General features: G+C 39.4%; 46 protein-coding genes (2 of these 46 only partly in view). 7 read left to right on the top strand and 39 right to left on the bottom strand.

The features are described from left to right. Positions 1-745: the 5' portion of a calcium:cation antiporter gene (locus tag A6B41_RS05405; protein WP_032847472.1), read on the bottom strand. It extends 341 nt beyond the left edge of the window; the window shows 745 of its 1,086 coding nt (coding positions 1-745); it begins with the start codon at positions 743-745; its stop codon lies beyond the left edge, outside the window. Between the two features lie 221 nt (positions 746-966). Here A6B41_RS05405 and glmU point away from each other — a divergent pair, with 221 nt between their 5' ends. Then, positions 967-2,331, top strand: a complete 1,365-nt coding sequence (gene glmU, locus A6B41_RS05400; protein WP_027074650.1) for a bifunctional UDP-N-acetylglucosamine diphosphorylase/glucosamine-1-phosphate N-acetyltransferase GlmU — start codon at positions 967-969, stop codon at positions 2,329-2,331. A gap of 113 nt (positions 2,332-2,444) precedes the next feature. Here glmU and guaA read toward each other — a convergent pair whose 3' ends face one another. The 7 genes from guaA to A6B41_RS05365 form a co-directional block, all read right to left on the bottom strand. After that, a complete protein-coding gene (gene guaA, locus A6B41_RS05395) occupies positions 2,445-4,016 on the bottom strand; it encodes a glutamine-hydrolyzing GMP synthase (protein WP_027074651.1) in 1,572 nt (523 codons plus the stop codon). 91 nt (positions 4,017-4,107) lie between these two features. Further along, on the bottom strand, positions 4,108-4,287 hold the full coding sequence (locus tag A6B41_RS05390) for a hypothetical protein (RefSeq protein ID WP_025342666.1): 180 nt from the start codon (positions 4,285-4,287) through the stop codon (positions 4,108-4,110). Between the two features lie 39 nt (positions 4,288-4,326). After that, positions 4,327-4,986 (bottom strand): HAD family hydrolase, encoded by a 660-nt coding sequence (locus A6B41_RS05385; protein WP_027074652.1) that lies wholly within the window; start codon positions 4,984-4,986, stop codon positions 4,327-4,329. 98 nt (positions 4,987-5,084) lie between these two features. Then, positions 5,085-6,548, bottom strand: a complete 1,464-nt coding sequence (gene guaB / locus A6B41_RS05380; RefSeq protein WP_027074653.1) for an IMP dehydrogenase — start codon at positions 6,546-6,548, stop codon at positions 5,085-5,087. Between the two features lie 236 nt (positions 6,549-6,784). Continuing rightward, positions 6,785-9,952 carry an efflux RND transporter permease subunit gene (locus tag A6B41_RS05375; RefSeq protein WP_027074654.1) on the bottom strand — a complete coding sequence of 1,056 codons (3,168 nt, stop codon included), beginning with the start codon at positions 9,950-9,952 and terminating at the stop codon, positions 6,785-6,787. A 13-nt stretch (positions 9,953-9,965) separates the two neighbouring features. Beyond that, entirely contained in the window at positions 9,966-11,171 is a 1,206-nt protein-coding gene (locus A6B41_RS05370) for an efflux RND transporter periplasmic adaptor subunit (RefSeq protein WP_027074655.1), read from the bottom strand. A 20-nt stretch (positions 11,172-11,191) separates the two neighbouring features. Further along, entirely contained in the window at positions 11,192-11,764 is a 573-nt protein-coding gene (locus tag A6B41_RS05365; RefSeq protein WP_027074656.1) for a TetR/AcrR family transcriptional regulator, read from the bottom strand. A 236-nt stretch (positions 11,765-12,000) separates the two neighbouring features. Between A6B41_RS05365 and A6B41_RS05360 the strand changes: the two genes are divergently transcribed. After that, on the top strand, positions 12,001-12,222 hold the full coding sequence (locus A6B41_RS05360) for a YejL family protein (protein WP_027074657.1): 222 nt from the start codon (positions 12,001-12,003) through the stop codon (positions 12,220-12,222). 1 nt (position 12,223) lies between these two features. Next, on the top strand, positions 12,224-13,960 hold the full coding sequence (locus A6B41_RS05355; protein ID WP_032847478.1) for a DUF3413 domain-containing protein: 1,737 nt from the start codon (positions 12,224-12,226) through the stop codon (positions 13,958-13,960). A 220-nt stretch (positions 13,961-14,180) separates the two neighbouring features. On the opposite strand, the gene rpsI is transcribed toward A6B41_RS05355, so the two are convergent. Together rpsI and rplM are read right to left on the bottom strand one after the other, a co-directional pair. Then, complete coding sequence (gene rpsI / locus A6B41_RS05350) at positions 14,181-14,576, bottom strand: 30S ribosomal protein S9 (RefSeq protein WP_025217229.1); 396 nt, start codon at positions 14,574-14,576, stop codon at positions 14,181-14,183. A 15-nt stretch (positions 14,577-14,591) separates the two neighbouring features. Beyond that, positions 14,592-15,020, bottom strand: a complete 429-nt coding sequence (gene rplM / locus A6B41_RS05345; RefSeq protein WP_005596850.1) for a 50S ribosomal protein L13 — start codon at positions 15,018-15,020, stop codon at positions 14,592-14,594. Positions 15,021-15,314: 294 nt separating this feature from the next. On the opposite strand from rplM, the gene A6B41_RS05340 reads away from it, so the two are divergent. After that, entirely contained in the window at positions 15,315-15,707 is a 393-nt protein-coding gene (locus A6B41_RS05340) for a Z-ring associated ZapG family protein (RefSeq protein ID WP_027074659.1), read from the top strand. 50 nt (positions 15,708-15,757) lie between these two features. Here the strand turns inward: A6B41_RS05340 and glnD are convergent, their stop codons facing one another. Continuing rightward, positions 15,758-18,322, bottom strand: a complete 2,565-nt coding sequence (gene glnD / locus A6B41_RS05335) for a bifunctional uridylyltransferase/uridylyl-removing protein GlnD (RefSeq protein ID WP_027074660.1) — start codon at positions 18,320-18,322, stop codon at positions 15,758-15,760. A 123-nt stretch (positions 18,323-18,445) separates the two neighbouring features. On the opposite strand from glnD, the gene A6B41_RS05330 reads away from it, so the two are divergent. Next, on the top strand, positions 18,446-19,423 hold the full coding sequence (locus A6B41_RS05330) for a calcium/sodium antiporter (RefSeq protein WP_027074661.1): 978 nt from the start codon (positions 18,446-18,448) through the stop codon (positions 19,421-19,423). 55 nt (positions 19,424-19,478) lie between these two features. On the opposite strand, the gene serC is transcribed toward A6B41_RS05330, so the two are convergent. The 14 genes from serC to A6B41_RS05260 form a co-directional block, all read right to left on the bottom strand. Further along, complete coding sequence (gene serC / locus A6B41_RS05325) at positions 19,479-20,561, bottom strand: 3-phosphoserine/phosphohydroxythreonine transaminase (protein WP_027074662.1); 1,083 nt, start codon at positions 20,559-20,561, stop codon at positions 19,479-19,481. Between the two features lie 185 nt (positions 20,562-20,746). Further along, entirely contained in the window at positions 20,747-22,171 is a 1,425-nt protein-coding gene (lpdA, locus tag A6B41_RS05320; RefSeq protein ID WP_027074663.1) for a dihydrolipoyl dehydrogenase, read from the bottom strand. A 70-nt stretch (positions 22,172-22,241) separates the two neighbouring features. Next, positions 22,242-24,143 carry a pyruvate dehydrogenase complex dihydrolipoyllysine-residue acetyltransferase gene (aceF, locus tag A6B41_RS05315; protein WP_027074664.1) on the bottom strand — a complete coding sequence of 634 codons (1,902 nt, stop codon included), beginning with the start codon at positions 24,141-24,143 and terminating at the stop codon, positions 22,242-22,244. Positions 24,144-24,288: 145 nt separating this feature from the next. Next, positions 24,289-26,946: a pyruvate dehydrogenase (acetyl-transferring), homodimeric type gene (aceE, locus tag A6B41_RS05310; protein ID WP_027074665.1), complete on the bottom strand. Its 2,658-nt coding sequence runs from the start codon at positions 26,944-26,946 to the stop codon at positions 24,289-24,291. A 405-nt stretch (positions 26,947-27,351) separates the two neighbouring features. After that, a complete protein-coding gene (gene pyrD, locus A6B41_RS05305; RefSeq protein WP_027074666.1) occupies positions 27,352-28,368 on the bottom strand; it encodes a quinone-dependent dihydroorotate dehydrogenase in 1,017 nt (338 codons plus the stop codon). Positions 28,369-28,444: 76 nt separating this feature from the next. After that, positions 28,445-29,395 (bottom strand): ribose-phosphate pyrophosphokinase, encoded by a 951-nt coding sequence (locus A6B41_RS05300; RefSeq protein ID WP_027074667.1) that lies wholly within the window; start codon positions 29,393-29,395, stop codon positions 28,445-28,447. A 15-nt stretch (positions 29,396-29,410) separates the two neighbouring features. Then, complete coding sequence (gene ispE, locus A6B41_RS05295; protein ID WP_032847563.1) at positions 29,411-30,265, bottom strand: 4-(cytidine 5'-diphospho)-2-C-methyl-D-erythritol kinase; 855 nt, start codon at positions 30,263-30,265, stop codon at positions 29,411-29,413. After that, positions 30,265-30,897, bottom strand: coding sequence for a lipoprotein insertase outer membrane protein LolB (lolB, locus tag A6B41_RS05290; protein WP_027074669.1), 633 nt, complete (start codon positions 30,895-30,897; stop codon positions 30,265-30,267). The genes ispE and lolB overlap by 1 nt, the downstream gene beginning before the upstream one ends. A 93-nt stretch (positions 30,898-30,990) precedes the next feature. After that, positions 30,991-32,754 carry a lipid A ABC transporter ATP-binding protein/permease MsbA gene (gene msbA / locus A6B41_RS05285; RefSeq protein WP_027074670.1) on the bottom strand — a complete coding sequence of 588 codons (1,764 nt, stop codon included), beginning with the start codon at positions 32,752-32,754 and terminating at the stop codon, positions 30,991-30,993. Positions 32,755-32,815: 61 nt separating this feature from the next. After that, complete coding sequence (locus A6B41_RS05280; protein WP_027074671.1) at positions 32,816-33,502, bottom strand: LrgB family protein; 687 nt, start codon at positions 33,500-33,502, stop codon at positions 32,816-32,818. A 1-nt stretch (position 33,503) separates the two neighbouring features. Continuing rightward, complete coding sequence (locus tag A6B41_RS05275) at positions 33,504-33,878, bottom strand: CidA/LrgA family protein (protein ID WP_027074672.1); 375 nt, start codon at positions 33,876-33,878, stop codon at positions 33,504-33,506. Positions 33,879-33,968: 90 nt separating this feature from the next. Next, positions 33,969-35,894 (bottom strand): ATP-dependent DNA helicase, encoded by a 1,926-nt coding sequence (locus tag A6B41_RS05270; RefSeq protein WP_027074673.1) that lies wholly within the window; start codon positions 35,892-35,894, stop codon positions 33,969-33,971. A gap of 68 nt (positions 35,895-35,962) precedes the next feature. Further along, entirely contained in the window at positions 35,963-36,760 is a 798-nt protein-coding gene (locus tag A6B41_RS05265; protein ID WP_027074674.1) for an ABC transporter ATP-binding protein, read from the bottom strand. 10 nt (positions 36,761-36,770) lie between these two features. Beyond that, positions 36,771-37,694: an ABC transporter permease gene (locus A6B41_RS05260; RefSeq protein WP_027074675.1), complete on the bottom strand. Its 924-nt coding sequence runs from the start codon at positions 37,692-37,694 to the stop codon at positions 36,771-36,773. 267 nt (positions 37,695-37,961) lie between these two features. Between A6B41_RS05260 and dauA the strand changes: the two genes are divergently transcribed. Next, on the top strand, positions 37,962-39,707 hold the full coding sequence (gene dauA / locus A6B41_RS05255; RefSeq protein WP_027074676.1) for a C4-dicarboxylic acid transporter DauA: 1,746 nt from the start codon (positions 37,962-37,964) through the stop codon (positions 39,705-39,707). Positions 39,708-39,792: 85 nt separating this feature from the next. Here the strand turns inward: dauA and uvrA are convergent, their stop codons facing one another. After that, a complete protein-coding gene (gene uvrA, locus A6B41_RS05250) occupies positions 39,793-42,621 on the bottom strand; it encodes an excinuclease ABC subunit UvrA (protein WP_027074677.1) in 2,829 nt (942 codons plus the stop codon). A 151-nt stretch (positions 42,622-42,772) separates the two neighbouring features. On the opposite strand from uvrA, the gene A6B41_RS05245 reads away from it, so the two are divergent. Next, a complete protein-coding gene (locus A6B41_RS05245; RefSeq protein WP_027074678.1) occupies positions 42,773-43,294 on the top strand; it encodes a single-stranded DNA-binding protein in 522 nt (173 codons plus the stop codon). A 279-nt stretch (positions 43,295-43,573) separates the two neighbouring features. Here the strand turns inward: A6B41_RS05245 and rplY are convergent, their stop codons facing one another. The 13 genes from rplY to A6B41_RS05180 form a co-directional block, all read right to left on the bottom strand. After that, complete coding sequence (gene rplY / locus A6B41_RS05240) at positions 43,574-43,861, bottom strand: 50S ribosomal protein L25 (RefSeq protein WP_027074679.1); 288 nt, start codon at positions 43,859-43,861, stop codon at positions 43,574-43,576. A gap of 190 nt (positions 43,862-44,051) precedes the next feature. Continuing rightward, positions 44,052-45,299, bottom strand: coding sequence for a malic enzyme-like NAD(P)-binding protein (locus A6B41_RS05235; RefSeq protein ID WP_027074680.1), 1,248 nt, complete (start codon positions 45,297-45,299; stop codon positions 44,052-44,054). A gap of 177 nt (positions 45,300-45,476) precedes the next feature. Further along, positions 45,477-46,379, bottom strand: a complete 903-nt coding sequence (locus tag A6B41_RS05230) for an ATP-grasp domain-containing protein (RefSeq protein ID WP_027074681.1) — start codon at positions 46,377-46,379, stop codon at positions 45,477-45,479. Between the two features lie 105 nt (positions 46,380-46,484). Further along, a complete protein-coding gene (gene mtgA, locus A6B41_RS05225) occupies positions 46,485-47,258 on the bottom strand; it encodes a monofunctional biosynthetic peptidoglycan transglycosylase (protein WP_027074682.1) in 774 nt (257 codons plus the stop codon). Further along, on the bottom strand, positions 47,245-47,553 hold the full coding sequence (trpR, locus tag A6B41_RS05220; RefSeq protein WP_027074683.1) for a trp operon repressor: 309 nt from the start codon (positions 47,551-47,553) through the stop codon (positions 47,245-47,247). Before trpR ends, mtgA begins: the two co-directional genes overlap by 14 nt. Before the next feature lie 82 nt (positions 47,554-47,635). Continuing rightward, positions 47,636-48,277: an outer membrane lipoprotein periplasmic chaperone LolA gene (gene lolA, locus A6B41_RS05215; RefSeq protein WP_027074684.1), complete on the bottom strand. Its 642-nt coding sequence runs from the start codon at positions 48,275-48,277 to the stop codon at positions 47,636-47,638. A gap of 114 nt (positions 48,278-48,391) precedes the next feature. Further along, the gene (polA, locus tag A6B41_RS05210) at positions 48,392-51,250 is read right to left on the bottom strand and encodes a DNA polymerase I (protein ID WP_027074685.1); all 2,859 of its coding nucleotides are present in this window, start codon (positions 51,248-51,250) and stop codon (positions 48,392-48,394) included. Positions 51,251-51,370: 120 nt separating this feature from the next. Further along, positions 51,371-52,768 carry a YdgA family protein gene (locus A6B41_RS05205; protein ID WP_027074686.1) on the bottom strand — a complete coding sequence of 466 codons (1,398 nt, stop codon included), beginning with the start codon at positions 52,766-52,768 and terminating at the stop codon, positions 51,371-51,373. Positions 52,769-52,796: 28 nt separating this feature from the next. Then, complete coding sequence (locus A6B41_RS05200) at positions 52,797-54,374, bottom strand: sialidase family protein (protein ID WP_084493759.1); 1,578 nt, start codon at positions 54,372-54,374, stop codon at positions 52,797-52,799. A gap of 127 nt (positions 54,375-54,501) precedes the next feature. Continuing rightward, on the bottom strand, positions 54,502-55,311 hold the full coding sequence (gene trpA / locus A6B41_RS05195) for a tryptophan synthase subunit alpha (RefSeq protein ID WP_027074688.1): 810 nt from the start codon (positions 55,309-55,311) through the stop codon (positions 54,502-54,504). Between the two features lies 1 nt (position 55,312). Next, positions 55,313-56,503 (bottom strand): tryptophan synthase subunit beta, encoded by a 1,191-nt coding sequence (gene trpB, locus A6B41_RS05190; RefSeq protein WP_027074689.1) that lies wholly within the window; start codon positions 56,501-56,503, stop codon positions 55,313-55,315. 25 nt (positions 56,504-56,528) lie between these two features. After that, the gene (locus A6B41_RS05185; RefSeq protein WP_027074690.1) at positions 56,529-57,281 is read right to left on the bottom strand and encodes an SDR family oxidoreductase; all 753 of its coding nucleotides are present in this window, start codon (positions 57,279-57,281) and stop codon (positions 56,529-56,531) included. Between the two features lie 237 nt (positions 57,282-57,518). Further along, a protein-coding gene (locus A6B41_RS05180) for a Na+/H+ antiporter NhaC family protein (protein WP_027074691.1) crosses the window boundary here: on the bottom strand, positions 57,519-57,671 show its 3' portion. 1,389 nt of this gene lie beyond the right edge of the window; 153 of the gene's 1,542 nt are visible here — the last part of the coding sequence; its start codon lies beyond the right edge, outside the window — the gene reads right to left on this strand; its stop codon occupies positions 57,519-57,521.

Here is a 57,671-nt window from a genome sequence, read left to right as displayed (position 1 = left end):
GCGCACCTGCACCGACTACCATTTTTTCAATCGCCGGTGAAAGGGCTTTTGCCAACAAAACGACAATACCTAAACAAATCACCAAAAACAGTAAACTAATAGCCGCTACTTTGTTTGAAGGCGGCTCTGCATGGTGCGACGGGTTATCATCATCTGCCAAGAAATAATCACGGTGGCGAACAGTTTGAATCAAAATAAACGAAATATAAAGAACAAGTGAGGCTATCGCCACAAAGATCAGCTGTGAAGAGTTATAAGTTGCCCCTTCCGTACTGGTTGTAAAGTTTGGTAACACCAATGTAATCACTAAAATCACAACTAATGTCACCAACGCTGTACTTGCCGATTTTTGGCTAAAAAACTGTTCGTGATGCTTTAAGCCCCCAATTAATAAACAACCACCTAAAATCCCGTTTAAAATCAGCATAATGGCGGCAAATACTGTATCTCTTGCCAAATAGGCAGCATTATCGCCACCGGCAACCATTAATGAAACAATTAAGGCAACTTCAATAATCGTAATTGCTAAGGCTAAGATAATTGTACCAAATGGCTCTCCCACTTTATGTGCCACAACTTCGGCATGGTGAACTGCTGATAACACACTACCAATAAGTAATGCTCCACCAGCTAACTGTAAAATAATACTCTCTTTAACACCCACAAAATAAACTGCCCAAGCTGCAATTGGCAGTAAAAGAGAGCAAATCGGTAAAGGTAAATGTCCTTTTTGTATAGTTGGCATAAATTCTCCTTATTAATTCACTCAGTAATTTTATATCATAAACCCTTATTTTAACAAAATATTAATTGTTAAATTCTCTCAAAAAACAATGTGTTAAACGCGGTTTTAACCTATAAAACCGTAAATTTTCGCACAACCGATGAAATCATTTGATAAACAAGCTAAAATGGCAGAATTAATTTATAGGACAATCCCCTACTTTTAGCAATTAAGGAAAAAATATGACTCAACTGAGCGTTGTGATTTTAGCAGCGGGTAAAGGCACTCGTATGTATTCAGATTTACCAAAAGTGTTGCACCCGGTTGCCGGTAAACCGATGGTAAAACACGTTATTGATACTGCAAAACAGTTAGATGCCAAACAAATTCATTTAATTTACGGCCACGGAGCAGACTTATTAAAAGAGCGTTTAAGCGAAGAGCCGGTAAATTGGGTATTCCAAGCCGAACAATTAGGCACGGGCCATGCAATGCAACAAGCTGCGCCATTTTTTGCTGATGATGAAAATATTGTGATGCTTTATGGCGATGCCCCACTGATTACCAAATCTACACTTGAACGCCTAATTGCGGCAAAACCGGAAAATGGTATTGCCTTATTAACCGTTGAATTAGAGAATCCAACCGGCTACGGAAGAATCATTCGCGAAAATGGCTCTGTGGTTGCTATTGTTGAACAAAAAGATGCAAATGAAGCCCAATTAAGCATTAAGGAAGTTAACACCGGCGTAATGGTGGCAAGTGGAGCCAGTTTCAAAAAATGGCTGCAAAACCTCAATAATAACAATGCACAAGGCGAATATTACATTACTGACGTCATTGCTATGGCAAACCAAGACGGTTTCAAAGTGCAAGCAGTATCAGCAACTGAATTTATGGAAGTGGAAGGGGCAAATAATCGCCTACAACTTGCTGCCTTAGAACGTTTCTACCAAAAACGTGAAGCGGAAAAATTATTGTTGTCAGGTGTGACGATTATCGATCCAAGCCGCTTTGATATCCGCGGTACCGTTACCCACGGAAAAGATGTTTCTATTGATGTAAATGTGATTTTAGAGGGCGAAATCAAGCTAGGTAATAACGTGAAAATTGGTGCCGGCTGTGTGCTGAAAAATTGCGAAATTGGCGATAATGTTGAAATCAAACCTTACTCTGTCATTGAAGACTCTGTAGTTGGTACCAAGTCAGCTATTGGTCCATTCTCTCGCTTACGCCCGGGTGCAAAATTAGCGGAAGAAACCCATATTGGCAACTTTGTTGAGATCAAAAAAGCCACTATCGGCAAAGGATCTAAAGTCAATCACTTGACCTATGTAGGCGATGCAGAAGTGGGTAAAGATTGTAATATCGGCGCAGGCGTAATCACCTGTAATTATGATGGTGCCAACAAATTTAAAACCATTATTGGTGATAATGTGTTTGTCGGCTCAGACAGCCAACTGGTTGCCCCAATTACCATTGCCAGTGGTTCTACCATTGGGGCCGGTGCCACGGTCACAAAAGATGTGGGTGAAAACGAATTAGTCATCAGCCGAGTGCCACAACGCCATATCCAAGGCTGGCAACGCCCGACTAAAAAGAAATAACAAGCGGTTAAATTCTGCTGATTTTTTGCAAAAGCCTCTGTGAAAACAGAGGCTTTATTTTTGTGTAAATAGAAAAGTAAGGGAGAACAAATTGTTCTCCCTCAATGGTTATCTTACTCCCACTCAATCGTTGCTGGAGGTTTTCCGCTAACATCATACACTACGCGGGAAATGCCGTTCACTTCGTTGATGATGCGGTTAGAGATTTTACCTAATAGATCATAAGGTAAATGTGCCCAATGGGCGGTCATAAAGTCGATGGTTTCAACCGCACGTAGGCTAACAACCCAGTCGTATTTGCGACCATCGCCCATTACGCCGACCGATTTCACCGGTAGGAATACAGTGAAGGCTTGGCTGACCTTGTAGTACCAGCCTGAGTTGTAAAGTTCTTCAATGAAAATAGCATCGGCTTTACGAAGTAAATCGCAGTACTCTTTTTTGATTTCACCAAGTACTCGCACGCCTAAGCCCGGACCTGGAAATGGGTGGCGGTTAAGCATTTCCGCTGGTAAACCTAAAGCCAAGCCGATTTTGCGTACTTCGTCTTTAAACAGTTCACGTAACGGTTCGACTAAACCGAGCTTCATATAATCCGGCAAGCCACCCACGTTGTGGTGAGATTTAATCACGTGTGCTTTGCCTGTTTTGCTTGCGGCAGATTCGATCACATCAGGGTAAATCGTACCTTGGGCTAACCATTTTACGGAAGTTAATTTTTTCGATTCATCATCGAAAACGTCCACGAAAACTTTACCGATGGTTTTGCGTTTCGCTTCTGGCTCATCAATGCCTTTTAACGCATCTAAAAATCGATCTTCAGCATTCACACGGATAATGTTCAAGCCGAATTTATCGCCAAACATTTCCATTACTTGATCGCCTTCATTTAAGCGCAACAAGCCGTTATCCACAAACACACAGTGCAAGTTTTTGCCGATAGCACGATGTAATAATAATGCGGTTACAGAAGAATCTACCCCACCCGATAAGCCTAAAATCACTTCATCATCGCCCACTTGTGCTTTAATGCGAGCAACGGCATCTTCGATAATATTTTCCGGTGTCCAATTCCGTTCGCAGCCACAAATGCCAACAACAAAATTAGTCAAAAGCTCTAAACCACTTTTCGTGTGAGTCACTTCCGGGTGGAACTGTACGCCGTAGAAACGACGGTTTTCATCCGACATCGCCGCAATCGGGCAAGTTGGGGTAATGCCTGTCACTTGGAAACCTTGTGGCAAACGAGTGACTTTATCACCATGGCTCATCCAAACGTCTAATTTTGGCTCACAAGCGGTTAAATTATCATTTAATTTTGCAAATAAGCTATCGGCAGATTTTAGTTCGACAGAAGCATAGCCAAATTCACGATGTTCGGATGTTTCGGTTAAGCCACCAAGCTGCATTGCCATCGTCTGCATGCCGTAGCAAATACCCAATACAGGCACGCCTGCGTTAAATACATATTCAGGTGCACGCGGGCTATTTGCTTTAGTCGTACTTTCAGGTCCTCCCGAAAGAATAATCCCTGTTGGGTTGAATTCACGAATTTGCTCTTCGGTTACGTCCCAAGCCCAAAGCTCACAGTAAACCCCAATCTCACGCACACGGCGGGCGATCAGCTGGGTATATTGTGAACCGAAGTCGAGGATTAAGATTTTATGGTGGTAGATATTTGTCATTTGAATTTCTCTTTATTTAATTAAATTTTTGCTTAATCCGTAGGGGCAACTTGTTGCCCCCTAGCTATTCGATATCGTTTGTTGCTTTTCTTTACATCAATCCCATTTTTTCACGGAATGCTTTGGTCAATGTTTGGTATTGCACCAACACATCAATCGCATTTGAACTATAACCGATTTCTTTTAATAAAGTTTCTAATTCGGATTGGCTTAATTGAGCCAAAGCATTTTCAGCAGGCAATAATGCCTCATTTAATTCTGCTGCGTTCATTATTTTTCCTTTTGGTTAGTAGTCAAGCGGTTAATTATCTCAAATTTTTTGCAAAATGCCCAAAATCTCATTCATATCCTTCCCCATATAATCCGCTAAACTTTGGTCGATTAGCATCCGTTTTTCTTCATAGCCAACTACGGTTAAGCCTGCGGTTTTAGCAGATTTCATTCCGTAGTAGGAATCTTCAATCGCGACCGCATTTTCAGGCTTCACACCTAATTTTTCGCAGGTGTAGCGGTAAATGGTTGGGTCAGGTTTGCTATATTCAAATTGTTCGCCGCTGACGATAAAATCGAATTCATCTTTAATGCCACAGACAGTTAAAATATTGTCGATATGCGATTTTGCCGATGAGGACGCAACCGCTAATTTGATATTATTTTGCTTGGAGAAGTTGATGATCTTTTGAATATCGGCACGGAAAATGGTACGGAAATCTACTGTGCTAAATAAATTTTGGAAAAAGGCATAGTAACGACTGCGGATTTCTTCAATCGGTAAGCTCGATTCACTTAATTTTTGCACAATCACCGGGATTTCTTTTAAACATTTTCCGACTACCTCTGATTGCTGTTCCAAAGTAATCGGGCGATCGTGTTCTTTGATCTCTTCAATAAACTGCTTTTGTAGAGAAAACTCAAGATATTCGGTATCAACAATCACACCGTCCATATCAAAAATAATGGCTTGGAGCATATATTATCCTCATTGGCTATTGTAAGCGGTTAAATTTTAGCAAAAATTTGCAATTTAAAAGTTTGTAGGGGCGAAAAATTTTTCGCCCTTTTACATTATTACCCCATACGATAATTTGGTGCTTCTTTAGTAATAGTGACATCATGAACATGCGATTCCTTAATACCTGCACCGCTAATACGTACAAATTGGGCTTTAGTACGTAATTCTTCAATGGTCGCACAGCCGGTTAGGCCCATACAAGAACGTAATCCGCCCATTTGTTGATGGATAATTTCTTTTAATAAGCCTTTGTATGGAATTCGACCCTCTATGCCTTCCGGTACTAATTTATCGGCGGCGTTGTCAGATTGGAAATAGCGGTCTGACGAGCCTTTGCTCATTGCACCTAATGAACCCATTCCACGGTAAGATTTAAATGCTCTGCCTTGGTAAAGCTCAATTTCACCCGGTGCTTCTTCCGTGCCGGCAAACATTGAGCCCACCATCACACAACTTGCACCGGCTGCAATCGCTTTAGAAATATCGCCTGAGTAACGAATACCACCGTCAGCAATCACAGGGATTCCACGCTCTTTTAATGCCGCTGCTGCATCAGCAATCGCGGTAATTTGTGGTACGCCGACACCTGTTACAATACGGGTGGTACAAATTGAGCCCGGGCCGATCCCCACTTTCACCGCACTTGCACCGGCATCCGCTAAGGCAATCGCCCCTTCAGCCGTTGCTACGTTACCCGCCACAATCGGTAAATTTGGATATTTTGCACGGGTTTCACGCACACGTTGTAAAACACCTTCTGAGTGACCATGTGATGAATCGATTAACAACACATCTACACCTGCTTTTACTAACGCATCAATACGCTCTTCATTGCCCGGGCCGGCCCCTACCGCCGCCCCAACACGCAAGCGACCAAATTCATCTTTGCAGGCGTTTGGTTTGCTTTCTGCTTTTTGATAATCTTTTAAGGTGATCATCCCTTTTAATTTAAATTCATCATTCACCACTAACACTTTTTCTACACGGTGTTCGTGCATTAAGTGGAAAATTTCATCACGGCTTGCCCCCTCTTTCACCGTCACCAAACGCTCTTTTGGGGTCATAAATTCACGCACGGTTTTGCTTAAATCGCTCACAAAGCGAGTGTCACGACCGGTGATAATACCCACTAAATTTTGGTTTTCATCTACCACAGGATAACCTGCAAAGCCATTTTGCTTCACGAGCTTGGCTAATTCTGCAAGCGTAATATTTGGAGAAACGGTTACAGGTTCAGACACAATGCCGCTTTCAAATTTTTTCACTTTACGCACACGATCAGCTTGGCGCTCAATCGACATATTTTTGTGGATAAAGCCGATACCACCTTCTTGAGCAAGGGAAATCGCTAGCTTAGTTTCAGTAACGGTATCCATAGCAGCTGAAAGCATCGGAATATTTAAACGGATTGTTTTAGTTAGTTGAGTTGAAAGATCTGCGGTATTTGGAAGCACAGTTGAATGTGCAGGGACGAGAAGAACATCATCAAAAGTGAGAGCTTCTTGTTTGATACGTAGCATTGCAATTATTCCTTTAAAAAGTGATTAAAATAAAAAACCGTATTGGAAAATTGCGAGCGGATTATACAGATGAATACCGATATTGTAAATAGGCAAACGTTTACGTACATAAACAAAACACGAACAAGCAGTTAAATATTATATTTATTTTGCAAAAAACCAGACATTTTTAACCGCTTGTTCATCAATAAAAAAGGCGTATTGCTACGCCCTTTTCGTCAATATCTATAGCTACTTTATGCTTGTTTTGTTGTTGGGAGATATTTTCCCTCATCAAACTCACGTAATGGTTTATGCTCTTGTCCTAAGAAAGTGTATATAACAGGTAACACGAATAAGGTAAAGAGTGTACCAATTGCAAGTCCTGCAACAATGACCATTCCCATACTAAAGCGGGCAATTGCACCTGCCCCTACTGCAAAGAGTAATGGAATCAAACCGGCAATCATAGCAGCGGTTGTCATCATAATTGGGCGTAAACGAATAGTCGCCGCGTGGAAAATAGCTTCATAGCGTGATTTACCATGGAGTAATTGCTCTTCTTTTGCTACTTCGCACATTAAAATACCATGTTTGGTAATTAAGCCAACCAATGTTATCAAGCCTACTTGCGAGTAAATATTTAAAGTATAGCCGGCAGTCCAAATACTATTGGCAAATGCCATCATATCTTTTGAACCCGTTCCTGCTGCAATACCCATAAATAAACCTTTCATCGCAGATGGAATATTCATGACTAGTAATGCACCACTTACTGCTAATGGCACAGAAACCAAAATAACAAGTGGATCACGCCAAGATTCAAACTGAATCGCAAGTACAATGTAGATAATCACAACCGCTAAGGCAAATGTCATTGCCATTGCGTTACCTTCTTGAATAAATTGACGAGACTCACCTCTAAAGTCATATTGATAACCCGTTGGCAACGTGCGATCTAATTCTGCTTTTGCCCAGTTCACTGCATCACCAATTGAACCAGATACCACACCACCGATAGTAGCTGAATTTAATTGGCTCATACGTGGTAAGCTTGAAGGAGACGTTGTTAATTCCATTGTTACAAATGAACCTAATGGAATCGACTCACCACTCGCAGTCGTAACAAAGTAGTTCATTAAGTCTTCCGGATTTAAACGGTCATTACGCACTGCTTGCGATACAATTGGGTAAGCACGAGAGTCAATATCAACACGGGTAATAATCGCACCTGATAAGAATGCCCCTAATGTGCCACTTACTTGCTGCATCGTTACGCCATAAGCGCCCATTTTTTCACGGTCAAATTTCATATTCATGGTTGCCGTGTCAAATTTTAAATCCAGATTTGCGAAGAAGAACTGCCCTGAAGCTTGTGCTTTTTTCAAGAATTCAGAGGCTACAATAGCTAATTTTTCATAGCTATCAGCGGTTGTAATTACAAGTGAAAATGGTAAGCCGTTTTCGCCGGTTGAAATTTCCGGGAAAGCAATGGCATTTACATCCATTGCAACCACTTTTTTACCCAGAGCTGCAATTTCGTTTGAAATTTCTGCACGCTCACGCGTACGGTCATTCCAATCTTTCAAAGCAATGATCGATAATGCACTATTACCACCACCAATGCCTGATACGGTCATTACTGATGACACTTCAGAAATTTTAGATAATTCCTCATTAAACGGGGCTAATGCTGCCTCTGTATAATCCAAGTTCGTGTTAGATGGACCTTTTGAAATCCCCACCACAAAGCCACGATCTTCTGTTGGTGCAACTTCACTTGAAAGTGAGGTAAATAGGAGCGGTAGACTTGCAAAAATCAACACAGCAAAGAACAGCATAAAACCACGCACTGACATTACCGCACTTAACATATTGGTGTAGCAGCTTGTCATTTTGTCTAAAGAGCGATGAACAAAACGTGCAAAGCGTGTTTCTTCACCTTCTTTATGCTCTTTTAACACTCGGCTAGACATCATTGGTGAAAGCGTAAGAGCTGCAATTCCTGAAATAAATACCGCACCTGCAAGAGTTAAAGCAAACTCTTTGAAAAGAGTGCCTGTTACCCCTGTCATTAATGCCATTGGAGAATATACTGCAGCTAAGGTAATTGTCATTGAAATTACCGGTAAGGCAATTTCACGTGTACCAATAATTGCTGCATCAAATGGGGTTTTACCTTCTTTAACGTGGCGTTCTACGTTTTCAAGAACTACGATCGCATCATCTACTACTAGACCAATCGCTAATACTAACGCAAGTAAAGTTAGTAAATTGATTGAGAAACCGAACATTTGAAGCAAGAATAATGCCCCGATAAGTGAAATCGGAATGGTAATAACCGGCACAATCATTGCACGAAGCGAGCCTAAGAATAGGATAATCACCACTAATACGATAACTGTCGCTTCTAAAATAGTACGAATAACTTCATTGATTGAGCTATCAATCGCAATCGTTTTATCATAAACGATATCCCCTTGAATGCTATCTGGTAAGTTTTTTACTACCTGTTCAAACATTGGGTAAATATCTTTTGCAACTGTAAGCGAGTTTGCAGTGGCTGCAACTGAAACGGCTAAAACTACCGCTTCTTTACCACTTACTGTTGCACGAGCTATATCGTTTGATTTATCTAACTCTACAGTGGCAATATCTTTAAGTTTAATCGTTCTACCATCTGGTGTCGTTGAAACGGTAATTTGTTCTAATTCTTGAACAGAAGGCGTGGTTGATAAAACTTTATTTTTATAAACTGTATAATAACCGTTAGCATTTCCCGCTGCAGTTTGTAAGTTATTGGCACTTAATGCCGATAATACTGCAGAGCCTGATAACTTATTGCTCGCCATTTTGTCCGGATCTAGCCAAATCCGTAAACCAAAGGTTGAACCATATACATCAACACTTGATACCCCATTTACGGTAAAGAATTGCGGTTTAACCACACGGTTTAGATAATCGGTTACTTGTGCCGTATTTAATTCATCGGACACAAATCGAATATACATTAATGCATCATTCGAACCGGTCGAAACGCTGATAGAAGGGTCATCAATACCTCTCGGTAAGTTTGAGCGCACTGCATTTACTTTTGCCGAAATATCAGAAAGTGCCGCATTCGGGTCAGTATTTAACTTCATTTTTGCCGTCACTGTAGTCGTACTCGGTGAGCTGGATGAAGTCATATAGTCGATATTATCTGCTTGAGCAACTGCTTCTTCTAACTGTGAGGTAACAAGTGCTTGCATTAGACTTGCATCAGCACCCGAATAGTTAACACTTACCGTTACAATAGAAACGGTCATCTCCGGATATTCACGCACCTGTAATTTTTCAATCGCTTGTAAGCCTAAGATAGTAATCAATAAGCTGATACAAACTGCCAAAACAGGACGTTTAATAAAGATGTCAGTAAATTTCACTTAACTCACCTCATTATAATTTGCTGTTTTTTGCCGGTGTCGTCACACCAATAGCTTCAGCATCTGAGACTTTTACAAGCGAATTATTATTTAAACGTTGCAGACCGCCTGTAACAATTAAATCTCCTGCTTTTACGCCTTTAGTTAATTGTGCATAGTTTCCTTTACGATCAGCCGTTTTCACTTCTACTTGTTTTGCACGGTACATTTTATTCACATCTAAACTTGGATTTTGTGCTGCCATTTTATTAACCATTTCTTTATCTTCTTCAGATAAAGGTTGTAGCACATAGACAGTTTCCCCATACATTGTATAAGCAACGGCAATTTGAGGCACAACTACCTGACCTTTTTGAGTTGGCAATGCTACATTGAGACGAGCAAACATTCCTGAAAACAGTTTTTCTTGCCCTTCTTCAATTATTGCTTCTACATTGATTAAACCGGTTAAACGATCGACTGCCGGATCAATTGCAACGATTCTTGCTGGGAATGTTTGTGCAGGTAATGCATCAATTACAGCGGTAACCTTTTGACCGATAGAAATTTGCTCTAAATTAGTCTGAGGTAAAGTAAAACGTACTTTCATTGAAGATTGATCTTCAACACGTACAATCTCTGTTCCCATGGTAATGTATTGACCCACATTTACATTTACGATACCCGCCACTCCACTAAATGGTGCATAAATTTGACGGCGCTTAATCGTTGCACGTAATGATTCAATATTTGCCAATAGTTGATTATAAGCAGACTGAGCATTATCAAATTCTGCTTTTGACGCACTATTTGATGCAATTAAGTTACGATATCGATCATAATTTGCTTTGGACGTAGATAATTGAGCTTCTGAAGCCTTTAAATTAGCCATTTCAACACTACTATCAAATTCAACTAAAAGATCGCCTTTTTTCACCCTTTGTCCGGATGTAACTAACACTCGGCTTACAACTCCAGATGCTTCAGCACTTAGCATAGCGCCTTGATTAGGACGAATATAACCCACTGCAGCTATAGCTGGCGTCCATTCTTGCGTAGTTACCTGCATAACAGTTACCTCACTAACTGCCTCAGGCATATTAGCTGCAGCCTCCTCTTTTTTCATTGCTCCAATCTTTTGTAATCCCACGATTGCTGCAAACACAATCAATACGATTAACAACGTAAGTACAATTAAAAACTTTCTGCCTTTTCCGGGCTTCTGTGTTTCAGTTGTCATATATTCTCCATAGAATAAATTTAAAATGTGATTGCTTTCCAAGTACGTAGAATGATTTCATCCAAATACTCTTCAAAATGCAACGTACTATTAAAGCGTTGTAAATAAAGAATATCGACTATAGTGCCGATACTTAATGAATACAGTAGCTCATTGGGTAAATCAGCAACAATTTTTTGCTTTTTACATTCCGTTGCAAATTCATTCCAAAATGATTTCTTATTATTGATTTCATTTCGAACAAGCTCGTCAAAACCTAAAATAGCTTTCCATTGATGAGCCAATTCTAAGTTGTCTAATAAAAAGGCCCATTTTCTGCGAACCGCTAACTTATACTGTTCAAACAAATCAAGCTTAGGATTAAATACTAAGTCCATTTTGCGACAATAACGATCAAAAAATTGACCTGTTAAAGAATGCAGTAAATCATCTTTAGTTTTAAAATAAAGGTATAAGGTGCCTGAAGCAATACCAGCTTCTTTAGCAATATTACGCATTGAAAGATTCTGAAGTCCTTCTCTTACAATAAGGACTTCAGTTGCCGATAAGATTCGATTAACCATCTCTTCTTTCGGCTCAATTCGTCTAGACATTTCATCTCCCAGCTCATAATGAACGAGCGTTCATTTTAGCTTTTTTTATAAAAAAGGAAAGAAAAAAGAGTGAAAAAATGAGAATAAATTGCTTGCCAAAAGCTAAATTCACTGCACAAGCGGGTGAATTTTTATAAAATTTTGCAAATTTCATTCAAACAAACAAGACTAACTCTACTTTCTAATGATTTTTATGCTACTATCTATCTAATTAACGACTCAATTTTTATTTAGATATGGCAACAAAATCAAAATACCACACCAAACAATTTGATAATCTACTAGCAGATTTAATTATTACTGTTGAAAAGCACAAAGCTCCAGTCGATTTAGTACTAATGGCATTAGGAAATATGGTAACTAACATTTTATGTGAAAATATTCAAAGTCCGCCCCAACGTGAAGCCTTAGCAGACGCATTTTCAAACGCCTTAAAGCAATCACTAAAAACCAAATAACATGATCTTTCCACGCCTAAATGCTTTATTGCCAACCAACTCCCGACAATATCGGGAAGAAACCTCACAACGTATTACTTGGGGTCATTGGTTTACGCTCTTTAATATCGTTATGGCGTTATTAATTTCATCGCGTTATGCATTCAACGCAGACTGGCCTAATACCTTAATTGGCAAGCTTTATTTTTTCACCAGCCTGTTTGGTCATTTTAGCTTTGTGGTATTCTCAGCCTTTTTAATGCTCCTCTTTCCACTAAGCTTTTTAATTAAAAATGATCGAACCTACCGAGGGCTTTCGGTGATTCTTGCCACCATCGGGCAAACTATATTATTAGTAGATACTGAGGTCTTTAAGCAATTTTATCTACATTTATCACCACTTGTCTGGGATCTGTTAGTCAATCCGGAAGAGGGTGAACTAACACGCAAATGGCAACTCCTTTTTGTCCCAATGCCACTTATTTTATTAGCGGAAATGCTTTATTCTCGTTGGTGTTGGCAAAAACTACGCAGCTTTAGCCGCCAAAAATGGGGAAAATATGTTGCCATCTTTTTCTTAACCTGCTTTACCGCAACTCATCTAATTTATGCTTGGGCAGATATGAGTGCTTATCGCCCGATCACTGCACAGAGGGCCAACTATCCGTTATCTTACCCAATGACAGCCCGTAATTTTTTAGAAAAGCATGGTTTAATTGATAAAGAGGAATTTAATCAAGCACTTAAAGAAAGTGGACGTTTAGACACTTTCTACCTTAACTACCCGAAAAATCCATTAGTATTAACCAAACAGCCTAACACAAATATTTTATTGATTAATCTCTCAGGCTTATCCAATACTTCAATTAATGCTGAAGATATGCCTAAATTAACTGAAATCAGTAAACATTCTCACCGTTTTATGCAACATTATAGTAGTGGCGAAAATGCCTCTGCAGGTAGGTTAGGTCTATTTTATAGCTTAAGTGGCCAATATTTAGATGCCGTACTGGCAGATAAAACCTCTTCTCCGTTAATTCAAATGACAAGAAAAGCTAACTACCAATTAGGGCTATTCTCTCATAATGGATTTGCTGACCCTATCTACCATCAAGCTATATTTGCCGGTATTTTACTACCAACAGCGCATAGCAATGCAAGCACTATTTCTCAATGGAAAAACTGGATCTCAAGCCGTTCATTAGATAATCCGTTTTTCAGCTATTTGGATTTAAGTATGCCTCATGCAAACACTCAGCAAGAACAATATAAATTATTGGATTGGCAATTCGATGAAATTTGGCAATATTTATCAAAAAATGCCATATTAGCGAATACACTGGTAATTATCACCTCTGATATTGCTAATAGCCTTGAAAGTGAAAATAGCTTTGACAGCAAAAATATCCATGTACCAATGATGTTCTATTGGCAAGGTGAGGGTAAGGAATATAATTTCCTTTCCAGCCATCTTGATATTATGCCAACCTTACTTCATCAATTCTTTGGGGTACAAAATCCATTAAGTGATTATGCACAAGGGATAGATTTAACTTCGAAAAATCAACGTATTTGGGTTTCTGCCTCAAATCACCGGTGGAATGTTGCTATTACGACCGATGGAGAACAATATCAAATCGACCGCAAAGGTCAGTTTAAACACTTTAATAAACAGGGTCAACATGAAAAGGACAGTCGTCCACCACTTGCTTTATTCCTACAGATGATTCAGCAAAGCAATCAATTTATTGAGAAATAAGGCACATAAAAAGTCTTAAGCAAATAAGTACAAGCGGTTATATTTTGAGGATTTTTTGCAAATGCCTCAAAATGTAGCCTTTTTTATTGGTGCATATAATATAAGAAGTTTGCATTTCTGCTATAGAAAATATGAATGGATTAATTTAAAGGAAAAACAAAAAGAAAGGATTTAAAAGATAAAAGGCAGGAAACCCTGCCTTTTGAAAACGAAAATAAAATTAACGTTTTGAGTATTGTGGACGACGACGTGCTTTGTGTAAACCCACTTTTTTACGTTCAACACGACGAGCATCACGAGTAACAAAGCCCGCTGCACGTAACGCTGGACGTAAAGTCTCATCGTATTCCATTAATGCACGTGTGATACCATGGCGGATCGCACCTGCTTGACCAGAAATACCACCACCGGTTACAGTGATGTATAAATCTAATTTATCTGTTAACTCAACTAATTCTAACGGTTGACGTACGATCATACGTGAAGTTTCACGACCGAAGTAAACTTCTAAAGAACGTTGGTTGATGGTGATATTACCACTGCCCGGTTTGATAAATACACGAGCTGAAGAGCTTTTGCGGCGACCTGTGCCGTAGTTTTGATTTGCTGCTGTCATTTTTCTGCTCCGTGATTAGATGTCTAAAACTTGTGGTTGTTGTGCAGCGTGGTTATGTTCGTTACCTGCGTAAACTTTTAATTTACGGAACATTTCACGACCTAAAGGACCTTTAGGTAACATACCTTTAACTGCGATCTCGATCACTGCTTCTGGACGACGTGCAATCATTTCTTTGAAGGTTGCATCTTTGATACCACCTACGTAGCCAGTGTGCCAGTAGTAGATTTTATCAGTTTCTTTTTTGCCTGTTACTGCTACTTTCTCCGCATTGATAACGATGATGTAATCACCTGTATCTACGTGTGGAGTATATTCAGCTTTATGTTTACCGCGTAAGCGACGTGCTAATTCAGTAGCTAAACGACCTAAAGTTTTACCTGTCGCATCTACTACATACCAGTCACGTTTAACTGTTTCTGGTTTTGCTACAAAAGTTTTCATTAATTAAATACCAATATTTAAAGTTTATAACCCAATTCCTCTAAAGGAATTACCTATATGACGGTAAGAATTCAACCCCTTCGAGTCAATTCTGACCAAACTTATTTGGCGGGAAAATCCAAATAAAACAGGGTGGCAGAATTATACAGATAATTAAGGCAAAAATCTAATATTTTTTATACTTCTTCCGAAAAATTGAATCTATATCACATTTTAATCATTTGGAGCTTTCCAAACAAAAAATGAAATGTTAAAAATAGCGTAAATTAATTCACTTCACATAAGGAGTTTATAATGGAACAATGGACGCTTGATGTTTGGGCTGCTATCGGTGCAGCATTTATTGTGGGAGCTGTAATCGGTTGCACTATGGTTCGAGTATTCCATAGTGGTGTAAAAAAACAGCATGATTTAGAACAGCAACTCAAACAAACCAAAACCGTTGTAGAAGAGCAAAAACAGAAATTGGAGCAACATTTTGAACAATCTGCTCAACTGCTTTCAACCTTAGCAACAGACTATAAAAAACTTTATGCTCATTTAGCGCAAAGTTCAGAACAATTATTACCGGAAACAGCTAAAATCGAGTTTTTCCAACAAGCTCAGCTCTCTGTCAAAACAGAAAAAACAGAAGAAGATCAACCTAGAGATTATTCTGAAGGTTCCTCAGGCTTACTGAAATCGTAAATTTTATTGAAAAAATCACCGCTTGTTATCTCAAGATAACAAGCGTTTTTTTATTCACTATCTAATTCTCTTATGATCGCCTCTTTAAGAGCAAGATTCTGCTGTTCTGATAAAGCTTTTCCATCAGAGGTACTAACAACAAAGAAATCCTCTACTCTTTCACCAATAGTCGTAATTTTAGCATTAATCAAATTTAAATTAAGCTGATTAAAAATATAGCCAACATGAGCTAATAAGCCGTCTCTATCTAAGGTAAACAGCTCAAACGCAGTCTGTGTCTGCGAAGATTGCTCTAAAAAGCGTACTCTGGTTTTCCGTTTAAAAGGCAAATGTTTAACCGGCTTTTTCACAAATTTAGCTGTCTTTTGTGGTGTTTCTAACATTTTAAGCAATGCTTGTTGAATTTGAACACACCTTTCTTCAGTTAGAACCATTCCATTGCTGTCTGTAACAATAAAACTATCTAGCACTAAACCATTTTCGGCAGTAATGATCTGTGCATCATGAATACTGATTTTCTTTTGGCTAAGTAATTGAGCTATACGAGCAAATAATTGTGATTGATCTTGACAGCAGACAAAAATTTCTGTCCCCCCTCGTGCATGCTCATTACTGACCAATACCATAGGGATATGGGCTTTTTTCACATAATTTAATGCATGCCAAACAAGCTGCGTCGATTTATTACGTAAAAAATAGCTTTCCGGGCAGGGCTGCCAAAATTCGGTTAATATTTTCCTCTCGCTGGCTGAAAGCATAAATTTCATTAACTCTAATGCTTGGAAACGATGCTCTCTTGCCACTGCTTTATAATCCAAATTCTCAGCCAACTGCTGTAAAGTAAATTGATATAACTGGGTAAAAAGTGAAAGCTTCCAATCATTCCACAAGCTTTCGCTGGTTGCACAAATATCAGCAACTGTTAAACAAAGTAGAGAAGATAAAGCGGTCTGATTTTGCACTTTTTTTGCAAATGCTTTTACTACTATGGAATCGTGAATATCACGCCGTTGTGCAGTAATCGACATTGTTAAATGTTCTTCCACCAGCCATACCATATAATCGGTTTCAGCTTGGTTAAAACGATGCAATTCGGCAAATTGACGCATATCTTCCGCCCCTAATTTTGCATGATCCCCTTCCCTGCCTTTTGCGATATCGTGAAAGAGTGCAGCAATATAGATTAACGGTCTATTATCCATAAGCTGAGAAAATAAAGTATTACAAAGAGGAAAAACCGAGCCTTTTGGTAATTCACCGAAACGTTCCAAATTCAGCATTACCCGAACAGTGTGTTCATCAACCGTGTAAATATGGAACAAGTCAAATTGCATTAGCCCCTCAATGCCTTTCCATTGCGGCAAATACGCATTTAAAAATCCCAATTGGTGCATCGGCACAATCGCACGGCTCACCACTTGAGGCTGAGCAAATAGCTGCACAAATCGCTCTCGCATTTCAGGTTTTAAGCAGAGTGATGTTTCTTGCTGTTGTAAACATAAACGCAACTGGCGCAAGGTATCTGCTGAGGCGGTTAAATGCGGAAAGTTTGTTAAATGAAAAAACAGTTCCAGCATCGCCATGGGCGCTCGCTTGAATACTTTACGATCTTCGATAAAAATCATCTGATTTTGTTGATAAAAATGCTGATCAAGCGGTTGTTTTTCTTCAATTTTTTGCAATTTTTTCAAATAGGTCTGCTCAAAGCTGTTTAGCAATAATTGGCTAAGCTGAGAAATAGATTTTGTCGCTTGGAAGTAATCTCTCATCATCATTTCTACCGCAGAATTATTCTCACCTTGGTAACCCAGAAATTCGCTTAGCTGTAATTGTCTATCGAATCTTAACCGGTTATCGTAACGTTTAAGCTGCAAGTGAAGTGCAAAACGCATACGAAAAAGCACCGCTTGTGCTGCCACTAATTCAGTATATTCTTCTGAATAAAGCAACCCTTTATTCAGTAAATCTAAAAAGGAATAAACCCCATAATGGCGAAGCATAATCCAAGAGAGCAAATTCAAATCACGCAAGCCGCCGGGGCTGTATTTTAAATCCGGTTCAAGGTTGTAGCTAGTGTTGTGATAACGCTCATAACGTTCATTTTTTTCATCAATTTTTGCCTTAAAAAAAGCGTTAATTTCCCAAAAATCAGATTGATATAAAGCTGATTTCAAACTAAGCCACAGTGGCTGGTTACCAAATAAAAATCGCCCCTCAAGCATATTAGTTGCAACTGAAATTTCGTTTTTACCGATTTCAATACACTCCTCCACTGTACGGATGCTTGTGCCTAATTGTAGCTTACTGTCCCAAAGCAAATTAAAGAGCTTATTTAGGATTTGCTGTGTAGCTTCATCAAGCGGCTTTTCAGTTAACACTAAAATATCTAAATCCGACAATGGGAACATTTCCTCTCGCCCATAGCCTCCAACTGCAATTAAAGCTAAATCACTACGTTTTACCAGACCATAGGTGTGCCATAATTCAACCAATAGCCCATCATAAAAGCGACTACGCTCAGCAATTAATTGGAGCACATCTGTAGTTTGAAATTCCACTCGCTGCTTTTCCATAAACTCAGCAAGCAGCTGTTTTAAGTCATTATTGTTTTTCATCTTGCCATCATCTTTGCACTTCCCAAATTTACAAAATAATAGGGGATTTAGTCTCCTTTGCCTATATTTATTTTTTTTCCGAAGATATAATAAAAGCCCATTTTCTAGCCAAGAGGATAATTTATGACACTTGCATTAGCCGCAATTATTGGAGGCTTAATTCTTTTAGTTTGGAGTGCAGATCGCTTTGTTGAAGGAGCAGCTTGTGCGGCACACCATTTTGGCATGGCTCCCCTGTTAATTGGTATTGTGGTAATTGGTTTCGGTACATCTGCACCTGAAATGATTGTATCAGCCTCTTCTGCATTAAGTGGCTCACCGGGTATCGCACTTGGGAATGCCTATGGGTCTAATATCACTAATATCGCACTGATTTTAGGCTTTACTGCAATAATTAAACCATTATTGGTGCATTCTGATGTAATTAAAAAAGAATTACCTATTTTAATCGTAGTAACCGCACTTTCAGCTTATCTTGTTTACGATACAAATATCACTCGAGTCGATGCAATTATTTTACTTGTTGTGTTCACTGCCTATATGGCTTGGACTGTATTTAGTGCAATGCGGAATAAAAATGATCCTCTCATCAGTGATGTTAATGCTGAGTTAAATGCGATTCCACAAATGACACTAGGCAAATCCGTTATGTGGTTGGTGGTCGGGCTAGTGCTTTTAATCGTGAGTTCCCAATTTTTGGTATGGGGAGCCGTTGAGGTTGCTAAGTTCTTTGGCGTAAGTGACTTAGTCATTGGATTAACTATTGTGGCGGTCGGGACTTCATTACCCGAATTAGCTTCATCTATTGCAGCAGCACGTAAAGGAGAGGTTGATTTAGCCTTAGGTAATATCATTGGCTCTAACTTATTTAACACGCTAGCTGTAGTAGGTATTGCCGGAGCTATTCAGCCAATGCAAGCGGCTCCTGAAGTATTCTCACGTGATATTCTAATCATGTCTGCTTTAACGCTATTGTTATTATTAATGTGTATTAATCTATACCGCAGACCGGAGGGTGGAAGAATTAACCGCTTAGAAGGACTTTTACTCTTCATTGCTTATATCGGCTATAATTTCTATCTATTTAAAACTGCAATTTAACCCCCTTAAATGATAAGAGCCACTAATTCGTGGCTCTTTGATTATCTGATGAACATTAAGCATGTCGGCTTTCAAATTCTTGCATAAATTTAATTAAGGCTTCAATACCCTCAATCGGCATTGCGTTATAAATGGAGGCCCGCATACCACCCAAAACTTTATGCCCTTTAAGAGCGTGTAAACCACAAGCGGTCGCTTCTGCCACAAATTTTGCATTTAACTCATCATTTCCTGTGGTAAAAGTCACGTTCATTAATGAACGGTTCTCTTTCGCCACAACATTGTAATAAAATTTAGAATTATCCAAATAATCATACAATAAGCCGGCTTTAGCTAGATTACGTTTTTCTACTGCCGTTAATCCACCTTCTGCTAATAAATGCTTGAACACTAAAGAGCAAAGATACCATGCAAATGTCGGAGGTGTATTAATCATAGAATCTGCATCACGCTGAACGGCATAGTTCCAAATTGACGGCGTATCCTTATGGGCATTGCCGATTAAATCATCACGAATAATGACAATAGTGATCCCCGCCGGACCTAGATTTTTCTGAGCTCCCGCATAAATCATACCAAATTTACTGATATCAATGCCACGAGATAAAATATCGGACGACATATCTGCTACTAATGGAATGCTTCCAACATTCGGAATATCAAAAATTTCTACACCACTGATGGTTTCATTGGTGCAATAGTGAACATAATCATACTGCTGGGCAATATCACTAAAATCTAAGCGATTCACTTTCAATTCAGGTTCAGTATCCAAAATATTAATTTCATCAATTTCTGTGAAATTTCGGGCTTCTTTCGCTGCACTTGCAGACCAATGCCCTGAATTTAAATAAAGTGCCTTGCCTTTTTTACCGATTAAATTCATCGGAATCGCTGCAAACTGCCCCCTTGCCCCACCTTGTAAAAACAGAATGCGATAATTATCCGGCACATTATAAAGTCGGCGTAAATCAACTTCTGATTGTGCTGCTAACTCGATAAATAATTTACCACGATGGCTTACTTCCATTACCGATGTGCCTTGATTAAGCCAATTTAATAATTCGTTTTGTGCGTGTTCCAACACCTTTTTCGGCATCATTGCTGGGCCTGCACTAAAGTTATAAACTTCTGTCATTGTTCACCTCTTGTATTAACTATATTGATGGTATTCTATCCGAAAAACAGGGGAATACTAGGGGGCTTTCTGAAAAAAAATATTGACTGAAAAAGCAAAATTACTTTGCTAAAAATAAACAAGCGATTGATTTTGCAAAATTTTCACAAAAATCAACCGCTTGTCTTTATTTTACCTTTCGTAAATTAGCGTTTTTTCGCTTTTGCGTTTGGTAAGTCTGTAATAGAGCCTTCAAACACTTCTGCCGCTAATCCAACAGATTCATGTAATGTTGGGTGAGCATGGATAGTTAATGCGATATCTTCCGCATCACAACCCATTTCAATCGCTAAGCCAATTTCACCTAACAATTCGCCACCGTTGGTCCCCACAATCGCACCACCTAATAGACGGTGAGTGTCTTTATCGAAGATTAATTTAGTCATACCTTCTGAACATTCAGACGCGATCGCACGACCTGAAGCAGCCCAAGGGAATTTAGCCACTTCATAATTTAAACCTTCTTGCTTACACTCTTTCTCAGTTTTACCTACCCAAGCAACTTCAGGCTCAGTATAAGCAATTGATGGGATCACTTTTGGATCAAAGTAGTGTTTTTGTCCTGCAATCACTTCTGCAGCAACATGGCCTTCATGTACGCCTTTGTGTGCTAACATTGGCTGACCGACAATATCACCAATCGCGAAAATATGCGGAACATTAGTACGCATTTGTTTATCTACACGGATGAAACCACGCTCATCTACTTCAACGCCCGCTTTACCTGCATCAATCAATTTACCGTTTGGCACACGACCGATTGCAACTAATACTGCATCGTAACGTTTAGTATCGTTACACGCTTTGCCTTCCATTGAAACATAGATACCGTCATCTTTCGCTTCAACTGCAGTCACTTTAGTTTCAAGCATTAACTTGAATTTTTTCTCGATTTGTTTGGTGTAAATCGCAACAACATCTTTATCAGCCGCAGGAATTACTTGGTCGAACATTTCAACCACTTCCACTTCTGAACCTAATGCGTTGTAAACGGTACCCATTTCTAAACCGATGATACCACCACCCATTACAAGTAATTTTTTCGGAATTTCTTTTAACTTAAGGGCATCAGTTGAATCCCAAATACGAGGGTCTTCGTGTGGGATGAACGGAAGCTGAATCGGACGAGAACCCGCAGCGATGATTGCGTTATCAAATTTGATTGTGGTTGGGTTACCATCACGATCACGAGCGACTAAAGTATTCGGATCAGTAAATGCTGCTAAACCTTCTACCACAGCTACTTTACGTGCTTTAGCCATACCCGCTAAACCGCCGGTTAATTTAGAAACAACAGCTTCTTTACCCGCACGTACTTTATCTAAATCGATTGTCGGCTCACCAAATGTAATACCATTGTGAACGGCATGTTTTGCTTCTTCTAATACTTTAGCAACATGTAATAAAGCTTTAGATGGAATACAACCAACGTTTAAACAAACACCACCTAATGTTGAATAACGCTCAACGATCACCGTTTCTAAACCTAAGTCTGCACAGCGGAATGCTGCAGAATAACCTGCAGGACCTGCACCTAACACAACTACTTGCGTTTTAATTTCTTTGCTCATATTTGCCTCAATTTGCTCTACAAGCGGTCATATTTACAAAAAAATTTGCAAAAACAACCGCTTGTTAAAATTACATTACTAAACGACGAATGTCTGCTAATACAGCATTAATGTAAGATAAGAATCTTGCACCATCAGCACCATCAATCACTCGGTGATCGAATGATAATGATAATGGCAGCATTAAACGCGGCTCAAATTCTTTACCATTCCAAACAGGACTCATATCAGAACGAGATACACCTAAAATCGCGACTTCCGGAGCATTCACAATAGGTGTGAAGTGAGTTGTACCAATACCACCTAAACTTGAGATAGTGAAACAGCCACCTTGCATATCTGCTGCAGTTAATTTACCGTCACGCGCTTTTTTAGATACTTCCATCAATTCACGTGAAAGTTCGATAATGCCTTTTTTGTTCACATTTTTGAATACAGGCACTACTAAACCGTTTGGCGTATCCACTGCCACACCGATATTGATGTATTTTTTCAGCGTTAATTTTTGACCGTCTTCAGAAATTGAGCTGTTGAAACGAGGGAAAGCTTCTAATGCTTTCGCCACTGCTTTCATAATGAATACCACCGGTGTGATCTTCACATCTAATTTTTGTTTTTCAGCCAGTTTATTTTGCTCTTTACGGAAGTTTTCTAACTCAGTAATGTCAGTACGATCAAAATGAGTTACATGTGGAATCATTACCCAGTTACGGTGTAAGTTCGCACCTGAAATCTTGTTGATACGGCTTAATTCAACTTCTTCAATTTCACCAAATTTGCTGAAATCTACTTTCGGCCATGGTAATAAACCTAAGCCTGCGCCATTTGCTACACTGTTACCCGCTGCTGCAGAAGCTGTACCACCCGCTTTTTCAAATACTTGAACCGCAGTTTTAACATAAGCTTGAATATCTTCTTTAACGATACGACCTTTACGACCGGTCCCTTTTACTTTATCTAAATTTACACCAAACTCACGAGCTAAACGGCGGATGACCGGCGTTGCATGGGCATAACCTGCACTTGCAACCACTTGCTCTTGACTTAAGCCAGATTCGCCAGCAGTTGATTTCGTAGCTGGAGCTGGTGCTACTGCAGGAGCCACTGGTGCAGCTTGCGCAGGAGCCGTAGCGGCTGCTGGCGCTGAACCTGCCACTTCAAAACGCATAATCAATGAACCGGTTTTCACTTTATCGCCAACATTGATTAAGATCTCTTTTACTACACCGGCAACCGGAGCAGGCACTTCCATAGAAGCTTTATCGCCTTCTACGTTGATGATTGATTGATCAACTTCAACAGTATCGCCCACTTTAACCATAATTTCAGTTACATTGACTTCATCACCACCAATATCCGGTACGTTTACATCTTGCACAGATGCGGTTGCAGGAGCTGCTGCTTGAGCAACCGGCGCTGCTTCTGCTGCCGGAGCCACCGCACCCGTTGAGAATTTCATAATCAATGAGCCGGTAGATACTTTATCGCCAACATTGATTAAAATTTCAGTTACTACACCTGCAAATGGTGCCGGTACTTCCATAGAGGCTTTGTCACCTTCAACATTGATGATTGATTGTTCAGCAGAAACCGAATCACCTACTTTAACCATAATTTCGGTTACGTTTACTTCATCGCCACCGATATCCGGTACATTTACTTCAACGATTGCTGATTGAGCCGCAGGTGCTGAAGCTGGTTCTGCTGCAGGCGCTGCTGCTTGTGGAGCCGGTGCAGCATCTGCACTTTCTAATTCTAACATTGGCGTGCTGGTAGTTACTTTATCGCCTACTTTAACTAAAATCGCTTTTACTACGCCGGCTTCCGGAGAAGGAACTTCCATAGAAGCTTTATCGCCTTCTACATTGATAATACTTTGGTCAACAGATACTGTATCACCAACTTTAACCATTACTTCGGTTACGCTAACTTCATCGCCACCGATATCTGGGATATTAATTTGTTTTGCCATTTTGGTAATCCTTTCTTTATGCAAGCGGTTAAATTTTACAATTTTTTTGCACATAACCACCGCAATACTAAAGACACTAATGCGTCAGAAAATTTAATGCATTATTAGGTAGAGCAATTATATGCCCTACCTTTGAATATTTTGATTATGCGTATAATGGGTTAATACGATCTACATTTAAACCAAATTTCGCGATAGCATCTGCAACAACTTTAGTTTCAATTGTGCCTTCTTTCGCTAATTGAGTTAATGCTGCAACAACTACATAACGCTCATCTACTTCAAAATGCTCACGTAAGTTTGCACGGCTGTCTGAACGCCCGAAACCGTCTGTACCTAATACATGGTAGTGTTTGCTTGGTACATACGCACGAATTTGCTCTGCGTAAAGTTTCATATAGTCAGTTGAAGCAACGGTTGGTAAATCTTTCAACACTTGTGCAACATAAGGAACACGCTGTGTCTCAGTTGGGTGTAATAAGTTCCAACGAGCCACATCCGCACCATCGCGACCTAATTCGTTGAATGATGGTGCTGAGAACACATCTGCAGTTACACCATACTCGTTCGCAAGAATTTGTGCCGCTGCACGCACATGACGCATAATCGCACCAGAGCTTAATAATTGAACGTGACCTTTTCCTTTACCCTCAACGGTTTCAAATTTATATAAACCTTTACGGATACCCTCTTCTGCACCTGCAGGCATTGCGGGCTGTTCAGTCACTTCGTTTAATGTAGTAATGTAATAGAAGATGTCTTCTTGTTTTTCACCATACATACGGTTGATACCATCTTGAACAATCACTGCAACCTCAAATGCGAATGCCGGATCGTAAGTGACACAGTTAGGAATTACACCTGCTTGAATATGGCTATGACCATCTTCGTGTTGTAAGCCTTCGCCGTTTAAAGTTGTACGACCTGAGGTACCACCGATCATAAAGCCACGTGCTAATTGGTCACCCGCTAACCACATCATATCGCCTACACGTTGGAAACCAAACATTGAGTAGTAGATAAAGAATGGAATCATCGGAAGATTACTTACCGAGTAAGATGTTGCTGCAGCAACCCAAGATGCTGTTGCGCCTAATTCGTTGATACCTTCTTGTAATACTTGACCATCTGTCGCTTCACGGTAGTAAGCGACTAAATCACGGTCTGATGGCACATAGTTTTGACCATGTGGGTTGTAAATACCGATTTGACGGAATAAACCTTCCATACCAAAAGTACGAGCTTCATCAGCGATAATTGGCACAATTTGTTTACCGATATTTTTATCTTTTAATAGCGTATTTAGTACACGAGAGAATGCCATTGTGGTTGAAATGCCACGTGGTTGCTCATCTAATAACGCTTGGAACTCAGATAACTCCGGCACTTTGAAATCAACTGTAAATTTCGGTTGACGTACAGGCACATAACCGTTTAATGCTTTACGTTTACCGTGTAAGTAGTTGTGCTCTTCCGAACCTTCTGCAAATTTCACGTATTCTAAGTTTTCAACTTGCTCATCTGTTAATGGTAATTCAAAGTAGTCACGGAAGCCTTTTAAGCTTTCTAATGACATTTTTTTCGATTGGTGAGCGGTATTTTTACTTTCTGCCTCAGGAATACGGTAGCCTTTTACTTGGTGCGCTAAGATCACAACCGGTTTATCTGATTTTTGTGCTTTAGCATAAGCCGCATAAAGTTTCTCAGAATCGTGAGCTCCACGACGTAATGCCCAGATCTCATCATCTGTCATATCAGCCACTAATGCCGCTGTTTCAGGATAACGACCGAAGAAGTGTTCACGAACGTAAGCACCGTTTTTAGACTTAAAGGTCAAGTAGTCACCATCAACAACTTCCATCATTAATTGGCTTAATTTACCTGTAGTATCCTTGGCAAATAATTTATCCCATGAGCTACCCCATAAGACTTTAATTACTTCCCAACCTGCACCGGTAAATAGTGCTTCCAATTCTTGAACGATTTTACCGTTACCGTTTACAGGGCCATCTAAACGCTGTAAGTTACAACTGATAGTGAAAATTAAGTTATTTAATTTTTCACGTCCTGCAAATGATAATGCACCTTTAGATTCGATTTCATCCATCTCACCATCGCCTAAAAATGCATAGACTTTTTGAGCTGAAGTATCTTTTAACCCACGGTTTTCCAAATATTTTAAGAAACGCGCTTGGTAGATTGCATTAACAGGACCTAAACCCATAGATACTGTTGAGAATTGCCAGAATTCAGGCATTAATTTAGGGTGAGGATAAGAAGAAAGACCATCTACAAAAGCCTCTTGACGGAAATTATCCATTTGTTCGGCTGTAATACGTCCTTCTAAAAATGCACGACCATACATACCCGGGGCAGCGTGACCTTGGAAGAATACTAAATCGCCGCCATCTTTTTCTGTAGGTGCTCTAAAGAAGTGATTAAAACACACTTCATACATCGTTGCAGCCGATTGGAATGTTGAAATATGACCACCTAAGTCAAGATCTTTTTTCTGACTACGTAAAACCGATGCAATTGCGTTCCAACGTACAGCAGAACGAATACGACGTTCGATTTTATGATCACCCGGGTAGGCAGGCTGTTCTGAAACAGGAATCGTATTCACATAATCAGTTGTAACACCTGTTGGCAATGCAACACCGCCAGCTCGAGCTTGGCTGATAACTTGTTCAACGATAAATTGCGCTCGTTCTACGCCTTCTTCACGAATTAATGAATCAAGTGATTCTAACCAATCTTGAGTTTCGATTGGATCTACGTCATTTTTCAAGTTCTCTGACATAGTATTCTTCCTTATATTGATGATTGAGGTAATAAATAACAAAATATTAACAATTTTTGTTTGTTTGATGATTTTTAGACCATTTTTGCCAAAAAAATTTTTTTATTTAACGATTATTTCAGCTTCAAATGTATTTGAGAAAATCTTAAAATCATTTTTAAAAACACATTATCTATTTGATTTTTAAACACTTTTTATTGGTTTTATAAAATTTGTTTAAATTTTGTAGATAAATTTGCAGTGCAAGATAACAAAAATAGCTAAATTTGTCTATTTTTGCTAAAAGGTAAATTAGAGCAAATGACACTTAATTTGCTAAAAATAAAGCAAGAAATGCTGTTTTTATCTGATAATAGATAATAAAACTTATCTTAAATTCAGTTAAAGTAGCGTATTTCTCACTATTTATAAGGTTTTTATTAGCTTTACATTTTTGGCAAGAGCCTGAATTAAAGATGGTCCTTGATAAATCATTGCAGAATAGACTTGCAATAAACTCGCACCTGCATCAATTTTCTCCTGACCACTTTCAACAGAGTGAATCCCTCCACTACCGATAATAGGTACCTTCCCCTTCAATTCCTGTGACAGTCTTGAAATCAATCGGGTGCTTAATTCATTTAAGGGTTTACCACTTAAGCCGCCTTGCTGCTCGGCATGTGTAAGGCCTACTATCGTATCTCGAGAGAGCGTAGTATTCCCGGCTATTACCCCATCAATTTGATGACGAAGCAAACTATCTGAGACCGAATCAATCTCTTCATCATTCAGATCAGGGGCAATTTTTAATACAAGCGGTTTATATTTGGTAAATTTTTGCGAAAGTTGAGCTTGTTCTTGTTTTAAATTCTTCAGTAAATCATCTAAGGCTTCACCATATTGCAAACTGCGTAAATTTTTTGTATTGGGTGATGATATATTCACTGTAATATAATCGGCATATTCATATACTTTTCGTAAACAAATTTGATAGTCATCCCAACTTTTCTCAATAGGTGTAACGGCATTTTTACCGATGTTAATGCCTAAAATACCGTCATACTGTGACTTCTTGACATTCTCAACAAGCACATCTACTCCATAATTATTAAAGCCATTACGATTAATAATTCCCTCTGCCTCAAGAACTCTGAATTGGCGTGGTTTTGGATTTCCATCCTGTGCTAATGGCGTAACTGTCCCCACTTCGACAAAGCCAAATCCTAACTTACCAAAACCATCAATTGCCTCACCATTTTTATCCGCCCCGGCTGCCAAGCCGATTGGATTTTTAAATTTTAGCCCCATTACTTCTGTCGGATTATTAGGAACAGGTAGCAAAGAGAAAGGCAACTTCCCTATTAAAGAAAGAGCTTGAATTGAGAATTGATGTGCATTTTCTGCATCAAGAGAAAACAGCACTTTTCGAATTAAAGAATACATAAAATATAATATTTACCTAAAGATTTAACATATAAAAAAGCCCAATCTTTCGACCGGGCTCCTTAATTAAATAAATTTATGCGTCAAACATAGCAGAAATTGACTCTTCATTGCTAATACGGCGAATAGCTTCAGCAAGCATTCCAGATAATGTTAAAACACGAACTTTATTCAATGCTTTAATCTCATTTGATAATGGAATAGTATCTGTTACCACAACTTCATCCAACGCAGGATTTGCTAAGTTTTGAGCTGCTGTGCCAGAGAAAACAGCATGAGTTGCATAAGCAAACACACGTCGAGCACCACGCTCTTTTAATGCTTCAGCCGCTTTCACTAAAGTACCACCGGTATCAATCATATCATCAACTAAAATACAATCACGATCAGCCACATCACCGATAATATGCATTACTTGAGAAACATTCGCTTTTGGACGACGTTTATCAATAATTGCCATATCAGTATCATTTAACAATTTTGCCACTGCACGAGCACGCACTACCCCGCCAATATCCGGAGAAACAACGATAGGATTGACTAAATCTGACTTTTTCAAAATATCATCAATCAGCACAGGTGAGCCAAAAACGTTATCAACCGGCACATCGAAGAAACCTTGGATTTGCTCAGCATGTAAGTCACAGGTCAATACTCTATCAACACCTACGCTTGATAAAAAATCCGCAATCACTTTAGCGGTAATCGGCACACGGGCTGAACGCACACGACGATCTTGACGGGCATAGCCAAAATAAGGAATCACCGCAGTAATACGACCGGCTGAAGCACGGCGTAAGGCATCAACCATAACAATCAATTCCATTAAATTATCATTAGTCGGTGCACAAGTTGATTGCACGATGAAAATGTCGCCCCCACGTACATTTTCGTTAATTTGCACTTGAATTTCACCATCACTAAAACGACCAACGATTGCATTTCCTAAAGAAGTATAAAGATGTTTTGCAATACGATTAGCAAGTTCCGGAGTGGCGTTTCCCGCAAACAGTTTAATATCTGACATGAATTGATCCTTCGATTAATGATGGTTAGATTTGGAATATAATTTTTGATGTAATGGCGAAATATTTTGCCCTTTTGCTACAAACCCAAATATATGTTGAGGTTTATGTGCAAAAACCTGCTCTGCTTCGGCTTTAGAGCTAAATTCGGCAAAAATACAAGCTCCTGTGCCTGTTAGCCTGAACTGTGCATATTGTAACAATTCTTGCATAAGATCTTCAACCTCTGAATATTGATTACGCACAACTTTTTCGCAATCGTTTGCCCAGGTTGAAGAGAGTAATTCGGTCAATGTGCGTTTTTCAGTATTTCTGGGTAAATTAGGATCATTAAAAACAACAGCGGTAGAAATCGAGACTTCAGGCTTCATCACTACATACCATTTTTCTTCGGGAGAACAAGGCGTTAAAATCTCCCCAACACCTTCAGCAAATGCCGAAATGCCTCTCACAAAAATAGGCACATCAGCCCCTAATAAAAGCCCTAATTCCGCAAGCTGTTCAAGTGAAAGCCCGGTTTTCCATAAATGATTAAGCCCGACTAGCACAGTTGCCGCATTGGAAGACCCGCCACCGACACCGCCACCCATGGGCAAATTTTTACGGATACCGATTCTTGCCCCTTTGCTACAAGCGGTTGTTTTTTGCAAAAGTTTTGCAGCTCGATAAATCAGATTATCCTCCACTGCAACACCCTGCACTTGGTTTGTTAATTCAATTTCAGGATTGTCTGTGATTTCAATGTCGATTTCATCCCCAAAATCCAAAAATTGGAACAGGGTTTGCAATTCGTGATAGCCATCTAAACGCTTGCCGGTAATATATAAAAATAAATTTAATTTTGCCGGACTCGGTAAAATCACTTTAGTCATTAATAAGCCCATTTCTCAATACGGATTTTCAACGTTTGGGTACCGTTTTCCAGTACAATCAGCTTTGGTAAATTCGGCACACGATCTTCATGATATTCCACATAGCTGGCTTTCCAAACTGTACCGTTTAGTGGATAACTAAATTGTGAAAGCTGACGCTTTTCATTCACCACATAATTTCCCTCTTTTTCCGGTTGTCCTTTTACCCAATAGGCGAACTGGTCGATTGGGAAAGACACGCCGATAATCTCTTGCATTAACGCATCGATATCACGATCCGAACTTGAATTTCCTTCACTATCAGACACCGTTAAACCCCGTTTGGTACGCTGTAATTTCATGGATTTACTTGAGAGATTTGAGGAAAGCTCTAAGCCAAAATGAATAGGATTATCATATTGCCACTTAAAGTGCGAAGAAAAACGCTCTTCCGGAGAAATATAGCCAAACTGCCCACTTGCTTTATAGCTTTGAATTTTAGCCAACTGAGCCAAATGTTGCTGCCACTTTGGATCATCATGAGCAATTTGCACCGTTGGTGTTTGTACTTCCGTCGGCGCATCTAAAACCGAATTACAAGCAGTTAACATCAACATTGCACTTAACGATAATAATTTTGTGATTTTTTTCATAGTATTCTCAAATATAAAACAACAAGCGGTCTTATTTTCAATAAATTTTGCAATTTTTCAGATAAAAATAACCGCTTGCGATATTAAAATTAATTAAGCACCGAACTGCAAGCTATGCAGTTGTTTATAAGCCCCACCAAATGCCAGCAAATCAGCATGATTACCACGCTCAATAATATCGCCTTGCTCAACAACTAAAATTTCATCCGCTTTTTCAATAGTAGATAAACGGTGAGCGATCACCAATACTGTGCGATCTTTTTGTAACGTATCCAATGCTGATTGAATTGCTCGCTCCGATTCGGTATCCAATGCGGAAGTTGCTTCATCAAGTATCAATACCGGTGAATTACGTAATAAGGCTCGAGCAATCGCCAAACGCTGGCGCTGACCGCCGGATAAACTGGCTCCATTTTCGCCAATAACAGTATCTAGCCCATTGTCTAATTTTTCAATAAATTCCATAGCATGAGCAGCTTTAGCCGCAGCGATAATTTGCTCACGACTATATTTATCAGTCGCAGCATAAGCAATATTATTCGCGATAGTATCGTTAAACAGATGTACTTGCTGAGAAACTACCGAGCAATGTTCACGCAAGTTTTTTAATCTGTAATCTTGAATATTAATGCCATCTAATAAAATTTCACCACTATCAATATCATAAAAACGGGTCAACAATTTAGCAATGGTTGATTTACCCGAGCCTGAACGCCCTACTAATGCAACCGTTTTTCCTTTTGGAATAGTAAAAGAGATCTGATTTAACGCTTTTTCATCTTTGCCTTCATAAGTAAAACTCACATTTCTGAATTCTACGTTACCCTCAGCTCTCTCTACTACCGTTGTTCCTTGATCTTTTTCCGTTTTTAAATCTAAAAACTCAAACAAGGTTTGGCACGCAGCCATACCACGTTGGAATTGTGAGTTAACATTAGTGAGTGATTTTAATGGACGAAGCATTGCCATCATTGACGAAAAAACCACAGTAAAAGAACCCGCAGTTAAATTTTCGCTCATGACTTCAGGAAAAGTAGCGACATAAAGCACTGCCGATAAAGCAAAAGAAGCAATTAATTGCACCACTCCGTCAGAAATACCATCGGCAGAAACCACCTTCATACCTTTACGACGCATATCATTACTTACTCGCTCAAAGCGTTCCTTTTCGACTTCATGCCCGCCAAAAGATAATACTTCTTTATGCCCTTTTAGCATTTGCTCGGTTGTAACCGTTAATTCGCCCATTGAGCTTTGAATATTACGGCTTAATTTGCGGAAATATTTAGAGACGAAACCGATCAAAATCCCGATAATCGGAGCCATAATAAATAAGACAATCGAAAGCTGCCAACTGGTATAAATCATCACCACAAATAAAGAGATTAAATAAGCCCCTTCACGCACAATAGTGACTAACGAATGGGAGGAGGAGGTTGCTACCATTTCGGTATCATAAGTAACACGGGAAAGTAAACGCCCGGTCGGGTTATTGTCAAAATAGCTGACCGGCATATACATCAAATGTTGGAAAATTTTACGGCGTAGGGTCATCACTACTTTGCCGGAAACCCAAGCTAAGCAATAGCTTGCAATATAATTGGTTACCCCACGAACTAAAATAAAAACTATAACTAAAACAGCCATTAATTTTAAAAAGCTGTTATCTGCCTTACCAAACCCCTCATCTAATAGCGGTTTTAGCAAATAAATTAAGCTGGAATCTACCAACGCATTAAGCACTAAAGCAATTGCTCCTGCAATCAAGCCTACCTTAAACGGACTAATAGTCGGCCATAACCTTTTGAAGGTTTTAACAGTGGAGAGATCTTTTTCTTGAGTTATTTGTTCTTGCATAAATTCTCTATTTTTATTGAAAAATCAGACTATTGTACATGGATTTCGGGCAGTTACAAAATTAATAAAATAAAGTAATAACCATCTTAAAAATAAAAGGGGCCAATATAGAAGAAAGCACACCACAAGCCACTAATGCAATAGAACTATAACTTCCCGCTTTAAGGCTATATTCCAAACATCTACCGGTACCCAAAGCATGTGAAGCAGCGCCCATACTTAACCCAATAGCCCGAATATTTCGTACTCTGGCAAAACGTAATAGTAGAAAACCAAAAATTGCGCCAACTAACCCTGCAATCATTACACCTACCGCCATAATTGCTACATTTCCATTAATTTCATTGTTGATAATCACTGCCATTGGCATTGAAACCGATTTTGGTAGCACTGCGGCTAAAATTGCTTGGTCTGCTCCGAATAATAACGCAAAACCTATTCCGGTCAGAAGGGTAACAAAAGTGCTAAATACTAAAATAAATAAAATTTCACGCCATTTTTTTCGGATCTGTGGAAGTTGCTCATAAAAAGGTAACGCTAATGCTACCACAGAGACACCTAAGAAATTATTTAGTGGGAAATTACCTTGATAATAGTCATGATAAGAAATTTTAAAAAACAATAATATCGTAATAAGAAATACTAGTGCGATTAAAAATGGATTTAAAATAGTACTGCGTAATTTTTGGCTGACTTTTAATCCAATCCAAAAAGCAACCATTGTTAAAAGAGAATATAAATAAATCATCTTAGCCCCTCTTATTTATTTTTCTATGAAAGATCCATTGTGCAAAAACACCAATCAGAACAAGAGAAAGGGAGGTGCTTAAAATATTGGATAACACAAGAGAGTTTAGGTTTTGAGCTAACAAATCAAAATGTTCCACCAACTCTACACAAATCGGTAAAAAAAAGAGCGTCATATATCGGATTAATAATCGCCCACCAGGTATTACCCAGTCAACTTTGATTATGCCACTCACTAATCCCATTAAAAGTAGTAACATGCCTAAAATGCTATCTGGAATCCCAATAGGGAAAAAATAAACCATTAATTTCCCTAAATATAAAAACATAAACAATAAAACCAAGGATAACAAAACTCTAATAATTTTTAACAGCATATTTCCTCCAAAAACAACATACAAGCGGCCAATTTTTCATTATTTTTGTAAAAAACTTTGTACATTTAACCACTTACAATCTCAAAATAACTAAGTATTTTTTAAAAACTGAACCACCTCATCTAAATCTCGCGTCCGCCTTGAAGGTGGTAAGCTTTTTAAGAAAGTTTGCCCATAATTTCGCATCACTAAACGGGAATCACAAATAATCACCACACCTCGGTCGCTCACATCACGAATTAAACGTCCTACCCCCTGTTTTAGAGTGATAACGGCCTCTGGGATCTGAATATCGTTAAACGGCTCACCACCTTGCAGTTTGCAATCTTCCATTCGTGCTTTTAGCAATGGCTCGTCCGGTGAAGAAAAAGGTAATTTATCGATAATCACCAAAGATAAATCATCGCCCCTCACATCAATTCCCTCCCAAAAGCTTTGGGTAGCAACTAAAACCGAATTACCTTCCTTCACAAATTTTTCTAACAAACGACTCTTGCTGGTTTCACCTTGCAATAACACATTTAGTGAACTATGTTCTCGTAAAAAGTCTGCCAAACCCCGCATCATATAATAAGAGGTGCAAAGTAAAAAACAACGCCCGTTGTTAGCTTCAATCACAGGCTGCAACATCTGCCCTAATGCAGTTAAAGTATGAGATTTGTTAGTATCCGGCAAATAGCGTGGCACACAAAGCAATGACTGATTTTGATAATCGAACGGACTTTGTAACACTAATTGCTCAGCATTTTCAATGCCTAGACGTTGACAAAAATGGTTAAAATTGCCACCAACCTCTAGCGTCGCAGAAGTAAAAACCCAGCCAATCTTTTGATTTTTAAGCTGCTCACCAAACTTATCTGCTACCGTTAAAGGCGTGATATGCAACCCGAAAGACCGACCATTAATCTCATACCAATAGCAATAGCCTGTTACGTTAGTGTCCATTAATTTTTTCAGTTGAACTTTCACTTCCGCCAACCGCTCGAAAATTTTATCCAAAGTTTCCGAACGCCCGAGAGATTTCTTCACTACTTCACTTAAAAAATCAATATTTTCAGATACTTTCACCAAGCCATCTACTACTTTTTGGTCACGAAACAGCTCTCGCAAATTCCCCCTAATTTGCCCTTCTCCACCAATTAATAAACGAAAATCTTGCACTACTTTGGTGAGATGATCCGAAGCCTTGCCCAGTTGAGCTGCATCTTTTAATTCCGTGCGATAAACAATATTAGTATCTTTGCAAATATCAAAAAGTTGGCGGGAAGAGAGCGATTGTCCAAAATATTGGCTAGCGATGTCAGGTAGTTGATGGGCTTCATCAAAAATCACTAATTCTGCCTCAGGGATAAGCTCACCAAAGCCGGTTTCTTTCACCGCCATATCTGCACAAAACAGATGATGATTAACCACAACCACATCGGCTTCCATTGCCTTACGCCGCGCCTGTACCACATAGCAATCTTTAAAATGCGGGCAATCAGAGCCTAAACAACTTTCAGTTGTACTCACTAATTGCGGTAAAATCGGGCTATCTTCAGCAATCGTAACACATTCGCTGAGATCACCGCTTTTAGTCAAATTTTGCCACTTAGTGACCTTTTTCAAATCAGCAAGGACAGATTTATCGCCTAATACTCCCATCGCCACGACTTGATCCAATCGTTCTAGACAGAGATAGTTTGCCCGCCCTTTCAACAAAGCCACTTTACCTTTATATTTCAAGGCTTTTTGAATAGTAGGGAGATCTCGATTAAAAAGCTGATCTTGTAAGTTTTTCGAGCCGGTGGAGACAATGGTTTTTTTACCCGACAGCAACGCCGGCACCAAATAGGCAAAAGTTTTACCCGTACCGGTACCGGCTTCAACCACTACAGGAGTAGCAAATTTGACTGCTTTTCCGACCGCTTGAGCCATTTCCAGCTGTGCTTCTCTTGGGCGAAAGCCTTTGATATTTTGGCTTAATAAACCGTCTTCATTAAACGCATTGAGAATTTTATTGTCGTATTTTGTCATTTAAAATAAGACAAGCGGTTGAATTTGCAAAATATTTTACAAAAAACCGCTTGTAGAATAGTAATTTGTCAGTTTCCTAATAATAAACCATCATCACTGAGTTGCTCGTGACGATTTTGTTGAAACAGTTCCAGTAAATCAGGAACATCCATTTTTTTACGTTGCTCACCAGAAACATCAAAGGCAACTTGCCCTTGATGCAGCATTACCGTACGATCGCCATAATCTAGCGCTTGACGCATGGAATGCGTTACCATAAGAGTGGTTAACTTCTGCTCTCGCACGATTTTATTGGTTAATTCCAACACGAAGTCGGTAGTTTTCGGATCTAAAGCTGCAGTATGCTCATCGAGCAACAAAATATTAGACGGTTGAAGAGAGGCCATTAATAAACTTACCGCTTGGCGTTGTCCGCCGGACAATCTTCCCATCTGATCTGTTAAACGATTCTCTAAGCCCAATCCTAAAAGAAAGAGTTTTTCTTTGAACAATTCGCGCATCTGGCGTCTAATTGCAAACCCCAAACCACGTTTACCACCACGCTGATAAGCAAGAGCCATATTTTCTTCAATCGTTAGACTTTCACAGGTACCTGCCATTGGATCTTGGAATACTCTTGCCACTTGGCTTGCTCGCTGCCAAGTAGTAGTGTTATTAACTTTATTACCCTGAATTAAAATTTCGCCCGAATCTACTTCGCAATCACCGCTAATAGCATTTAGCATCGTAGATTTACCTGCTCCGTTGCTGCCAATGACAGAAACAAATTCACCTTGTTCAACTTTTAATGATAAACCTCGCAAAACCGGATTTTCAATTGCGGTGCCTTTATTGAAGGTAATAAATAGGTTATTTAATTCAATCATATTACCCCCTTTAATTCGCGAGTTTTTGCTTGATTCTTGGCAAAGCTAATACAATTATTACAAGTAAAGCAGTAATTAAATTTAAATCTTGCGGCCCAAAGCCAATGCCGTTTAAGGTATCATTATTCAAGGCCAAAGCAATAAAGCAACGATATAACACCGAGCCGATAATCACGGCAAATGTAAGCCAAATAATGCGTTTTACCGAGAATATTGCTTCACCGATAATCACTGCTGCAAGCCCGATAACAATGGTCCCCACGCCGATAGAAATATCCACACCGCCATTACTTTGTACATATAAAGCGCCACCTAATGCAATCAAAGCATTAGATATTGCCATACCGAGAATAGTCATTTTATTCACAGCAATGCCTTGTGCTTTAGCCATTCGGCTGTTCGTGCCGGTGGCTCTGATTGCTAAGCCGGTTTCCGTTGCAAAAAACAGATCGAACAAGCATTTCACCACCACTACAACCAACAATGCCATCACTAATCGCACTAACGCCAGTTGCAGATCATTTTCAATCAGCATCACATCATAAATCGTCGTTTCACCAAGAATTGCGATATTCGGCATTCCCATAATGCGTAAATTGATGGAATAAAGTGCTATCATCATCAAAATACTGGCAAGCAATTTTTCAATTTTAAAGCCGATATGCAAGCTTGCGGTAATCATTCCTGCCACTGCTCCGGCTAAAGTACCATATAGCGTAGCAAGCCAAGGATCGACTTGACTTAAAATGCTGATCACACACACCGCACCACCTAAAGGAAAACTGCCGTCTGCGGTTAAATCGGGGAAATCGAGAATTTTATAGGAAATCAGCACACCTAAAGCAACAAGGGCATAGATTAAGCCTAGCTCTAAGGCACCAATCCAGGTGATATTCGTTAAAAACGAACTGAGAAAATGAATAATACTGTCCATTTGTTGTTATTTTATTATAGTTAAATAAAGTGAAAATAATCGCACTACTATAGTAGTACAAATTTATGCGGCATTTTACGCTATTTTAAAGATAAAATCAGCTAATTATTTATATTTGCAACTTTTTCGAAAAAAATGACCGCTTTCTTCCATCCTAAATCGCTTTATATTTATTTGTATTTTCTCATTGTTTCTTGCGTTAGCTCAAAATTAATTTATATAACTGCAGTAAAATTAACACAAAATTCTCTTGATATCGGATGACCTATGTTAAACAAATGGTTTCTAACAAAAAATACCTTTCTAGCCGTCAAACCTTTTAGTGCATTAAAAGATGCTTTTCAGGCAGGTTATACTCAAAAACATTTAGTACGCGATATTATTGCCGGCCTAACCGTTGGCGTTATTGCCATTCCGCTTTCTATGGCATTGGCAATTGCTAGTGGCGTGCCGCCACAGCACGGTTTATACACAGCAATTGTGGCCGGCTTTGTAATAGCCTTAACAGGAGGATCAAGGTTTAATATTTCAGGACCAACAGCCGCATTTGTGGTTATTTTATACCCTGTCACACAACAATTCGGTTTAAGCGGACTTTTAATGGCAACGTTGCTTTCGGGAATTATCTTAGTACTAATGGCGTTACTACGTTTAGGACGTTTAATTGAATACATTCCTCTCCCGGTTACCTTAGGTTTTACCTGTGGGATAGGTATTGTGATTGCGACCCTCCAAATTAAAGATTTTCTGGGTTTAACCGTTAGTGAGATGCCCGAACACTATATCGGAAAAGTCAATACACTTTTGACCGCCTTACCTACAATAAACTGGGCGGATACCTTAGTCGGCATCGCGACTTTTTTCATATTGACTCACTGGCATAAATTAAGATTACCGATTCCGGGGCATTTACCTGCGGTGATTATCGGTACGCTTTTATCGCTATTACTTATTTCATTTGGGAGTCATGTAGCAACTATTGGGACAGCTTTCCAATATGTTCTGCCGGATGGCACGATTGAATATGGTATTCCAAGTGTACTGCCGGAATTTACACTGCCTTGGAATATGCCTAATCCACAAGGGGAAAAAGTTAATTGGAATCTCACAAACCTCCAAGCATTATTACCTGCAGCTTTTTCAATGGCTATGCTTGGTGCAATTGAATCACTATTATGTGCGGTAGTTTGCGATAACATGACCAATACTAAACACCATCCTAACAATGAATTACTCGCACAAGGGCTAGGCAATATTACCTCACCATTTTTAGGCGGTATTACCGCAACAGCAGCTATTGCACGTTCAGCTGCTAATGTAAGATCAGGTGCAGTTTCCCCAATATCCAGCATGGTTCATGCGTTACTGGTTTTATTTGCATTATTATTCTTTGCTAAAGCACTCTCTTACTTACCGCTTTCATCAATGGCAGCCTTATTGCTGGTTGTTGCGTGGAATATGGCGGATATTCCTCAAATTATTCAGCTCATCCGCCGTTCAGGAAAAAATGAAATTGCGGTGTTAATCACTTGCATTACGCTGACTGTATTATTTGATATGGTTATTGCAATTACAGTTGGCGTGTTGCTGGCAAGCCTATTATTCATTCGCACCATTGCAGAAATGACAAAAACCATTGAAATGGCTGCACCGCAAGATTTGGAAGATGTTTTAGTTTATCGAATCAGTGGACCACTCTTTTTTGCCGCTGCCGATAATTTATTTGCTGATTTACACGAAAAAACCATTCATACCGACCAAGAAATCAAACATATCGTTCTACAATGCGATGCAGTTACGGTACTTGATGCAGGAGGAATTCATGCTCTCACTCGCTTTGTTCAGCACATGCTACCGCACCAGAAGCTTTATATGAGCAATGTACAATTTCAGCCGATGCGAATGTTAGTGCGTTCGCAAAAAATCGTACCGGAAATTCAGCAAATTCAATTCAGTAGTGATTTAGAATCTGTTTTTGAAAAGATTAGACAGGCAGAATTGCAACAAAGTTAAATAATGATAAAAAACAAGCGGTTATATTTTTAGTATTTTTTGCAATTGCAAAATTTTAGAAAAATATAACCGCTTGTACCCAAGATTAGCCCTTCGCTAATATTTCTTTCAAGAATCTTGCAGTGTGAGAACGCTTGTCTTTAGCCACCTGTTCCGGTGTGCCGGTTGCGATAATTTCACCACCACCGCTACCGCCTTCCGGGCCAAGATCCACAATCCAGTCTGCGGTTTTAATCACATCTAAATTATGTTCGATTACCACAATAGTATTTCCTTGATCACGCAAGCGATGTAATACCGATAATAATTGCTTAATATCCGCAAAATGTAAGCCTGTTGTTGGCTCATCAAGAATATAGAGTGTTTTACCTGTATCTCGTTTAGAAAGCTCGGTCGCTAATTTCACCCGTTGTGCTTCACCGCCTGAAAGTGTGGTAGAAGATTGCCCTAAACGGATATAAGACAAGCCCACATCCATCAAAGTTTGTAGTTTACGAGCAATCATTGGGACAGGAGCAAAAAACTCTCTTGCTTCTTCTACTGTCATATCCAGTACTTGATGAATCGTTTTGCCTTTATAGCGAATTTCCAAGGTTTCACGGTTATAACGCTTACCTTTACAATGGTCGCACGGCACATAAACATCTGGTAAAAAGTGCATCTCTACCTTAATTACACCATCGCCTTGACAAGCCTCGCAACGTCCGCCTCTTACGTTAAAGCTAAACCGCCCAACGTTGTAACCTCTGGCTCGTGCTTCTTGTGTGCCGGCAAAGAGTTCACGAATAGGAGTAAACAAACCTGTGTAAGTTGCCGGATTGGAACGAGGTGTTCGCCCAATCGGGCTTTGGTCGATGTCAATTACCTTATCGAAATGTGATAAGCCATCAATGGATTCATAAGGAGCAACATCACTGTTTTCCGCGCGGTTTAACGCATTTTGGGCAAGCGGGAACAAGGTATCATTGATTAAAGTCGATTTACCCGAACCCGACACGCCGGTAATACAAGTGAATAAACCCACCGGAATTTCAAGCTTCACCTTTTTCAAGTTATTGCCGCTTGCACCTGTTAAAGTCAGTAATTTCGAACCGTCATAAGGTACTCTTTGAGCGGGGATCTTAATTTTCTGCTTACCGGATAAAAACTGCCCTGTAATAGAGTCGTTAATTTGCATAATTTCGGCGGCTGTGCCTTGAGCAATAACTTGCCCACCATGAACACCGGCCCCCGGACCAATATCCACAATATGATCAGCGGCTCGAATCGCATCTTCATCGTGTTCAACCACAATCACGGTGTTACCTAAATTGCGTAAATGCACTAAAGTATTAAGTAGGCGTTCGTTATCCCGCTGGTGTAATCCGATAGAAGGTTCATCCAACACATACATTACGCCTACCAAGCCTGCACCAATTTGACTGGCAAGACGGATTCGTTGAGCCTCCCCTCCGGAAAGGGTTTCTGCCGAACGGGAAAGCGAGAGATAATTCAAGCCAACATTGACTAAAAACTGCAAACGCTCGCGAATTTCTTTTAAGATCTTCTCGGCAATTTTCTCTTTTTGCCCTGAAAGCTTAATCTCTTCAAAGAAAGTTAATGCCTCACCAATACTTTTTTCAGATACCATCGGCAAATTGGTTTTATCTAAAAATACATAGCGAGCCTCACGGCGAAGTCGGGAACCTTCACACTCCACACAAGGGCGAGTATTAATATATTTTGCCAACTCTTCTCGCACGGAGTTCGATTCTGTTTCTTTATAGCGGCGAGCCATATTATTCAACACACCCTCAAAAAGGTGCTTGCGTTTGACTTTATCACCTCGATCGTTCACATAAACGAACTCAATTTCTTCTTTGCTACCATTTAAAATAATTTGTTGATATTTTTTCGGTAGCTGGCCAAATGGCGTTTCTAAGTCAAAACCATAATGCTCGGCAACTGCCTTCAATAACCCGAAATAATAGAAACTACGGCGATCCCAGCCTTTAATAGCGCCAGAAGCTAACGAAACATCGTAATTCTGAATCACTTTTTTCTCATCAAAAAATTGCTCAACGCCCAAACCATCACAAGTCGGGCAAGCCCCTGCTGGGTTATTAAAGGAAAACAAGCGAGGCTCTAATTCGTGTAACGAATAGCCACAATGCGGACAAGCAAAGCTAGAAGAAAAGACTATTTCTTCTGCATTTGGATCGTCCATATCGGCAATGATTGCCGTTGAGCCGGATAACTCTAACGCGGTTTCAAAAGATTCCGCCAAACGGGTAGCTAAATCGGCTCGGACTTTAAAGCGATCAACTACAACTTCAATAGTATGTTTTTTCTGTAGTTCTAATGCAGGAGGGTCTGAAAGATCACAAATTTCTCCATCAATTCTTGCTCTTAAATAACCACTAGCGGTCAAATTTTCCAATAATTTTACGTGTTCACCCTTACGATCTTTCACCACCGGAGCAAGTAACATTAAGCGCTTGCCTTCAGGCTCCTCCAATACTCTATCAACCATTTGAGAAATAGTTTGTGCTGCAAGTGGCACATCATGTTCAGGGCAACGAGGCTCCCCCACTCGAGCAAACAATAAACGCAAATAGTCATGAATTTCCGTAACTGTCCCTACCGTAGAACGAGGGTTATGTGAAGTGGATTTTTGCTCAATGGAAATCGCCGGAGAAAGCCCCTCAATATGATCAACATCCGGTTTTTCCATTAGCGAAAGAAATTGACGGGCATAGGCTGAAAGTGACTCGACGTAACGGCGTTGCCCTTCTGCATAGAGCGTATCAAAAGCTAAAGAGGATTTTCCCGAGCCGGACAGCCCGGTAATGACGATAAATTTATCTCTAGGTAAAGTTAAATTAATATTTTTTAAATTATGCGTTCTTGCTCCGCGAATATCGATATATTGCATTTTTTTCGTCCGATTTGGTGTGCTAAATTTTCGATCATTATCGCATATTTTCATAAAACTGTACAAAATATCAGTTTTCTTATATTCAACTTTCTAATTTTGCGGTAGAATGTTTTCGAATTTCTTAATTAATTGAATCACAGAGGATTTTATGGCTGGTATCAATAAAGTAATTATTGTCGGAAACCTAGGTAACGACCCTGAAATGCGTACAATGCCAAACGGCGAAGCAGTTGCAAACATTAGCGTTGCAACATCTGAGAGTTGGACAGATAAAAATACCGGCGAACGCCGTGAAATAACAGAATGGCATCGAATCGTATTTTACCGTCGTCAAGCTGAAGTTTGTGGTCAATATTTGCGCAAAGGATCACAGGTTTATGTGGAAGGTCGCCTACGTACTCGTAAATGGCAAGATCAGAATGGACAAGACAGATATACTACTGAAATTCAAGGTGATGTTTTACAAATGTTAGGTGGTCGCAACCAAGGTAATGAAATGGGTAGTCAACCGGGTAGTTGGGGCAGCTCAGCGCCGGCAGGCAACAGCTATAACCAAGGCAATAGTAATTACGGTTATAGTCAAACCTCAAACTCAGCACCACAGCAATCAAAACCTGCACCTCAAGCTGAGCCTGCGATGAATAATTTTGATGATGATATTCCATTCTAAATTTGTCAAAATAGAGCGTAAAATATAAGAGAGAGCGTTGTAATACAACGCTCTCTTTTTTACTGTATTCTAGATAAATACAAACTTGGATAATTCATCAATGAACTTAATATTAAGCTTCATATTGTACAAGGTTCAAATAATGTTAAAAATATTTACCATAAGAAGCTGCAAGGTTGATTTAGACCAACTTTTGATGTCTAGCTAAAACAAAAAAAGGATTAAGTTTCAAAAAATTTAATCCTTTTCTTTAGATTTACTGTTCACTAACGAGCGAAATTACGCGCGTTTGAAATCCAAGTGAACTAATTTTGGTTTGGTTGGGTGGCGTTGAATCGCTTGAACTTTAACTTGCTCTTCTTTACCCGCAACAACGATAGTTAACACTTCGCTATAAAACGCATCGTGTACTTGTGCATTGTTCACTTTATCGTGATCTAAAATGATTGATACAGGCTCTGCATTACCACCGTAGATGATTGCAGGAACTTGACCATTGTGACGCAGGCGGCGGCTCGCACCCTTACCTTGCGCAGAACGAACTTCAGCTTCAAATTTGAATGACATTGTTTAATTCTCTTAAAGTAAAAATGGGGATATCCCCGTTAATATAAAAAACAGCAGGCGACCCAGCTGTTTTGGAAAAAACTTCGACATGTTTATAATAAAATGCCGAGCGCGTATTTTACTTGAATTATAAAAAAATGCAAAGTAAAAAATAAAGAGAGGCTATCATCTCTCTTTATTTCTCATGTTCTTATGCCACTAATTTTCTTAAACGCTCGGCGTAAGCATCCCAATCATTAATAGGTCGGGTGGCCACTCCGGTTCTAATTGCGGCTTTTGCAACACCAATAGATACATTCACAATTAAGCGAGGATCAAATGGGGTTGGAATAACATATTCCGAGCCAAACGAAAGCTCGCCATAGGTAGAAAGCACTTCAAACGGCACGGGTTCTTTTGCTAACTCTGCAATCGCATGTGCTGCAGCCATTTTCATTTCTTCATTAATTGCTGTTGCACCGACATCTAATGCCCCGCGGAATAAAAACGGAAAGCAAAGTACATTATTTACTTGATTTTTATAATCTGAGCGACCAGTACATACAATCGCATCAGCACGGACTGCTTTTGCTTCATCAGGGGTGATTTCAGGTGTTGGATTAGCTAAAGCAAGAATTAACGGGTCTTTTGCCATTGTTCTCACCATCTCTTGAGTTAATGCCCCACCTTTAGAGCAACCAAGAAAAACGTCTGCACCGGCAACCGCATCAGCTAATGTTCTCCAACCATTATCTTCAATTGCATAAAATTGTTTGGTTTTATCCATATTATCACCCCGGCCTTGATAGATAACGCCTTTAGAGTCGCACATAGTGATATTTTCTTTTCTAAAACCTAACGCATGTAATAGGTTAGTACAGGCTATCGCAGATGCCCCGGCTCCATTAACTACTAAACGAACATCTGCAATATTTTTTTCCACAATCTCTAGCGCATTAATTGCCGTACCATGCTGATCATCATGGAAAACAGGAATGCTCATACGCTCACGTAATTTATTCTCAATATAAAAGCACTCCGGAGCTTTAATATCCTCAAGATTAATACCGCCAAAGGTTGGCTCTAAGGAAGCGATAATATCCACTAATTTATCCGGATCGTTTTCGTTTATCTCAATATCAAATACATCCACTCCGGCAAATTTTTTAAACAGTACTCCTTTTCCTTCCATTACCGGCTTACTTGCTAATGCACCTATATTCCCTAAGCCTAAAACTGCAGTCCCATTGGAAATCACTGCCACTAAATTGCCCCGAGCAGTATATCGATGTGCCGTAGCCGGATCTTTTTCAATTTCTAAGCAAGGTTCAGCAACGCCTGGAGAATAAGCAAGAGCTAAATCATGTTGGGTTTGTAGAGATTTGGTTGGAGTTACAGAAATTTTTCCCGGAACAGGAAATTCATGGAAATCAAGGGCTTGTTGTTTTAAATCACTCATTTTACTACCTTAAGTATCTAGATTAAATCATACCAATAAAATAAGCGATATTTTACTCCTAAATATCGCTTATTTTTATGATTCAGATCTCATTTTTAATATTTTTACAAAAAATAACGCTATTTTGCAAAAAATTAATTAAAAACAACCGCTAGCATTAACTCTGTCTAGGTATATTCACATTTTTGTCAGAAAATAGCTTACCATTTCTTCAGCTATATCCACCTGATTAACCTGCTCAATCCCCTCAAAACCCGGGCTTGCATTCACTTCTAAAATTAAGATCCCTTGTTGGGTTCGAAGAAAATCAACTCCGGCCACTTCAAGTCCAATCGCTTGGGCTGCTTTCACTACCCAATATTGCTCAGACTCGGTTAATTCAACTATTTTTGCTGTTCCTCCTTGATGAATATTAGCTCGGAATTCATCCTTAGCCCCTATACGTTGCATTGCTGCAATAACCTTATCTCCAATTACAAAAGCCCGAAAGTCATGTCCTTTTGATTCTGCAATAAATTGTTGCGATAGATAAGGCGCATTTAGCTGAGAAAAAGTGGCTAAAACGCTTTCAGCATTAGCAGGATTTTCAAATAACATCACCCCATTCCCTTGTGAGCCGTTTAATACCTTTGCCACTATTGGGAAGGAATATTGAGCAAGCTGCTCACCCACAGCGACTAAATTGCCGGCAAAGGAAGTATGAGGAACAGGTAATTGATTTGCCATTAAAGCTTGCAAACTTTGCCATTTATTGCGAGCCAAACTAAACGCGTCTGCACTATTTAAAACAACTGTACCTTGAGCCTCAAAATGGCGCAATACAGCGCAACCCATTTCGGTACTACCAGTGCCGAATCGAGGTAAAACACCATCATATTTACCTAATAACTTAAGTGGTGGGCGATCCATATCGTAACTTTCACCTTCTTGATAAAATAGCTGAAACTGCCCGTCTGCCAAGGTCAATAGCATTCTGTCAGGATCTAAAATATCCAATTCGATCCCTTTTCGCTCACATGCTCGTTTGATCTGCTTGCAGCTATATAAGCGCGGTTCTCGGCATAGCATTAACCACTTCATGTATTGCATCCTTTTTGAATGAAATCTGCAAAATAGCTGTAAAAATCGACCGCTTGTTTAGGCCATTTTGCAAATTGATAGTGAGGTGATAAGGGAGTTTAACCGTTACAACTTGTCTAAATAATGTTTTCCGTCGAGTGCGTAAACTTGACGAATAATCCATGCTTGACGTTTTCGCATTCCCGGTCCCGGTTTATCCACCCGAAATACCAAAGGATTGGGTAAAGAAGCTGTCAATAGCGCAGATTCTTGTAAAGTCAGATTTTTTGCCGACTTTTTAAAAAAATGTTGAGCAGCTGCCTCTACGCCAAAAATCCCATTACCAAATTCTGCAATATTAAGATACACCTCTAAAATGCGATCTTTACGCCAAATATGCTCTAGCACAACGGTTAACGGAGCCTCAATTCCTTTTCTTAACCAACTTTGTCCGTGCCACAAAAACAGATTTTTCACTGTCTGTTGGGAAATAGTAGAGCCACCACGCACTTTTTTAGACTTAGAATTTAATCGCAATGCTGTCTCTATTGCTTTTAAATCTAAACCGAAATGGCTTTCAAATTTTTGGTCTTCCGAAGCAATCACTGCCATCTGCATTTGCCAAGCGATTTCATCTAGGCTTACCCATTCTTTTTTGATAGTGTATGATTTACCTTGGATTAAATTTTCTACTTTTTTCTGCACCATATAAGCAGAATACGGCACAGGAACTACCGAAAAAAGCAGTGTTAAAATCAAAAATAATCCACCAAACAATGTCACAATGCGACTAACCACAAACCAGATCAAACTTTTGAGAGAAACTATCCGTTTCGGTCGGAAAAAAAGCATGAATTTCTTCAAAATTTTCACTAGAAATCTGCTTTTACTCTTTGCCATTGAGTTTACCGTTCACCCATTGAAGAAAATCTTGGTCTAAGGTTTTTAACATATTCGAGCCACGCGTAATAGTTGCCGCACTGGTATTCAAATTTTGTTGAATTTCACGCTGAGAAGTTTCACCTTGCAGCAACGCCTGCACAATTTGTACACGTAACCCTAAAGAGCCGCGTTCATCAGGTGTGAGAAAAAGAGAAAAAAACGGCTCAAGTTTATCTTCTGTCACCGCATCTTTTAACAGCGTTAAAAACTGTTCCCATTCTTTTGGATCTCGTTGGTTATAAAGGGTATTCATCGCCACCTCAAAATAAACAAGCGGTTAGAAAATGTCAGTTTTTTGCAAATTTCCCGACAAAAATAACCGCTTGCAATGTTAATTATTTTTTCGTTTTTTTACCGCCACGCTGGTCGTCTAATTCAGCTCCTTTCGGTACGCTAAATTTAAATAACTCGCTTGATACACCGCCTGCGGTAATATTACGTAATACATATAAATTACTTTGTCCGTCACGCTCAATGGTACTAAAACCTTTTACCATGCCGCTTTGGTCAATACGTACATCAAATTGCTTTAAGTTACTCTTTTTCGATTTCGGTTTTAGCACAAAAGTATCGGCATTTTGAGTGACATCATATTGATCCCAATGACTTTTATCGCTACTTGTCAACAATACGAAAGGCGTATTATTTACCGCATCTTTTACAGTATTTACCGTTACTTGTGAAACAAAAGGATCGTAAAACCATAAATTCTGACCGTCAGATACAATTAAATTTTCCTGTGGCGATTTGGTATCCATTCTAAATAAATTCGGGCGTTTTACGTGAAATTTGCCTTGCCCTTTTTGAATTTCTTTGCCTTTACTCGAACGCACAGTTTGGTCGAAATCGGCACTGTATTGGCTTATTTGCTCTAAACGGCGTTGTAATTCCGACACAGCCTGTGCATCGGCAAACGCGATATTTGCCATCCCCAATAACGCTATACCTAAAAGAGATTTTTTTACTAATTTTTTCATCTATTTTCCTTATTTTGTCAAAGAATAGTAGTTCTTCTTTGACAATAAAATCCTTAAAAGTTTCATATCAACGAACTACTACAACAATACAATAAAAGCATTCAATTGTATAGACTAATGTGCCTCGTCCCAGTTCTCACCAATACCGATTTCCGCAATTAACGGTACTTTAAGATTAATCGCTTTTTCCATTTCGGCTTTGATAAGCTGACTATAATGCTCAATTTTATCCGCTTTCACTTCAAATACCAATTCATCATGAACTTGCATAATCATTTTGATGTCATCGTTATTACGAATCGCATTATCAATACCAATCATCGCTACTTTAATAATATCCGCTGCAGTACCTTGCATTGGGGCGTTAATTGCCACACGTTCTGCTGTTTTTCGTAAAATCGCATTGCCGGATTTAATATCAGGTAGATACAAACGGCGACCGAATAAAGTTTCTACATAGCCTTTCTCTGCCGCTACTTCGCGAATATCAGTCATAAATTGCTGCACTGCCGGGTAGCGTTTGAAATACAGATCCATATATTTTTGTGCTTCCGCCCGTCCAATACCAAGCTGATTTGATAAACCAAAGGATGACATTCCGTAAATCAAGCCGAAGTTAATCGCCTTGGCACTTCGGCGTTGTTCACCGGTTACTTCATCTAACGCTACACCAAAAATTTCAGCGGCAGTGGCTCGATGGATATCTTTTCCTTGAGCAAACGCGGTAATCATACCTTCATCATCCGCCAAGTGTGCCATAATGCGGAGTTCGATTTGAGAATAGTCCGCCGCCACAATCTTGTAACCTTCTCGGGCAATAAAGGCTTGACGAATGCGTCTGCCTTCTTCGTTACGGATAGGAATATTCTGTAAGTTCGGATCGCTTGAAGAAAGTCTACCTGTTGCTGTTACTGCTTGGTTGTATGAAGTATGTACTCGCCCTGTTTTTTTGTTAATTAGCTGTGGAAGTTTGTCTGTATAAGTCGATTTCAGCTTGCTTAAGCCACGGTGCTCCATTAACAATTTCGGCACAATATGCCCTTGCTGGGCTAATTCTTCCAGCACTTCTTCATTGGTAGAAGGTGCACCTTTTGGCGTTTTCTTAATAATTGGCAAACCTAATTTTTCAAATAAAATTTCTTGTAATTGCTTAGTGGATGCCAAATTAAACGCCTGCCCTGCTTCTGCATGAACCAACTGCTCTACTTCTGCCAAACGCTGTTCAATTTCTGCTGATTGGGTGAGTAATTTTTTCGGGTCAATCAACACACCGTTACGTTCAATACGAGAAAGTACGCTAACAAGCGGCATTTCAATTTCATCGAACAACTTCACTAATTCAGGTTCTTTAGCTAAATTTTCCCACAATACTTGGTGTAGTTTCATGGTGACATCCGCATCTTCCGCAGCATATTCAGCGGCTTTTTCGATCTCAATTTTATCGAAAGTAAGCTGATTTTTGCCCTTGCCAGCAAGCTCTTCAAACGGAATGGTTTTATGTCCTAAATAGCGGTTAGCCAAATCATCCATATTATGACGACCTGTACTGTTTAAGGTATAAGACTCAATCATCGTATCAAAGGCTAAACCTTGCAGTTCAATGCCATAACTTGCCAATACAGTTAAATCATATTTAATATTTTGTCCGATTTTTTTGATCTCCACATTTTCTAAAATCGGCTTTAATTGGCTTAAACAAGCGGTCAAATTTAGCTGATTTTTTACCAATTCGTCCGCAGTTTCACCATGCCCATCTTCGCTATCACTAAACATATCTGCCTGTTTCGGTTGAGCTTTTTGTTTATGCCCCAGCGGAATGTAACATGCCTCGCCGTTTTCCAATCCAAATGAAATGCCGACTAAATTTGCCGAAACAGAATCGAGGCTGTCAGTTTCAGTATCTACCGCAAATAGTTTCGCCTCTTGCAATTTTTTGAGCCAAGCCGCAAGTTTTGCTTCAGTATCAACCGTTTCATATTTGCTGCGGTCAATTTGAACTACAGTTGCAAAATTTTCCTCTTTTTTGACCGCTTGTGTGGCTTGATAATTATTCGGCACTTTTTCAGCTAGGGTTTGAGTTACCGGATTGGCATTCTGATTCACTTCATTTAACCAACGCTTAAATTCATAATGCTCAAATAACTGAGCAAGCTCGGCACGATTTTGCGGCTGGGTTAAAAGCTGATCATGAGTCACGTCTAATTCCACATCAGTTTTGATAGTGGCAAGCAGATAAGATAAATCCGCATTTTCTTTTTCCGCCTCTAATTTCGGAGCAAAGTTTTTTGCACCACGGAAAGAAAGTGTAGCAACCTGATCTAAATTTGCATAAATGGATTTCAGCGAGCCAATACCTTGCAATAAAGCAAGTGCAGTTTTTTCACCGACCCCTTTTACGCCAGGGATATTATCCGAGGAATCCCCCATTAGCGCTAAAAAGTCGATAATCAATTCCGGCGGAATACCGTATTTTTCAATCACACCTTCACGGTCAAGCAAGGTGTTGTTCATGGTGTTAATCAACATAATGTGATCGTTCACCAGTTGTGCCATATCTTTATCGCCCGTGCTGATTAACACATCTTTACCCTCTTTCGCCGCCTGCACCGCAAGTGTGCCGATCACATCATCAGCCTCGACTCCTTCAATGGAAATAAGTGGAATGCCAAGGGCTTTGATAATGCGATGCAAAGGTTCAATTTGAGGGCGTAAATCATCCGGCATTGGCGGGCGATGAGATTTGTATTGCTCAAACAATTCATCACGGAATGTTTTGCCTTTCGCATCAAATACTACCGCAATATGGCTCGGCTGCACTTGGGCAATGAGGCTTTTTAACATATTCAGCACACCATACATTGCTCCTGTTGGCTCACCATGGCGATTGCTTAAAGGTGGGAATGCGTGAAAAGCACGATATAAATAAGAGGATCCGTCCACCAGAACGAGAGGGTTTTGTGCGATAGTTGCCATAAAAATCTCTTTAGAATCAAGTAAATATTGGCTTTATTATACAAGAATCGGAGCTTAATGTGATAAAAAAGCGTATTTCTGCCATTGCAGATAATACGCTTCACTTAGAGATATATCGAATTACTTGCCGAGTGAGCCAGTCCCCATCATAATCATAAACAGCGCCATTTGAACTTCATCTTCGCTTAATTCACGACCGTTTTGGAACACTTTACCATCATTAATACTTAACTCAGATTTCAAGTTATTGCCATCAATCACATACATCCCCGTTAAGCTGCTGCCAAAAATCGTATTAACTTCTTGCTCTGCTTTGGCTTTTGCTTCGTCTTCCGTTAATTTTTCTTGAGTGATAGCCACTTGACGCATAATATCTTCGAGATATTCACGATTTACATTCAATGCAAATTTGCTTGATGTCATTGCTTTTAATAGCGTATTTAAATCACTCACAGTTTGTGGAGAGAATTGAGCTAAATTTAGAAGTAGCGCGATATCAAACTTACCATTAGCTTTCTCTAATGAGAAATTATTGATATTGAATTTTGATGATTTTGAAAGTAATTCCAATACCATTTCACCGATTTGCTCATTTTCTAAAGCTTCAGAGTGAGAAAGTAGCGGCACAATATCATTCATTAATTTAGCATCAAAATCGGTTAGCATATCCATTTTGAATTTACCCAAATCAACGCCCGCTATTTGAATAGTTGCAGCCTCAGCTTGCGCAGAAGAAACTACGCGATCACCTTTTAAGACATTATCGCCCTTGGCTACAATATCTTTAATCTGTGTTAGCTCACCTTCTTTAGATTTAAATTCAATTGCTTTGATTTTTGAGCCACCTTTTCCTAAACCTAAATTTGCATAGCCTTGACTATCACTGGTTTGGATTTCATAAGATAGACCTTGAATGTTAAAATCCCCATCTTCGATTTTTACTTTAAGGTCATCTAAAGTGATAGAACTTAGCATATTTATAGCATTTTGGTCGTAGCTATATTCCATTTTAATTGGCGTGCTTTCAATCGAAGCTTGCTCATTACTCACTTTAATTGGCGAGAAGGTAAATTCTCCCTCAGCCTTACCGGAGTAACTGATATTTGCTACTCCCGAGCCTAATTTCTCTCCTAAAACTTTTTTGAATTGCTCAGGAGATTGAATATGATTTTCCATACTCATCAACACAGGGACAAAGTTGAATTTCGCTAAACGGTTAAGCGGTAATGGACCGTGATGAATTTTATCGTTACCGACAAAATCTAATTTTTCACCATCAATCATTTCTACTTCTAGGCGATATTTCGCATCAGAACTAAAAAAGCCACGATTAATCTGCACATCTTTAATTTCAACTTTAGTGCCATATTCATTAGCAAAGTTTTTAAACATATCATTGGATTGAGTAATCAGTTGTTGATATTTTTCTTCAACTTGTTTACCTGTGTACCAACTGCCACCTACAGAAACTACACCAAGTATTGCTACAACTGAAACTGCAATTTTTGTTAATTTCATCGTTTTTTCCTTTTATTTGCAAAAAATGTTAAAAAAATGATCGCTTGTGCCGCTCTAGCTTATCATCTTTTAGAATCTGTTCAACCTCTAGGCGAACATATCTTATCTCTCCACCTACCTTTTCATAGAGAAGTCCGACTTTTCCGTCCGGTAATTCAGCTAAGCTACTGTAGCCAAATGTTTCATTACCGGCTGTAATCTGAATATAATCTTGCCAATCAATACTATTATCTGGCTTAATTTCACCAATCCATACCCTACCGTTAATGCGTTTCCACATCTGTTTCGAATGAGCATTTGAGAGCAAAATATACTCTTTTCCATTGATTTTTTTCGAATATTTAATTGCCGATAATTGCGTATAAGAATTAAGCAGCTCATCATCTAACTCACTGCTTTGCCACGTCATACCTTCCGTATTGCTGGTCGAAACTAAAACTTTCCCTTTATTGGTTCGGGTGAACATTTTAATCACACCGTTGTTTAATTCCACAATATGCGATTCACTGGCTTTATAAAGAGCTTTGCCACTTTCTTTAGAATGGGAATAAAGCGGTGATTCGCCCATTACCCACGTTTCACCACCATCACTACTTTTAATCACCGCAGTAGCTTCGTTATCATTTTTATCAATGAAATAGACAGGCATCAGCAAAGTACCATTTTCAAGTTGCACGCCGGTGCCGGGGCCGGTGCCAAGAAATTTCATCCAATCTTTCTTCAATTGTGGATTGAGATCTCTTGGATTCGACCACGTTTTGCCGTTATCATCACTATAAATCAGCCATAAATAGCTGGTCTTTTCTACACTAAACGGGGCTGAACGATTAAACTCTTTTTGTGAAGAGAGAAAAATATTACCTTGATAATTTGCCTCATTAATGTCGCCTAAATAGACATCGCCTAAATCTCGGTAGGCTTTACTCGAATTGCCTTTTGTTACCACTTTGTAATTGGTAGGCTTATTCTCACTATCGTAAATCGTGCTGAAATTCCCTTGAGGATCACGCAAAGTATAGGTTTGATCTTTGGCTTTCAAACGTAAATAAGGCTGCTCATCAATATGAGTATAGCCACTGCCTAACACATTGGCGGGTGAGGCCGGCTCTCTTTTACCTTGGTAGCTGATATGACTGTGAATACCACTGGATTCAGGATACATATCAATCAGTAAGAAAATACGTTCCGACTCTTTATCTTGCACCATTAGTGGGTCGATCACAAAGGCCGATTGCGTATTTTCAAAATAAGGGGCGTTGTAGGGTTGTTCGACTAAATCAATCACGACCTGGTCATTTTGCCAAGTTTTGCCGTTATCTAAACTTCGGCGGATCACCAAATCAATATTCCCCCAATCTTTGTTATCAAATTCGTGTTTATCGATAGCTGCAATCACCACGCCATCTTCTGTAGTTAATAGCGAGGGAATACGATAATTTTTGGCTGACTTATTCGCACTAAAGAGCGGCGTTTCATATTCAACGATAATATTATTAGCAATTTCAAGCTCAAAATCGCTCTTGCCATTCACTGCACCTGCTAGGGGCTTGGCGAGGCTGTAGGGCAACAATAGACTGAATAAACAAAAGGGAATAACGAATTTCATAGGGTTGAATAGTCAAAATTAAGGCGGCTATTCTAGCCTAATGCACTAAATTTGAACAGCAAAAAACGCTTTTAACTTTCGCTAAAAGCGTTTGCAAATTTTTGGTGAAAAAGAACCGCTTGTAAGCTTAGCTTTTGGTTGCGGCTTTCATTGCTTTCACGAACTCGGCTAATTCGCTGACTAATTTCTGTTGGTCGCTCAAATTGCTTGCAATAATTTTCACAATTGCCGAACCGGAGATCGCACCATCCGCGCCAAGCGCAAGAGCTTCTCTAACCTGTTCAGGTTTAGCAATACCGAAGCCTTGTAAAATCGGGGCAGCTTTTGCGCCTTTCAAACTTTCGATTAAATTATCCAAATTGCCGGCATGAGCTTGATTTTCCGCACTGGTTACGCCTGCCCGAGAAACTAAATAAGTATAGCCTTCAGTCAGCTGTGCAATACGCTCAATGGTAAGATTATCCGCATTTGGTGGGCAAATAAATACAGGTTGAACACCATATTTCTTAGCAGTTGGCACAAATTCATCAGCAGCCAAAATAGGAAGATCCGCAATTAAAACCGCATCTACTCCTGTTTGTTGGCAACGTTGGAAAAACTTATCTGCGGTTGGCACAAAAATCAAGTTGGCACACAATAATAAGCCGATTGGAATCTCAGGGTATTTTGCCCGAATTTTGGCAATCATTTCAAAACAAGCATCCGTACTATAACCACCATCTAACGCACGTTTATTAGCGGCTTGAATAACCGGACCATCTAAAAGCGGATCGGAAAACGGAAAACCTAACTCTAAGGCATCAGCACCACTTTCAATCATTGTTTCAATAATTTCAAAACTGCGATTAAAATCCGGATCACATAGCGTAACAAACGGGACAAAAGCGCCTTCGTTTTTCGCTTTAAGCGAGGTAAATAACGTATCAAAGCGGCTCATTTTAGTGACCTCCATTTAAAATTTTATCCACCGTGAAAATATCTTTATCCCCACGCCCGGATAAATTTACCACCAGTAACTGCTCTTTTTCCGGATTTTGCTGAATTAATTTCAATGCATGCGCCAACGCGTGAGATGATTCAAGAGCAGGAATTATGCCCTCATTTTTCGCTAACGCTTGGAACGCATCTAAGGCTTCTTGGTCGGTAATCGAAACATATTCCGCTCGTCCAATCGCATTTAAATAAGCGTGTTGTGGACCAACTGATGGGAAATCTAAGCCCGCGGAAATAGAGTAAGACTCTTCAATTTGCCCGTCTTTATCTTGCATAATTGGCGATTTCATCCCGAAATAAATGCCTGTGGTACCGTGTTTTAATGGGGCTCCGTGTTCACCTGTTTCAATGCCTTTGCCTGCCGGCTCAACTCCGATTAATTTCACTGTGTTTTCTTCGATAAAATCAGCAAACATGCCAATCGCATTGGAACCACCTCCTACGGCGGCAATCACTGCATCCGGCAAGCGGTCTTCTTTTTCTAAAATTTGGCGTTTGGTTTCCTCACCAATCATTTTTTGGAATTCTCTGACCATAGTCGGGAAAGGGTGGGGGCCGGCAGCCGTACCAATCAGATAGTGGGTGGTTTCATAATTTGCCGCCCAATCACGCATTGCTTCACAACAAGCATCCTTAAGCGAGCATGAGCCTTTTTCTACCGGAATCACCTCAGCCCCCATCAAACGCATACGGAACACATTGGGTGATTGGCGTTCAACGTCTTTTGCCCCCATATAGACCACACAAGGCATACCGAGCATAGCACAGGCTAATGCAGTTGCCACACCATGCTGCCCCGCACCTGTTTCGGCGATAATACGGGTTTTACCCATCCGTTTAGCCAGCAGAATTTGTCCTAGCACTTGGTTAGTTTTATGGGCGCCACCGTGTAATAAATCTTCCCGTTTAAGGTAAAGTTTCGTTTTGGTCCCTTTGGTTAAATTACGACAAAGGGTTAATGCCGTTGGTCGCCCAGCATAATTTTTCAGTAAATCAGCAAATTCAGCTTGAAACTCAGTAGATTGCTGGGCTTCTACAAAAGCGTGTTCAAGCTGTTTTAAAACCGGTACTAGAATTTCCGGCACATACATGCCACCAAATTCACCGAAATAAGGATTAAGAAGTGTGTTTGACATAATTTTTCCTTTTATCATCTTCTTACTAAAGATTTCTTACGACATTTAATGCTGCGGAAGATTGTGCAACCGGCATCACTTCAATGCGGTTAATATTCACGTGTTCAGGTTGTTGGTTGAGCCATAGTACAATATTCGCCACATCTTCCGGGCGAACAAATTCTACATTTTCATACAATTTCGCTACTTTTTCAGCATCACCTTTAAAGCGAACATTTGAAAACTCGGTTCCGCCACACAAGCCCGGTTCGACATTTGACACACGAATTTTTGTGCCGGCTAAATCAGCACGTAAATTTAAACTAAATTGTTTTACAAAAGCTTTAGTTCCACCATACACATTTCCTCCCGGATAAGGATAAGTTCCGGCAATCGAACCAATATTAATAATATGTCCATTATTGCGTTCTACCATTTCAGGTAAAATAAGACGAGTCATCGTCACTACGCCTTTGATATTAGTATCAATCATTTGATACCAATCTTCCAAATTCACTTTATGAGCCGGTTCTAAACCTAAAGCCAGACCTGCATTATTTACTAATAAGTCAATCTGTTGCCAATCTTGAGGACGACTATTTAAAGCTTGCTCGGCTTCAATAGGATTTTGAATATCAAATGCAAGCGGTAAAAAATTATCACCAAATTGCAAATGCAATTCTTCCAATCGATCTTTACGTCTGCCCGTACCAATTACTTTATAACCGGACTCAATCAGCAATTTACAAATAGCCAAACCAAAACCGGCTGTTGCTCCTGTCACTAACGCTACTTTCATTTTTTTACCCTCAAAATACAAATGTACTATTAAAGTAGTACAAAAGTTCAATTTATGCAAGAAAAAATATTACTATTAGTATAAAAAGAAAAAAGCGTACCAAAAGGTACGCTAATACATAGGAGGATCTTATTTTAAGATTATATAACACAACATCAGATATCCATATCTTGATTTGTATTCTAACTAATAAATTTATTTAATACTGTGATACTCTTCACATTTTTTAAAAATTAACTACTTATTTTCTGCATTTTTTGTTCTAAATACCCAAATAAGTAGTGCCATTACCACAGCAGTTGCAAGAAAACCTAATAATGCGGAGTGAGTAAAGCCTACAACTAAATAGCCCACAATAGATGCTGCTGCAACTAACAGTGCATAAGGTAA

The sequence above is a fragment of the Mannheimia granulomatis genome (assembly GCF_013377255.1).
Taxonomy (GTDB): Bacteria; Pseudomonadota; Gammaproteobacteria; order Enterobacterales; family Pasteurellaceae; genus Mannheimia; species Mannheimia granulomatis.
The sequence above is the reverse complement of the archived record's forward strand: the minus strand, read 5'-3'. Positions and strand labels throughout refer to the sequence as shown.

Bases quoted from the DNA above. Each gene is read 5' to 3' on its own strand.
- glmU (WP_027074650.1), top strand. From the start codon at position 967: ATGACTCAACTGAGCGTTGTGATTTTAGCAGCGGGTAAAGGCACTCGT.
- guaA (WP_027074651.1), bottom strand. From the start codon at position 4,016: ATGACAAATATCTACCACCATAAAATCTTAATCCTCGACTTCGGTTCA.
- A6B41_RS05390 (WP_025342666.1), bottom strand. From the start codon at position 4,287: ATGAACGCAGCAGAATTAAATGAGGCATTATTGCCTGCTGAAAATGCT.
- A6B41_RS05385 (WP_027074652.1), bottom strand. From the start codon at position 4,986: ATGCTCCAAGCCATTATTTTTGATATGGACGGTGTGATTGTTGATACC.
- guaB (WP_027074653.1), bottom strand. From the start codon at position 6,548: ATGCTACGTATCAAACAAGAAGCTCTCACTTTTGATGATGTTCTTCTC.
- A6B41_RS05370 (WP_027074655.1), bottom strand. From the start codon at position 11,171: ATGACAACTGAAACACAGAAGCCCGGAAAAGGCAGAAAGTTTTTAATT.
- A6B41_RS05365 (WP_027074656.1), bottom strand. From the start codon at position 11,764: ATGTCTAGACGAATTGAGCCGAAAGAAGAGATGGTTAATCGAATCTTA.
- A6B41_RS05360 (WP_027074657.1), top strand. From the start codon at position 12,001: ATGGCAACAAAATCAAAATACCACACCAAACAATTTGATAATCTACTA.
- A6B41_RS05355 (WP_032847478.1), top strand. From the start codon at position 12,224: ATGATCTTTCCACGCCTAAATGCTTTATTGCCAACCAACTCCCGACAA.
- rpsI (WP_025217229.1), bottom strand. From the start codon at position 14,576: ATGACAGCAGCAAATCAAAACTACGGCACAGGTCGCCGCAAAAGCTCT.
- rplM (WP_005596850.1), bottom strand. From the start codon at position 15,020: ATGAAAACTTTTGTAGCAAAACCAGAAACAGTTAAACGTGACTGGTAT.
- A6B41_RS05340 (WP_027074659.1), top strand. From the start codon at position 15,315: ATGGAACAATGGACGCTTGATGTTTGGGCTGCTATCGGTGCAGCATTT.
- glnD (WP_027074660.1), bottom strand. From the start codon at position 18,322: ATGAAAAACAATAATGACTTAAAACAGCTGCTTGCTGAGTTTATGGAA.
- A6B41_RS05330 (WP_027074661.1), top strand. From the start codon at position 18,446: ATGACACTTGCATTAGCCGCAATTATTGGAGGCTTAATTCTTTTAGTT.
- serC (WP_027074662.1), bottom strand. From the start codon at position 20,561: ATGACAGAAGTTTATAACTTTAGTGCAGGCCCAGCAATGATGCCGAAA.
- lpdA (WP_027074663.1), bottom strand. From the start codon at position 22,171: ATGAGCAAAGAAATTAAAACGCAAGTAGTTGTGTTAGGTGCAGGTCCT.
- aceF (WP_027074664.1), bottom strand. From the start codon at position 24,143: ATGGCAAAACAAATTAATATCCCAGATATCGGTGGCGATGAAGTTAGC.
- aceE (WP_027074665.1), bottom strand. From the start codon at position 26,946: ATGTCAGAGAACTTGAAAAATGACGTAGATCCAATCGAAACTCAAGAT.
- pyrD (WP_027074666.1), bottom strand. From the start codon at position 28,368: ATGTATTCTTTAATTCGAAAAGTGCTGTTTTCTCTTGATGCAGAAAAT.
- A6B41_RS05300 (WP_027074667.1), bottom strand. From the start codon at position 29,395: ATGTCAGATATTAAACTGTTTGCGGGAAACGCCACTCCGGAACTTGCT.
- ispE (WP_032847563.1), bottom strand. From the start codon at position 30,265: ATGACTAAAGTGATTTTACCGAGTCCGGCAAAATTAAATTTATTTTTA.
- lolB (WP_027074669.1), bottom strand. From the start codon at position 30,897: ATGAAAAAAATCACAAAATTATTATCGTTAAGTGCAATGTTGATGTTA.
- msbA (WP_027074670.1), bottom strand. From the start codon at position 32,754: ATGCAAGAACAAATAACTCAAGAAAAAGATCTCTCCACTGTTAAAACC.
- A6B41_RS05280 (WP_027074671.1), bottom strand. From the start codon at position 33,502: ATGATTTATTTATATTCTCTTTTAACAATGGTTGCTTTTTGGATTGGA.
- A6B41_RS05275 (WP_027074672.1), bottom strand. From the start codon at position 33,878: ATGCTGTTAAAAATTATTAGAGTTTTGTTATCCTTGGTTTTATTGTTT.
- A6B41_RS05270 (WP_027074673.1), bottom strand. From the start codon at position 35,894: ATGACAAAATACGACAATAAAATTCTCAATGCGTTTAATGAAGACGGT.
- A6B41_RS05265 (WP_027074674.1), bottom strand. From the start codon at position 36,760: ATGATTGAATTAAATAACCTATTTATTACCTTCAATAAAGGCACCGCA.
- A6B41_RS05260 (WP_027074675.1), bottom strand. From the start codon at position 37,694: ATGGACAGTATTATTCATTTTCTCAGTTCGTTTTTAACGAATATCACC.
- dauA (WP_027074676.1), top strand. From the start codon at position 37,962: ATGTTAAACAAATGGTTTCTAACAAAAAATACCTTTCTAGCCGTCAAA.
- uvrA (WP_027074677.1), bottom strand. From the start codon at position 42,621: ATGCAATATATCGATATTCGCGGAGCAAGAACGCATAATTTAAAAAAT.
- A6B41_RS05245 (WP_027074678.1), top strand. From the start codon at position 42,773: ATGGCTGGTATCAATAAAGTAATTATTGTCGGAAACCTAGGTAACGAC.
- rplY (WP_027074679.1), bottom strand. From the start codon at position 43,861: ATGTCATTCAAATTTGAAGCTGAAGTTCGTTCTGCGCAAGGTAAGGGT.
- A6B41_RS05235 (WP_027074680.1), bottom strand. From the start codon at position 45,299: ATGAGTGATTTAAAACAACAAGCCCTTGATTTCCATGAATTTCCTGTT.
- A6B41_RS05230 (WP_027074681.1), bottom strand. From the start codon at position 46,379: ATGAAGTGGTTAATGCTATGCCGAGAACCGCGCTTATATAGCTGCAAG.
- mtgA (WP_027074682.1), bottom strand. From the start codon at position 47,258: ATGGCAAAGAGTAAAAGCAGATTTCTAGTGAAAATTTTGAAGAAATTC.
- trpR (WP_027074683.1), bottom strand. From the start codon at position 47,553: ATGAATACCCTTTATAACCAACGAGATCCAAAAGAATGGGAACAGTTT.
- lolA (WP_027074684.1), bottom strand. From the start codon at position 48,277: ATGAAAAAATTAGTAAAAAAATCTCTTTTAGGTATAGCGTTATTGGGG.
- polA (WP_027074685.1), bottom strand. From the start codon at position 51,250: ATGGCAACTATCGCACAAAACCCTCTCGTTCTGGTGGACGGATCCTCT.
- A6B41_RS05205 (WP_027074686.1), bottom strand. From the start codon at position 52,768: ATGAAATTAACAAAAATTGCAGTTTCAGTTGTAGCAATACTTGGTGTA.
- A6B41_RS05200 (WP_084493759.1), bottom strand. From the start codon at position 54,374: ATGAAATTCGTTATTCCCTTTTGTTTATTCAGTCTATTGTTGCCCTAC.
- trpA (WP_027074688.1), bottom strand. From the start codon at position 55,311: ATGAGCCGCTTTGATACGTTATTTACCTCGCTTAAAGCGAAAAACGAA.
- trpB (WP_027074689.1), bottom strand. From the start codon at position 56,503: ATGTCAAACACACTTCTTAATCCTTATTTCGGTGAATTTGGTGGCATG.
- A6B41_RS05185 (WP_027074690.1), bottom strand. From the start codon at position 57,281: ATGAAAGTAGCGTTAGTGACAGGAGCAACAGCCGGTTTTGGTTTGGCT.